The 55,790-nt window shown below is 66.8% G+C and carries 49 protein-coding genes (1 of these 49 running past the window's edge); 18 read left to right on the top strand and 31 right to left on the bottom strand.

Annotation, left to right across the window (positions count from 1 at the left end):
• Nucleotides 1-285: 285 nt before the first annotated feature.
• The 6 genes from QFZ42_RS23750 to QFZ42_RS23725 all read right to left on the bottom strand — a co-directional run bounded on the left by QFZ42_RS23750 (nt 286) and on the right by QFZ42_RS23725 (nt 7,731).
• Complete coding sequence (locus QFZ42_RS23750; protein ID WP_307703321.1) at nt 286-1,812, bottom strand: FGGY-family carbohydrate kinase; 1,527 nt, start codon at nt 1,810-1,812, stop codon at nt 286-288.
• Nucleotides 1,813-1,826: 14 nt separating this feature from the next.
• On the bottom strand, nt 1,827-2,957 hold the full coding sequence (locus tag QFZ42_RS23745; protein ID WP_307703320.1) for an alcohol dehydrogenase catalytic domain-containing protein: 1,131 nt from the start codon (nt 2,955-2,957) through the stop codon (nt 1,827-1,829).
• A 172-nt stretch (nt 2,958-3,129) separates the two neighbouring features.
• Nucleotides 3,130-4,110, bottom strand: coding sequence for an ABC transporter permease (locus QFZ42_RS23740; protein ID WP_307703319.1), 981 nt, complete (start codon nt 4,108-4,110; stop codon nt 3,130-3,132).
• A 157-nt stretch (nt 4,111-4,267) separates the two neighbouring features.
• On the bottom strand, nt 4,268-5,761 hold the full coding sequence (locus QFZ42_RS23735) for a sugar ABC transporter ATP-binding protein (RefSeq protein ID WP_307704297.1): 1,494 nt from the start codon (nt 5,759-5,761) through the stop codon (nt 4,268-4,270).
• A gap of 37 nt (nt 5,762-5,798) precedes the next feature.
• Nucleotides 5,799-6,719: an ABC transporter substrate-binding protein gene (locus tag QFZ42_RS23730; protein WP_307703318.1), complete on the bottom strand. Its 921-nt coding sequence runs from the start codon at nt 6,717-6,719 to the stop codon at nt 5,799-5,801.
• A gap of 112 nt (nt 6,720-6,831) precedes the next feature.
• The gene (locus tag QFZ42_RS23725; RefSeq protein WP_307703317.1) at nt 6,832-7,731 is read right to left on the bottom strand and encodes an AraC family transcriptional regulator; all 900 of its coding nucleotides are present in this window, start codon (nt 7,729-7,731) and stop codon (nt 6,832-6,834) included.
• Nucleotides 7,732-8,033: 302 nt separating this feature from the next.
• On the opposite strand from QFZ42_RS23725, the gene QFZ42_RS23720 reads away from it, so the two are divergent.
• The gene (locus QFZ42_RS23720; RefSeq protein ID WP_307703316.1) at nt 8,034-9,281 is read left to right on the top strand and encodes a CaiB/BaiF CoA transferase family protein; all 1,248 of its coding nucleotides are present in this window, start codon (nt 8,034-8,036) and stop codon (nt 9,279-9,281) included.
• 15 nt (nt 9,282-9,296) lie between these two features.
• On the opposite strand, the gene QFZ42_RS23715 is transcribed toward QFZ42_RS23720, so the two are convergent.
• Complete coding sequence (locus QFZ42_RS23715; protein ID WP_126747778.1) at nt 9,297-9,554, bottom strand: acyl-CoA-binding protein; 258 nt, start codon at nt 9,552-9,554, stop codon at nt 9,297-9,299.
• Between the two features lie 135 nt (nt 9,555-9,689).
• Between QFZ42_RS23715 and QFZ42_RS23710 the strand changes: the two genes are divergently transcribed.
• Nucleotides 9,690-10,109: a hypothetical protein gene (locus tag QFZ42_RS23710; RefSeq protein ID WP_307703315.1), complete on the top strand. Its 420-nt coding sequence runs from the start codon at nt 9,690-9,692 to the stop codon at nt 10,107-10,109.
• 42 nt (nt 10,110-10,151) lie between these two features.
• On the opposite strand, the gene QFZ42_RS23705 is transcribed toward QFZ42_RS23710, so the two are convergent.
• From QFZ42_RS23705 to QFZ42_RS23685, 5 genes are all read right to left on the bottom strand, one after another.
• The gene (locus QFZ42_RS23705; protein WP_307704296.1) at nt 10,152-10,988 is read right to left on the bottom strand and encodes a hypothetical protein; all 837 of its coding nucleotides are present in this window, start codon (nt 10,986-10,988) and stop codon (nt 10,152-10,154) included.
• Between the two features lie 6 nt (nt 10,989-10,994).
• On the bottom strand, nt 10,995-11,699 hold the full coding sequence (locus QFZ42_RS23700) for a TetR/AcrR family transcriptional regulator (RefSeq protein WP_307703314.1): 705 nt from the start codon (nt 11,697-11,699) through the stop codon (nt 10,995-10,997).
• 146 nt (nt 11,700-11,845) lie between these two features.
• The gene (locus tag QFZ42_RS23695; RefSeq protein WP_307703313.1) at nt 11,846-12,355 is read right to left on the bottom strand and encodes a phasin family protein; all 510 of its coding nucleotides are present in this window, start codon (nt 12,353-12,355) and stop codon (nt 11,846-11,848) included.
• 92 nt (nt 12,356-12,447) lie between these two features.
• A complete protein-coding gene (locus QFZ42_RS23690; RefSeq protein ID WP_281149267.1) occupies nt 12,448-12,894 on the bottom strand; it encodes an acyl-CoA thioesterase in 447 nt (148 codons plus the stop codon).
• Nucleotides 12,895-12,989: 95 nt separating this feature from the next.
• On the bottom strand, nt 12,990-13,886 hold the full coding sequence (locus QFZ42_RS23685; protein WP_307703312.1) for a LysR family transcriptional regulator: 897 nt from the start codon (nt 13,884-13,886) through the stop codon (nt 12,990-12,992).
• 137 nt (nt 13,887-14,023) lie between these two features.
• On the opposite strand from QFZ42_RS23685, the gene gtdA reads away from it, so the two are divergent.
• From gtdA to QFZ42_RS23640, 9 genes are all read left to right on the top strand, one after another.
• Nucleotides 14,024-15,109 (top strand): gentisate 1,2-dioxygenase, encoded by a 1,086-nt coding sequence (gtdA, locus tag QFZ42_RS23680; RefSeq protein WP_307703311.1) that lies wholly within the window; start codon nt 14,024-14,026, stop codon nt 15,107-15,109.
• Between the two features lie 71 nt (nt 15,110-15,180).
• A complete protein-coding gene (locus QFZ42_RS23675) occupies nt 15,181-15,885 on the top strand; it encodes a fumarylacetoacetate hydrolase family protein (protein ID WP_307703310.1) in 705 nt (234 codons plus the stop codon).
• A gap of 28 nt (nt 15,886-15,913) precedes the next feature.
• Nucleotides 15,914-17,194: a 3-hydroxybenzoate 6-monooxygenase gene (locus QFZ42_RS23670; protein ID WP_307703309.1), complete on the top strand. Its 1,281-nt coding sequence runs from the start codon at nt 15,914-15,916 to the stop codon at nt 17,192-17,194.
• Nucleotides 17,195-17,252: 58 nt separating this feature from the next.
• On the top strand, nt 17,253-18,233 hold the full coding sequence (locus QFZ42_RS23665) for a Bug family tripartite tricarboxylate transporter substrate binding protein (RefSeq protein ID WP_307703308.1): 981 nt from the start codon (nt 17,253-17,255) through the stop codon (nt 18,231-18,233).
• 43 nt (nt 18,234-18,276) lie between these two features.
• A complete protein-coding gene (locus QFZ42_RS23660; protein WP_307703307.1) occupies nt 18,277-19,257 on the top strand; it encodes a Bug family tripartite tricarboxylate transporter substrate binding protein in 981 nt (326 codons plus the stop codon).
• Nucleotides 19,257-20,621, top strand: a complete 1,365-nt coding sequence (locus QFZ42_RS23655) for an FAD-dependent oxidoreductase (protein ID WP_307703306.1) — start codon at nt 19,257-19,259, stop codon at nt 20,619-20,621. Before QFZ42_RS23660 ends, QFZ42_RS23655 begins: the two co-directional genes overlap by 1 nt.
• A gap of 115 nt (nt 20,622-20,736) precedes the next feature.
• Entirely contained in the window at nt 20,737-21,615 is an 879-nt protein-coding gene (locus QFZ42_RS23650) for an acyl-CoA thioesterase (protein ID WP_307703305.1), read from the top strand.
• 404 nt (nt 21,616-22,019) lie between these two features.
• Complete coding sequence (locus QFZ42_RS23645; protein WP_307703304.1) at nt 22,020-23,480, top strand: SulP family inorganic anion transporter; 1,461 nt, start codon at nt 22,020-22,022, stop codon at nt 23,478-23,480.
• 117 nt (nt 23,481-23,597) lie between these two features.
• Nucleotides 23,598-24,206: a methyltransferase domain-containing protein gene (locus QFZ42_RS23640; protein ID WP_307703303.1), complete on the top strand. Its 609-nt coding sequence runs from the start codon at nt 23,598-23,600 to the stop codon at nt 24,204-24,206.
• A gap of 15 nt (nt 24,207-24,221) precedes the next feature.
• Here QFZ42_RS23640 and QFZ42_RS23635 read toward each other — a convergent pair whose 3' ends face one another.
• The 6 genes from QFZ42_RS23635 to atpE form a co-directional block, all read right to left on the bottom strand.
• Nucleotides 24,222-24,941, bottom strand: a complete 720-nt coding sequence (locus QFZ42_RS23635) for an ABC transporter ATP-binding protein (protein ID WP_307703302.1) — start codon at nt 24,939-24,941, stop codon at nt 24,222-24,224.
• Nucleotides 24,938-25,693: an ABC transporter ATP-binding protein gene (locus QFZ42_RS23630; protein WP_307703301.1), complete on the bottom strand. Its 756-nt coding sequence runs from the start codon at nt 25,691-25,693 to the stop codon at nt 24,938-24,940. The genes QFZ42_RS23635 and QFZ42_RS23630 overlap by 4 nt, the downstream gene beginning before the upstream one ends.
• Nucleotides 25,690-26,673, bottom strand: a complete 984-nt coding sequence (locus QFZ42_RS23625) for a branched-chain amino acid ABC transporter permease (protein WP_307703300.1) — start codon at nt 26,671-26,673, stop codon at nt 25,690-25,692. Before QFZ42_RS23625 ends, QFZ42_RS23630 begins: the two co-directional genes overlap by 4 nt.
• The gene (locus tag QFZ42_RS23620) at nt 26,670-27,590 is read right to left on the bottom strand and encodes a branched-chain amino acid ABC transporter permease (RefSeq protein WP_307703299.1); all 921 of its coding nucleotides are present in this window, start codon (nt 27,588-27,590) and stop codon (nt 26,670-26,672) included. Before QFZ42_RS23620 ends, QFZ42_RS23625 begins: the two co-directional genes overlap by 4 nt.
• A 127-nt stretch (nt 27,591-27,717) precedes the next feature.
• Entirely contained in the window at nt 27,718-28,923 is a 1,206-nt protein-coding gene (locus tag QFZ42_RS23615) for an ABC transporter substrate-binding protein (RefSeq protein WP_307703298.1), read from the bottom strand.
• Between the two features lie 172 nt (nt 28,924-29,095).
• A complete protein-coding gene (atpE, locus tag QFZ42_RS23610) occupies nt 29,096-29,335 on the bottom strand; it encodes a F0F1 ATP synthase subunit C (protein ID WP_307703297.1) in 240 nt (79 codons plus the stop codon).
• 390 nt (nt 29,336-29,725) lie between these two features.
• On the opposite strand from atpE, the gene QFZ42_RS23605 reads away from it, so the two are divergent.
• On the top strand, nt 29,726-30,079 hold the full coding sequence (locus QFZ42_RS23605) for a sn-glycerol-3-phosphate transporter (RefSeq protein ID WP_307703296.1): 354 nt from the start codon (nt 29,726-29,728) through the stop codon (nt 30,077-30,079).
• Between the two features lie 86 nt (nt 30,080-30,165).
• Here the strand turns inward: QFZ42_RS23605 and QFZ42_RS23600 are convergent, their stop codons facing one another.
• The 6 genes from QFZ42_RS23600 to QFZ42_RS23575 all read right to left on the bottom strand — a co-directional run bounded on the left by QFZ42_RS23600 (nt 30,166) and on the right by QFZ42_RS23575 (nt 40,500).
• A complete protein-coding gene (locus QFZ42_RS23600; RefSeq protein ID WP_307703295.1) occupies nt 30,166-34,887 on the bottom strand; it encodes an Ig-like domain-containing protein in 4,722 nt (1,573 codons plus the stop codon).
• A 150-nt stretch (nt 34,888-35,037) separates the two neighbouring features.
• A complete protein-coding gene (locus QFZ42_RS23595) occupies nt 35,038-35,889 on the bottom strand; it encodes a class I fructose-bisphosphate aldolase (RefSeq protein ID WP_307703294.1) in 852 nt (283 codons plus the stop codon).
• Between the two features lie 42 nt (nt 35,890-35,931).
• Nucleotides 35,932-36,918: an aldo/keto reductase gene (locus QFZ42_RS23590; RefSeq protein WP_307703293.1), complete on the bottom strand. Its 987-nt coding sequence runs from the start codon at nt 36,916-36,918 to the stop codon at nt 35,932-35,934.
• Nucleotides 36,915-37,940 carry an ABC transporter permease gene (locus QFZ42_RS23585; protein WP_307703292.1) on the bottom strand — a complete coding sequence of 342 codons (1,026 nt, stop codon included), beginning with the start codon at nt 37,938-37,940 and terminating at the stop codon, nt 36,915-36,917. The genes QFZ42_RS23590 and QFZ42_RS23585 overlap by 4 nt, the downstream gene beginning before the upstream one ends.
• Complete coding sequence (locus QFZ42_RS23580; RefSeq protein WP_307703291.1) at nt 37,937-39,448, bottom strand: sugar ABC transporter ATP-binding protein; 1,512 nt, start codon at nt 39,446-39,448, stop codon at nt 37,937-37,939. The genes QFZ42_RS23585 and QFZ42_RS23580 overlap by 4 nt, the downstream gene beginning before the upstream one ends.
• Nucleotides 39,445-40,500 (bottom strand): substrate-binding domain-containing protein, encoded by a 1,056-nt coding sequence (locus QFZ42_RS23575; RefSeq protein WP_307703290.1) that lies wholly within the window; start codon nt 40,498-40,500, stop codon nt 39,445-39,447. Before QFZ42_RS23575 ends, QFZ42_RS23580 begins: the two co-directional genes overlap by 4 nt.
• Nucleotides 40,501-40,679: 179 nt before the next feature.
• On the opposite strand from QFZ42_RS23575, the gene QFZ42_RS23570 reads away from it, so the two are divergent.
• From QFZ42_RS23570 to QFZ42_RS23560, 3 genes are read left to right on the top strand one after another with little or no spacing between them, the layout of a single operon-like run.
• Nucleotides 40,680-42,167 (top strand): FGGY family carbohydrate kinase, encoded by a 1,488-nt coding sequence (locus QFZ42_RS23570; protein WP_307703289.1) that lies wholly within the window; start codon nt 40,680-40,682, stop codon nt 42,165-42,167.
• A complete protein-coding gene (locus tag QFZ42_RS23565; protein ID WP_307703288.1) occupies nt 42,164-43,927 on the top strand; it encodes a glycerol-3-phosphate dehydrogenase/oxidase in 1,764 nt (587 codons plus the stop codon). Before QFZ42_RS23570 ends, QFZ42_RS23565 begins: the two co-directional genes overlap by 4 nt.
• Nucleotides 43,928-43,951: 24 nt before the next feature.
• Nucleotides 43,952-44,689, top strand: coding sequence for a GntR family transcriptional regulator (locus QFZ42_RS23560; RefSeq protein WP_373423408.1), 738 nt, complete (start codon nt 43,952-43,954; stop codon nt 44,687-44,689).
• 10 nt (nt 44,690-44,699) lie between these two features.
• On the opposite strand, the gene QFZ42_RS23555 is transcribed toward QFZ42_RS23560, so the two are convergent.
• Entirely contained in the window at nt 44,700-45,590 is an 891-nt protein-coding gene (locus tag QFZ42_RS23555; protein WP_307703286.1) for a DMT family transporter, read from the bottom strand.
• Between the two features lie 102 nt (nt 45,591-45,692).
• Between QFZ42_RS23555 and QFZ42_RS23550 the strand changes: the two genes are divergently transcribed.
• Together QFZ42_RS23550 and QFZ42_RS23545 are read left to right on the top strand one after the other, a co-directional pair.
• Complete coding sequence (locus tag QFZ42_RS23550; RefSeq protein WP_307703285.1) at nt 45,693-46,463, top strand: hypothetical protein; 771 nt, start codon at nt 45,693-45,695, stop codon at nt 46,461-46,463.
• Nucleotides 46,460-46,948 carry a type II toxin-antitoxin system VapC family toxin gene (locus QFZ42_RS23545; RefSeq protein ID WP_307703284.1) on the top strand — a complete coding sequence of 163 codons (489 nt, stop codon included), beginning with the start codon at nt 46,460-46,462 and terminating at the stop codon, nt 46,946-46,948. The genes QFZ42_RS23550 and QFZ42_RS23545 overlap by 4 nt, the downstream gene beginning before the upstream one ends.
• A gap of 3 nt (nt 46,949-46,951) precedes the next feature.
• Here the strand turns inward: QFZ42_RS23545 and uvrA are convergent, their stop codons facing one another.
• Nucleotides 46,952-50,068 (bottom strand): excinuclease ABC subunit UvrA, encoded by a 3,117-nt coding sequence (uvrA, locus tag QFZ42_RS23540; protein ID WP_307703283.1) that lies wholly within the window; start codon nt 50,066-50,068, stop codon nt 46,952-46,954.
• Between the two features lie 168 nt (nt 50,069-50,236).
• On the opposite strand from uvrA, the gene ssb reads away from it, so the two are divergent.
• Nucleotides 50,237-50,806, top strand: a complete 570-nt coding sequence (gene ssb, locus QFZ42_RS23535; protein ID WP_307703282.1) for a single-stranded DNA-binding protein — start codon at nt 50,237-50,239, stop codon at nt 50,804-50,806.
• A 76-nt stretch (nt 50,807-50,882) separates the two neighbouring features.
• Here the strand turns inward: ssb and QFZ42_RS23530 are convergent, their stop codons facing one another.
• From QFZ42_RS23530 to QFZ42_RS23510, 5 genes are all read right to left on the bottom strand, one after another.
• Nucleotides 50,883-51,353, bottom strand: coding sequence for a hypothetical protein (locus QFZ42_RS23530; RefSeq protein WP_307703281.1), 471 nt, complete (start codon nt 51,351-51,353; stop codon nt 50,883-50,885).
• 165 nt (nt 51,354-51,518) lie between these two features.
• The gene (locus QFZ42_RS23525; protein ID WP_307703280.1) at nt 51,519-52,547 is read right to left on the bottom strand and encodes a Csu type fimbrial protein; all 1,029 of its coding nucleotides are present in this window, start codon (nt 52,545-52,547) and stop codon (nt 51,519-51,521) included.
• Nucleotides 52,544-54,868 carry a fimbria/pilus outer membrane usher protein gene (locus tag QFZ42_RS23520; RefSeq protein WP_307703279.1) on the bottom strand — a complete coding sequence of 775 codons (2,325 nt, stop codon included), beginning with the start codon at nt 54,866-54,868 and terminating at the stop codon, nt 52,544-52,546. The genes QFZ42_RS23525 and QFZ42_RS23520 overlap by 4 nt, the downstream gene beginning before the upstream one ends.
• 34 nt (nt 54,869-54,902) lie before the next feature.
• Complete coding sequence (locus tag QFZ42_RS23515; protein WP_307703278.1) at nt 54,903-55,634, bottom strand: fimbrial biogenesis chaperone; 732 nt, start codon at nt 55,632-55,634, stop codon at nt 54,903-54,905.
• A 10-nt stretch (nt 55,635-55,644) separates the two neighbouring features.
• Nucleotides 55,645-55,790, bottom strand: the 3' portion of a protein-coding gene (locus tag QFZ42_RS23510; RefSeq protein WP_307703277.1) for a Csu type fimbrial protein. It continues 361 nt past the right edge of the window; 146 of the gene's 507 nt are visible here — the last part of the coding sequence; the start codon falls outside the window, past its right edge; its stop codon occupies nt 55,645-55,647.

Raw genomic sequence — 55,790 nt, 5'->3', positions numbered from 1 at the left:
CACAGGCCACCGGGTACTCCCCTCCGCGAATGTCCCCCGGCTTCGCCCCTCCTTGATTTCGCTGCGGGGAGCACCCGATGCCCAGTGCACTGGGGCACGCTCGTGGTGTATTGCTGATCAACCACCGCTGTGTGCAACGCTCACGTCGATGGGGTGCCTTGCGCAGCGAAATCAAGGAGGAGGCCGCAGGCCGGGGGACATTCGCGGAGCAAGGTACCCCGTCGGCGGGAGCGCGCCTCGGATCAGCAAATATCAAACGCCCGCAGCGAATCGGAAAGCAAGGGTTCATTTCAGTCGGTGCATCGCATCGTGCAACGCAGGGTAAAGAGACTTGTAGATATCGAAGCGCTCGCGGTACACGGCTTGCGCCGCCGGTTCGGGCCGCGCGCGCTCCACCAGCGTGACCCAGCCGCGCTCGGCCGTTGCCGCATCGACCAGCCCCGCACCGAGCGTCGCGAGCATCGCCGCGCCCAGCGCTGCCTCGACTTCTTCCTCGATGGTGAACACCGGGTAGCCCGTGATGTCGGCCACGATCTGCATCCAGAGATCCGAATGCGCAGCGCCGCCGACCACGATCAATCGGTTGTCCAGCGGTTGCCCGCTTTGCCGGCCGGCTTCGATGTTGTGCTGCAGCGCGAAGCTCACGCCCTCGAGCACCGCGCGGTACAGGTGTGCGCGGCTGTGCGCGAGCGAGAGGCCGATGAACGCGCCCTTGGCTTGCGCATCCCAGATGGGGCTGCGCTCGCCCATCAGGTAGGGCAGGAAGACCAGGCCTTCCGCACCCGGTGGCACATCGACGGCCTTGCGCTCAATGAGCGCATGCGCGTCTTCACCGGTGCGGGCGGCCTCGGCCGTTTCCGCCTGGCAGAAGGTTTCCCGAAACCACGTGACGGCTGCGCCCGCGGTGATGGCGCCGCCGAACACATAGCTGCGGTCCGCGCCACGGTAGACGTGCGGCATGGTGATGAGCTTGTGGCGTGCATCCACTGTGGGGCTCACGAAGCCCCAGCACATGCTGGTGCCGATCATCGCGACATGGTCGCCGCTGCCGGTCACGCCGGCGCAGAAGGTGGCCACGGCCGCATCGACGCCGCCCGCCATCAGCGGCATGCCTTCGGCCAAGCTCAGCTTCGCGGCCCACTCGGCATTCAGGCCGCCGACCACGCCGCTCGATTCGACCAGGCGCGGCGGCATCATGCGCGACGGAATGCCGAGCATGCGCATGGCTTCGTCCGACCAGTTGCGCTGCGCCGCGTCGTACACACCGCCGATATTGCCGGCCGAGCTGTGGTCGACCGCAAGCTCGCCCGTCAGCCGCCAGTTGACGTAGCTGTTGGGCGGCAGGAAGTAGCGCGTTTTCGCCCACACCTCGGGCAGGTGCTCGCGAATCCACAGCATCTTGGTGAAGCCGTAGTAGCTGTCGATGCCGTTGCCGGTGATCGCTTGCAGCCGCGCGACATCGACTGTTGCGTTCACCGCATCGACCTCGGCGGTGGCGCGGCGGTCCATCCAGATCAGGCAAGGGTGCAGCGGCTGCATCGCTTCATCGACCGGGATGCCCGCGCCGCCGTACAGGCTGCTCACGCACATCGCCGCGATATCGGCCGGCGCGATGCCGCTCTTCGCGACGCAGGCGCGCACGCTCTCGCAGACCGCGTCGAACCACACCTCGCAGTCCTGCTGCGCCCACAGCGGCTTCGGCGTCTCGGGTTGGTAGGCCACGCTGCTTTGCGAGCGCACCTTGCCCTCGATGCCGACCAAGAGGCACTTGGTGCTCTGCGTGCCGATGTCGACGCCGATCACGTACTTCATGACAACACCGTCTTTCAGGATCGGGGCTGCGGCTTGAGCAGCACCTTGATGGAATCGAGCGAGTTGGCCAGTCTGAAGGCGCGCTCCCACTCGGTCAACGGAAAGTCGTGCGTCACGATGCCCTTCGAGGTGACGAGCCCGCGCGCCAGCAGGTCGATCGCAATCGGGTAGCAGTAGGGGCCCAGGTGCGCGCCGCGCACGTCGAGCTCCTTGCGGTCGCCGATGATCGACCAGTCGGCGCTCGTCTCTGAGCCGAACACGCTGAACTCGACGAAGCGGCCGAGCTTGCGGATCATGTCCAGCCCCTGCGTCACGCCGACGGGCGCGCCCGTGGTCTCGATGTACACGTCGCAGCCGTAGCCTTCGGTCAGGCCTTTCACGATCGCATCGGCGTTCTCGGTCTTCGGATTGATCGTCACGTCGGCGCCGAACTTCTTGGCGAGTGCGAGGCGCTCGGGCACGAGGTCGATCACGATCAGCTTCTTCGGCGTCTTCAGGTGCGCGGCCTGCACCATCATCAAGCCGAGCGGGCCGGCGCCCGCGATCACCACCACGTCGTCGAGCTGGATGTCGCCGCGGTTGACCGTGTGGATCGCGCACGAGAGCGGCTCGATGATGGCCGCGTCTTCGAGCGAGATGCCGTCGGGGATCTTGTGCACGCGCGAGGTCGGCGGCAGCCGCATGTAGTCGGCCATGCCGCCGTCGGCCACGATGCGCTGGAAGCCGAAGATGTTGTGCACCTCGCACATCCAGTATTTGCCCGAGGTGCAGAAGCGGCACTTGTCGCAGGGCACGATCTGCTCGGCGATCACGCGGTCGCCTTGCTCCACGCCGAAGTGTTCGGCCGCACCTTCGCCGAGTGCTTCGACGTATCCGAAGAACTCATGGCCGGGAATCACGGGTGCCTTGACCCATGAAGGCTGTCCGTCGCCGCCCCAGAACATCTTCGCGCCCGAGTGGCATTTGCAGTCGGAGGCGCAGATGCCGCAGGCTGCGATGGAGATCAGCAGCTCGTTCGGGCCGATGGTTGGCACATCGACGGTCTCGAGGCGGTAGTCCTTCGGGCCGTGGCAGACGACGGCCTGCATGGCGGCGAGTTTGCCGATGGCGCCCGACGCGCCGGGCTGGAGCTTTTGATAAGACATGGGTTCCTTGTGGTCAGAGAGGGTGTTGGTTCCGTTTTTCTCCCTCCCCTTCCGGGGGAGGGCAGGGGTGGGGGCAAGCGGCGGTGGATGAGGCGCTGTGGCCGAACCAGCGCCGCGTGCCCCCATCCCAGCCTTCCCCCAGCGGGGGAAGGAGCAAGGCAAAGACAGAGGGTCAGCGTTTTGCCTCGCGGCTGATGAAGATCGCAAGCAGCACAATGCCTCCCTTGATGATCAATTGCAGGTACGGCGACACGCCGATCATGTTGAGACCGTTGTTCAGCACGCCCAGCAAGAGCGCACCGACCAGCGTGCCCACGATGGCGCCGCGTCCACCCGCGATGGACGTGCCGCCCATCACCACCGCCGCGATGGCGTCGAGCTCGAAGCCGACACCCACGCCGGGCTGCCCGCTGGTCACGCGCGCCGCCTGCACGATGCCGGCCACGGCTGCAGTGAACCCGCTGAGCGCATACACCAGCAGCTTGTAGCGCGACACGCGCACGCCCGAAAGCCGCGTCGCTTCCTCGTTGCCACCGATGGCATACACATAGCGGCCGAACGGCGCCATGTTGAGCAGCACGTACGCAACGAGATAGGTGGCCAGCATGATGAGGATCGGCACCTTGATGCCCGCGAGCACGCCACCGCCGAGGAAGGCGAACGACTCCGGCAATCCATCGATCGGATAGCCGCCGGTGTAGATCAGCGCAATGCCGCGCGCGATGCCCATGGTGGCCAGCGTCACGATGATCGGCGGCATGCGAAGGTAAGCCACGCAGTAGCCGTTGAAGAGTCCGATCACCACGCCGACCGCCAGCCCGAGCGGTACGGCAAGCACCGGCGGCAGCCCGAACTGCACCATCATTCCCGAGGCCAGCGTGCCCGACAGCGCCACCACGGCACCTACCGACAGATCGATGCCGCCGGTGAGGATGGCGGCGGTCATGCCCACGGCGATGATGGCGTTGATCGACGACTGCAGCGCAATGTTCTGCAGGTTGCCCCACGATAGAAAGTTATCGGTCGCGACGATCATGAAGATCGAAATCGCGACCAGGCCGACCAGTGGCAGAAAGGCTGTCGATCGGCGCAGGTCGGTAAAGAACCCGCCTGCGGGTGTCGGGGGCGTGGCGTGGGTGGCGATTGCGTTCATCTCAGGTGCTCCATTGCGCGATGCTTGAGTGCGCGAAGGTGGCGATGGTTGTGTTCGAAGTGCTGTTGTTCGGGGCGCGGGCACAGGCCGCCGGGTACTCCCCTCGGCGAATGTCCCCCGCCAGCGGGAGCGCACCCTGAGGACGAGGTCATCCAAATCATTGAAGACCCCCAGACGAAGTGGCGTGACGCATGATGTCGCCCGAATTGATGACGTCACCTTCGAGCGTGGCCACGATGGACCCGCCCGAGAACACAGCCACGCGGTCGCACATGCCCACGATCTCGGGCAGCTCGCTCGAGATCATGATGATGGCCTTGCCCTGCTGCGTGAGTTCGCGCATCAGGCTGTAGATCTCCGCCTTGGCGCCCACGTCGATGCCGCGCGTGGGCTCGTCGAAGATCAGTACCTCGCAATCGTGGTCGAGCCAGCGCGCAATCACCACCTTCTGCTGGTTGCCGCCCGACAGCGTGGCCACGCGCGTCTCGACGCCCGGTGCCTTCACGCCCACACGCCTTGAGAGTTCAGCGGCCGTTTGTTTCTCCGACTTCTGGCTCACCAGCCCGACGCTCTTGTGCTTGCCCAGGTTGTTCATCGAGATGTTGAAGCGGATCGTGAAGTCGGTGATCAGCCCCTCGACCTTTCGGCTCTCGGGCAACAGGCCGATGCCGTTCTCCAATGCCTGCGTCGGATCTTTCAGGCGCACGGGCTTGCCGTTGCGCAGCACCGTCTTGCGGTGCACGCGGTCGGCACCCATCATGCCCAGCGCGAGTTCGGTGCGGCCCGATCCCACGAGACCCGCGAAGCCGAGGATCTCGCCTTCATGCAGTTCGAAACTGTTCACCGGGCCGCCCTTTGTGAGCTGGATCTCCGGCACCTCGAGCACCTTGCGTCCGCGTGGCGCGGGCTGCGGCTTGGCCGGAAAGCTGTGCTCGATCTTGCGGCCGACCATCATCTCGACCAGCGCATTCACATCGGTCGCGCCCACCTCCGCATGCCCCGCATTAGCGCCGTCGCGCAGCACGCTGATGCGGTCGCACACCTCGAAGATTTCGTCCAGGTGGTGCGAGATGAAGATCATCGCCACACCTCTCGCGCGCAGCTCCCGCATGATCTTGAACAGGTGTCCGGCCTCGTTGGGCGTGAGCGTGGCGGTCGGCTCGTCGAGCACCAGCAGCCGCGCCTTCAGCGACAGCGCCTTGCCGATTTCGACGAACTGCTGCTGCGCCACCGAGAGCCGGCAGATCGGCACGCCGAGGTCAATATGAACGCCCAGTTCCTCGAAGATCGCCTGCGCCGAGCGCTTCATCGCGGCCTTGTCGAGCAGGCCGAAACCGTTCTTCAGATAGCGGCCCAGAAAGATGTTCTCCACCGCGTTCAGGTACGGAACGAGGCTGAACTCCTGGAAGATGATGCCGACGCCCGCCGCAATCGCGTCGCTGTAGCCCCCGAACCGGCGCTCGCGGCCTTCGATGAAGATGCGGCCCTCGTCGGCCTGGTAGATGCCGCCGAGGATCTTCATCAGCGTCGACTTGCCCGCCCCGTTCTCGCCGAGCAGCGCGTGCACCTCGCCCTTGCGGATCGAGAGGTCGATGCCCGAGAGCGCCTTCACGCCGGGGAAGCTCTTCGAGACGCCCTCGAGCCGAAGCATCTCGGCGCTGTCGTTCGTGGTCACGGCAGAGCCCGGGTTACCAGGTGAAGGTTTTCGCGCCCTCGGCGTCGATCAGCTTCACATCGACCGGCACGGCGGCCGGCACATTGGCGCCCCACTTCTTGGCCAGTGCAATGCCGATGGCCAGGCGGATCTGGTCGCGCGGGTACTGCGCGGTGGTGGCGATGAACTTCGAGCCCGGCTTCTGCATTGCCTTGATAGCTTCGGGTGCGCCGTCCACGCTCGCGAGCTTCACGTCCTTGCCGCTGGCCTCGATGGCGGCCAGTGCGCCCATCGAGCCGCCGTCGTTCACGCTGAAGATGCCCTTCAGGTCCTTGTTGGCCTGCAGGATGTTTTCGGTCACGGTGAGCGCGGTGGCGCGTTCCTGCTTGCCGTTCTGCGTGCTCACCACCTTGATGCCCGGGTACTTGGCCAACGCTTCGCGGCAGCCCTTCACGCGCTCCAGGATCGGCACGACCGGAATGCCGTCGAGAATGGCCACGTCGCCTTTCTCGCCGATGTTCTTTGCGAGATATTCGCAGGCGAGGCGGCCCGCATCGGTGTTCTTCGAGCCCACGAACGAATCGACTGGCCCCTGCGCATTGGCGTCCACTGCCACCACGATCAGCCCCGCCTTCTTGGCCGAACGCACCGCCGACTGCACGCCGGAGGAGTCGGTCGGGTTCAGCAGCAGGATGTCGATCTTCTTCTGGATCATGTCTTCCACGTCGCCGATCTGCTTGGCGACGTCGTGCCGCGCATCGGTGGTGACCACGGTCGCGCCGATGCTGGCCGCGGCTTCTTCGAGCGCCTGCTTCATCGTCACGAAGTACGGGTTGTTCAGTTCCTGGAAGGTCATGCCGATGCGCAGCGGCTGCTTGGGCGCTTGCGCCTGCGCGGCGGAGGCGCCGCAGACCAATGCGGCAACGATGGCGGTGGCTTTGAGAAGGTTCTTCATGGTGGCTGTGTCTCCTGGTTTGTGATGGCTGTCGAAAAACGCGGGCAAAGGCGCCCCCACGCCGCGCCCGAAGCGCCGCGCCGATGAGGACACGAGGAACGGCGGAAGCCTGCTACGGCACGCTGGCGGCACGCAGGTTCACGGCTTGCGCGGCCTGCATGCGATGAAAACTGCGGAACTTCGTCGGCGGCATGCGCTTGTGCAGCAGGAACTGGCGGTTGAAGTTCGACACGTTGTTGAAGCCCACGTCCATGCAGACGTCGAGCACCGGTTTTTCGCTGTTGGTGAGCAGCTCGCAGGCTCGGCTGATGCGCAGCCGATTCACATAGCGCACGAACGACTGGCCCGTGTGCTTGCGGAATGCGCGCGAGAAAGCGCTCGGGCTTTGCCCCACCAGTTCGGCGAGCATCGGTTCGCGCAAGTCGTCGCCCAGGTTGGCCGCGATGTGCGCGAGCACGTTGTTGATGGCGTGCGACATGAAGGCCTTGGGGTCGGGCTTGAACGCCGGGCTTGCGAGCCGCTGGCGGTCGTTGCTGCCCTCCAGCAGCTCGAGCAGCGACAGTAGCAGGATCACGCGGCGCAGGCCGCGCGCTTCGAGCAGCGCTTCCATCATCGGCTTGGCCGCGACTGCCGCCTCGGCCGAGAAGAGCAGGCCCGAGCGGGCCTCGGCCAGCAGCGGGGCGAGGCGGGCAAATTCCGGAAAGGCGCCCGCCATCTTGTCGACCAGCCCGGCCGGAAACTGGATCACGATGCCGCGCCGCTCGACGCTCTGGCCCGCGGGCACGTCGCTGATCCAGTTGTGCGGCAGGTCGGGGCCCATGAGCACGAGGTTGCCGGGTTCGAAATGGCCGACGTGGTCGCCCACGAAATACACGCCCTTGGTCTCGACGATCAGCTGGATCTCGTACTCGGGATGGAAATGCCACCGCACCGTGCGATACGGATAGCCGTGGGCCCAGGCGGTGAACGATTCGTCCCCGCGGACCTCGACGATTTCCAGATCGGGTTGCATCGGCTTTTCCTTTTCCTTGTCTCTGAGTCTTGTTTGCGGCGTATGACCGTGGGCGGACTGTACGAATCGCCCCGGACGCCCACAACCAGAGTTGGAGCCCGAGATTGATACTTTTTTGACTTCCGGGCAGGCCGACGGGCCACCGCATTGCGATGCAGCAAACTACTTTCTCCTCGGGAGACAAGGGTCCTTCGCGGCCGATTGCTGCACCGCGGAAAGCGCCGAAAGTGCCGAGTCAAGAATTCATAGGTGTTTTCCCGCCCCGCGAGGGCTGCTTGAATGCCGCGGCACACTGTGGCGCCATGACGAACACCTCTTTTTCTCCCGCGGAACCGGGCGCCGCAGGTCCGCTGGCCGGCCTCAAGGTCGTCGAACTCGGCCAGCTGATTGCCGGCCCTTTCGCGGCACGCACCCTGGCCGACTTCGGCGCCGAGGTGATCAAGATCGAGCCGCCCGGCGCGGGCGATCCGCTGCGCAGCTGGCGGTTGCTGAAAGACGGCACCTCGGTCTGGTGGCAGGTGCAGTCGCGCAACAAGCGTTCGCTGGCGCTGGACCTGCGCCAGGCCGAAGCACAGGCCATCGTGCGGCAGCTTGCCGCCGAGGCCGACGTGCTGATCGAGAACTTCCGTCCCGGCGCGATGGAAGGCTGGGGCCTCGGCCCCGACGATCTGCTGGCGGCCAACCCCGCGCTCGTGATGCTGCGCATCAGCGGCTACGGCCAGACCGGCCCCTACCGCGACCGGCCCGGTTTCGGCGTGGTGGCCGAAGCCATGGGCGGGCTGCGCCACCTCACGGGCGAGCCTGGCCGCGTGCCGGTGCGCGTGGGCGTGTCCATCGGCGACACGCTGGCGTCGTTGCACGGGGTGATCGGCGTGCTCATGGCCATGCAGCACCGCCATGCCACCGCGAGCCCCGATTACCCGAAGGGAAAAGGGCAAGTCGTGGACGTGGCGCTCTACGAAGCCGTCTTCAACTGCATGGAAAGCCTGCTGCCCGAGTACAGCGCGTTCGGTGCGGTGCGCGAGGCGGCCGGCAGCGCGCTGCCCGGCATTGCGCCCACCAATGCCTACCGCTGCGCCGATGGCGGCTATGCCATCGTGGCGGGCAACGGCGACAGCATCTTCCGCCGGTTGATGGAATGCATCGGCCGGCCCGATCTCGCCACAGATCCGGCGCTGGCCGGCAACGCGGGCCGGGTGGCGCAGGTGGGCATGCTCGATGCCGCCATCGGCGACTGGACCGCGCAGCGCACCGTGGACGAAGTGCTGGCCGCGCTCGATGCGGCGCACGTGCCTGCGGGCCGCATCTACACCATCGCCGACATCGCGGCCGACCCGCACTACGCCGCGCGCGGCATGCTGCAGCAGGTGCCGATGCGCGATGGCAGTGCGCTCGCCGTGCCCGGCTTCGTACCCAAGCTGTCGCTCACGCCGGCCAGCCATCGGCACAACGCGCCCGCGCTGGGCGCGGACACCGATGCCGTGTTGAAGGAGATCGGCCTGAGCGCCGAGCAGATCGCTGCGCTGCACGCGCGCGGCATCGTCGGCTAGCGGCGTGCGCGCTGGTCAGCCGCGCAGCGATTCGATCAAGTCGATGTACTTCTGCTTGGCCTCGTCGGCGCTCAAGCCCTTCTGAGCGGTCCACGCGTCCCACTTGGCACGCGCGACGATGTCGCTGAAGCTGGGCTTCTTGGCGGCGTTGTCGCCTTCGGTCGCCTGCTTGAAGAGGCCGTAGATCTTGAGCAGCGTCGGATTGTCGGGGCGCTCGGCCAGCAGCTTGGAGTTGGCCTGGGCGGCTTCGAATTGGGCGTTGAGGTCTGACATGGCGGGTTGGCAGAGGAAGAAGAGAGAAGAAAAGGAGAACGACGATCTTAATGACCGGCGGCGGGCCGTTGGCCACTCGCTGGCCGCCCAGACAGATGCGATGATCGCCGTCCTTTTCTTACCGGGCACTCCCGCATGGATGCATCGTCTCGCCATCTTGCTTTTCATGGCGCCATCGTTCTTCTCTTCGGCCTGCTTCTTGGCGCGCCGTATGCGCGAGCCATCAAGCGCGGCGACGCCGCTCATGTCGTGAACTCGTGGCGGGTGGCGCATCTGAGCCTGCCGATCGGCGCCGTGCTGATGCTTGCCGTTGCGGCGCTGCTTCCCGGCCTGGTCGCTTCGGTGCCCGTGCAGTGGGTCATCGCCGTTGCGCTGATCGTCTCCGCCTACGGCTTTTGCGTTTCCACGCCGTTGGCCGCCATCACCGGGCAGCGGGGATTGGACGCCAGCGGCACAGGGCTCGGAAAGTGGGTGTATCTCGGCAACATGGTGGGGGCCTGGGCTTCCATCGTTGCTGCCGTTGGTCTTCTGTACGCGACCTTCAAGGCGCTGTAACAGCGTGGGCGCCGCCCGCCCGACCATGCGCTGCCGCTTGGTTCAGTCCGTCAACCCCGCGCGCGCCAGTTCGACGTCCAGCCGATCCTTCGCATCCACTGGCTCCAGCGCCGCGGCCTTTTCGTACAGCTGCGTCGCCTCGCCCAGGCGTTCGTCGCCGTGCAGCATGAGAAGCGCGCGGCCGTATTCCATCAGCGCGTTCGGCGCGTGGGGGTGCAGCGCGAGGCCGCGCTCGAACAGCTCGGTCGACATGTCGGCCCGCACGCCGTACGTCATGCGCCCGACCAGCGCACCCACCTTGTCGATCACCTCGGCATGGAATGCCGCCAGCGCGATGTGCGCGTCGGCGTGGTTCGGCTGCAGTTCGATCACGCGCTCCAGCGCGCCCTTCAGCTTGGTGCCGAGGCCTTGCGCCAGCGCGCGCGCCACGCTGATGCCCTGGCTGTAGCGGCCGAGCGCATAAGCCTGCCAGTAGAGCGCCTGGCAGTTGTCGGGTTCGGCGGTGGCCTGCGCACCGGCGCGTTCGATGACCTGGCGGAACATCGAAAGCCGCACCGATTCGCGGGGCTCGAGGTAGTTGGCGTAGATGGCCGTGGCCTGGTTGGCCAGCACCAGGCCTTCGGGGCCATGCAGCAGCCCGAGCGTGGCGGCTCGCTCGAATTGGCCGCTGTGATACAGCGCCCAGCCGTCGGCCAGCGGATGGTCCCCGGCCGGGGGCGGCAACGGATGGCCGGCATGCAGGCGCTGCCACTGCGACAGCACGGTGCGTGCGTCATAGCGCGGCACGTCCGCGTAGGGCAGCGAGGTCCAGGGTTCCGCCGTGGCGGCAACCGGATGGGCGGACATCAGCGAAAGCGGTTTGAAATCGGGATGAGGCATGGTCATCTAGGCCGCCAGATCGATGGGGGCGACCGACGGCGCGGCGCTTGCCGAATCTTCGCCGCTATAGGCGCTGCTAAGTGTCAGCAAATGCCTCCGCTGCTCGTGTCCGAGGTACGGCGCGAGCAGGTGCAGCGTGTGCTGCCCGCCGCGCATCAATGCGCCCTGCGCATGCGCGGGTTCGAGCGCTTCGCGCGGGTTGCGCACGTATTCATAGCTGAGCCAGTAGGTCAGCACCACCACCATGCTCTGCGCGAGCGTGTCGACCTCATGGGCATCGATGTCGAGGTGGCCGGCCCGGCTCAGGCCGGCAATCAGCGTACGGATGGCGCGGGCCTTGTTCTTGAGCACGAGTTGAAACTGCGTCTCGAGGCGCCGATTCTTGCTCAGCAGATCGTTCAGGTCGCGGTACAGAAAGCGGTAGCGCCAGATCAGTTCGAACAGGCTGTGCATGAAAAACCAGGCGTCTTCCACGTCGTGCACGCCCTCGCTGGCATGCAGGAGCTCGTTGAGCTCGGCCTCGTAGCCTTCGTAGAGCTTGTTGATCAGCTCTTCCTTGGCGGGGTAGTGATAGTAGAGATTGCCGGGACTGATGTTGAGCTCGCCCGCCACCAGCGTGGTGGAAACGTTCGGCTCCCCGAAGCGGTTGAACAGCTCCAGTGCGGCTTCAAGGATGCGTTGCGCTGTGCGGCGTGGCGCCTTCTTGGCCATGTCGAGTCCCCGTTTTTTTCTCTTGAGGACACTCTAGCGTATGTGCACCGCAGCACAAACGGGGCAGGGCAATGTTTTGCGGCACCCCGCGTTGTGCGGTGCCGCAAAAAGCGGGGGCTTTCCCGGCGCCGGCCGGCTTGGCGTGCCTAGCCGGCTTTGGTGCTGCGCCGCACGGTCTTCTTGGCGGCGGCGGAGGCGGGCGGCGCGTTGCGGCCCGCTGTCTTGCGGCTCGTCGCCCGGACCGGAGCGGCGTTTGGCTGGCCTTGGCTGCGCTGCAGTTCGGCCTCGAGCGCGGCCACGCGGGCCTGCAGCGCCGCGTGCTCGGCGACCGAGGGGACGCCCAGCTTTTCGAGCGCGCGCGCCACCCGCTCTTCGAAGATGTTCTCGAGCTTGCCCCATTGGCCCGCGGCCTTGGTGCCGAATTCGCTCGCAAAGCCGGCCATGCGCGTCTGCGCCTGCGCGAGGGTTTCCTCGGCCGCGGCCTGGGTCTTCTTCTGCATGCCGGCGCCGTCTTTCACCAGCGCTTCGAAAGCCTTGCTGCCTTCCTGCTGCATCTTGGCAAAGGCGCCAAGCCCGGCCAGCCAGATCTGCTGGGCGGAATCCTTGATGCGGTCGGAGCCCTTGTTGTTGCCGTGTTCGTCGTCCTGGGTAGCCATGCGGAATGTTCCTGTGAAAACAATCGGGCTACTCTAGCCGCAAGACGCCTCTCCCTTTAGAGCTTCACGCCTATGAACGCAGCCTTGGCAGGCTACGCCTTTCCGGCCGCCCGGCTGGCGTCCAGATGGGCCTTGGCCCGTTCGGCCAGCGCCATTTCGCCCGGCGTGCCGGGCACATAGGGCTGCACCGGCAGCGGCCGGCCGTGCGAATCGACCGAGACGAAGACGATCAGGCATTCGGTGGTCTTGTCCATCGTGCCGCCCTTCATGTCGCCGCTGCGGACCTCGACCGAGATGTTCATGCTGGTGGTGCCGGTGTAGGCCAGCCGGGCTTCGACCTCGACCAGGTCGCCGATCATGATCGGGTGGTGAAAGCGGATGCTGCCGATGAACGCCGTGACGCAGTAGCGCTTGGCCCAGCTGGTGGCGCAGGCGTAGCCGGCTTCGTCGATCCACTTCATGACGGTGCCGCCATGGACCTTGCCGCCGAAGTTGACGGTGCTGGGTTCGGCCAGAAAACGAAGGGTGATGGAAGACATGCGCCGCCTTTTCGTGGGCTGTGTGGGTGGGAGCCCCGATTATGCGAGCGCCGGGCCTCACGGATGAGCGCCGCCGGTCGGCGCCGGCCGCACGCTCAGCTGCCGCCGAACAGCTCCGCCAGCGTGCGCCGCAGCCAGGCGTTGCCGGCGTCCGCATGGAAGCGCTCGTGCCAGTGCTGCTTGACGGCATAGGCGGGCAGCTCGAAGGGCGGCTCCAGCAGCTTCACGGGCTCCTGCGTGGCCAGCACCTTTCCGAGGATGGCCGGCACGATCACGATGAGTTCCGTGTGCGCCACGATGCGCGCCACGCTCAGGAAGCTCGAGAGGCTGGCCACCACGTTGCGCTGGAGCCCCAGCCGGGCGATGGTCTTGTCGACGATGGCATGGCCGGTGCCTGAAGAAGCCACCACCGCATGCGCCTCGCTCTCGAAGCGCTTGCGCGTGAGCCGCTCGCCGATGCGCGGATGGTTGCGCGCCGCCAGGCAGACGAAGTTCTGCATGAAGAGCGTCTGCTGATAGAAGCCCGCGTCCAGCTGCGGCATGAAGCCCACGGCCAGGTCGACCGCGCCGTCCTCGAGCCGGCGCGCGCTTTCGGTCGAAATGATCTCGGTCTCGATGCGCACGCCGGGCGCCGCATGCCGCAGGTGGCCGAGCAGGCCCGGAAGCAACACCACCTCGCTGATGTCGGTCATGCAGATGCGAAAGCTGCGCGCCGCCGTGGCCGGGTCGAAGCTGGCGCGCCCGCCCTTGGCCCGGTTCAGCCGGTCGAGGATGTCGAGCATCAGCGGCTGGATCTGCCGCGCATAGGGCGTGGGCTCCATGCCGCGCGAGGTCCGCACGAAGAGCTTGTCGCCGAAATGCGTGCGCAGCCGGGCCAGCGCGGTGCTGGCCGCCGATTGGGAAATGCCGAGCCGCTCGGCGGCGCTCGACACGTTGGCCGTCTTGTAGACCTCGTCGAACACCAGCAGCCATTCGAGATCGAGCTGGGCCATGAAACAGCTCCTTTGCAGCCACCACTATCGAAAAACAGGATCGGAGCTATCGCCGAGGATCCATTGCGCCAATAGTAGTACAGGCGGAAGATTGCGGCATTCCAGGAGACCACGGCCGCACGATCCGCCGAACCGCCATGAATCCAACAGCCCAGAAACCGGCCGCCTCGGCCCCCGCCAACGCCGCGGAGCGCCGCAACTACTACGAGCGGATCCGCCCGCTGAACCTCACGCCGCTGTGGGAGTCGCTGCACGCCCTGGTGCCGCGCGAGCCCACCACGCCTTGCGTGCCGGCGCTCTGGCGCTACGACGAGATCCGCCCGCTGCTGATGGAATCGGCCGAGCTCATCACCGCCGAAGAAGCGGTGCGCCGCGTGCTCGTGCTCGAGAACCCGGCGCTGCCCGGCAATTCGTCGATCACGCAGTCGATCTACGCCGGCCTGCAGCTCATCATGCCGGGCGAGGTGGCGCCTTCGCACCGCCATGTGCAGTCGGCGCTGCGCTTCATCGTCGACGGCAAGGGGGCCTACACCACGGTGGGCGGCGAGCGCACCACCATGTACCCGGGCGACTTCATCATCACGCCGTCGTGGGCCTGGCACGACCACGGTAACGAGGGCATCGGCGGCACGGCGGAGCCGGTGGTCTGGCTCGACGGGCTCGACATTCCGATGCTGCGCTTCTTCGACGCCGGCTTTGCCGAGAACGACGACGCCAAGGTGCAGCACGTGGCGCGCCCCGAGGGCAACAGCCTCGCGCGCTTCGGCCACAACATGGTGCCGGTGCGTCACGACCATGTGTCGCCCACCTCGCCGATCTTCAACTACCCCTATGCCCGCAGCCGCGAGGCGCTGGCCCTGCTGCAGAAGCAGGAAGCGCCCGATGCGTGGCTGGGCCACAAGCTGCGCTACATCAACCCGCTGACCGGCGGCGCGCCGATGCCCACCATCGGCACCCACCTGCAGCTGCTGCCCAGGGGATTCGCCGGCAAGACGCACCGCGCGACCGACGGCGCCGTCTACAGCGTGGTCGAGGGCCGCGGCACGGCGGACATCGCCGGCCAGCGCTTCGAATTCGGCCCACGCGACACCTTCGTCGTGCCCTCGTGGGCGCCGCTGCGCCTGTCGGCAGCCGGCGAAGACGCGGTGCTGTTCAGTTTTTCCGACCGCCCCGTGCAGCAGGCCATGGGCGTGCTGCGCGAAGCCTTCCTCGAAGACGCCTGAAAGCCGGTCGGCCTCCATTTTTCTTTCTCTTTGTCTTGACCCTGTGCCGCTTCGCGCGGCAGGAGCCTCTCATGTCCTTCGTCTTCACGCCTCCTTCCATCGTCGGCCTGCCCATCGTGGGTTCGAGCGACCTGTTCCCGGTGCGCCGCGTCTACTGCGTGGGCCGCAACTACGCGGCGCATGCGCGCGAAATGGGGTTCGACCCCGACCGCGAGCCGCCGTTCTTCTTCTGCAAGCCCAACGACGACGCCTCGGTGGTGCCCGTGGCCGAAGACGAGACCGGCGCCATTCCGTATCCGCCGCTCACGAGCAACTACCACTACGAAGCCGAGCTCGTCGTGGCCATCGGCAAGGGCGGCAAGGACATTGCGGCCGAGCACGCGGCCAGCCACATTCACAGCTATGCCGTGGGCCTGGACATGACGCGCCGCGACCTCCAGATGAAGATGCGCGAAGCCGGCCGGCCGTGGGAAATCGGCAAGGCCTTCGATTTCTCGGCGCCCATCGCGCCGCTCCGCACGCTGGCCGACGTGGGCGAGATCAATGCCGGTGCCATCACGCTCGAAGTCGACGGCCAGGTGCGCCAGAACAGCGACATCACGCACCTGATCTGGTCGGTCAACGAAGTGATCGCCAATCTTTCGACGCTTTTCACGCTGCAGCCGGGCGACCTGATCTTCACGGGAACGCCCGAAGGCGTGGGCGCGGTGAAGCCCGGCCAGACGATCAAGGTGAGCATCGACAAGCTCCCTTCGCTCGCCGTTCGCATCGACTGACCGAGCGCTGCGCAGAAGAGGTCCCGCGATGAGCACATCTCCCCCGAAGAACCCACCCAGCGTGCTGCTCGTCGGCGGCGGCATCGGCGGCATGGCGGCCGCGCTGGCGCTGGCGCGCCTCGGCGTTTCCATCGACCTGCTCGAGCAGAGCGCCACCATCGGCGAGATCGGCGCCGGCCTGCAGCTCGGCCCCAACGCCTTCGCGGCGCTCGACGCGCTCGGCGTGGGCGAAGCGGTGCGCCGCAACTCGGTGTTCACCGACCGGCTCGTGATGATGGATGCCGTCGATTGCGGCGAGGTCGCCTCGGTGCCCGTGGGCGAGGCCTTCCGCGCGCGCTTCAGGAATCCGTATGCGGTGAGCCACCGCGCCGACCTGCACGGCGCGATTCACGAGGCGGTGAAGCAGCATCCGCTGATCCGCGTCCACACTTCGGCGCAGGTCGAGTCGATCGACATCGGCGGCGGCGGCACGCAGGGCGTGGTTGCCGTCACGCGCGACGGCCGGCGCTTCACGGCCGACGCCATCGTGGGCTGCGATGGCGTGAAATCGGTCGTGCGCGCCAAGCTCATCGGCGATGAGCCGCGCGTCTCGGGCCATGTGGTGTACCGCGCGGTGGTGCCGGTGGCCGACATGCCTGCCGACCTGCGCTGGAACGCCCCCGTGGTCTGGGCCGGGCCCGACTGCCACCTGGTGCACTATCCGCTGCGCCATGGCGAGCAATACAACCTGGTCGTCACCTTTCACAGCCGCGAGCCCGAAGAGTGGGGCGTTTCCGAAGGCAGCAAGGAAGAGGTGCTGTCGTACTTCGAAGGCGTGCATGCGCGCCCGCGCCAGCTGCTCGACCGGCCGACCTCGTGGCGCCGCTGGAGCACGGCCGACCGCGACCCGGTCGAGCACTGGAGCGAGGGGCCGGCCACGCTGCTCGGCGACGCCGCGCATCCGATGATGCAGTACCTCGCGCAGGGCGCGTGCATGGCGCTCGAAGACGCCGTGGCGCTTGGCGCTGCGGTGCAGGCCTGCAATTTCGACATGCCCGCTGCCTTCAAGCTCTACGAGGCCGCGCGCATTCCGCGCACCGCCCGCGTGGTGCTGTCGGTGCGCGAGATGGGGCGCCTGTATCACGCCAAGGGCGTGGAGCGGCTGGTGCGTAACAGCCTCTGGATGGGCCGCACGCCAGAACGCTTCTACGATGCGGTCGAATGGCTCTACGCCTGGCGGCCCGAGCATTGCCTGGCCGACGCGCCTGAACAGATGCGCCCGGTCGCGTTGGCAGCCGCCGGGGCGGCCGCCGTGCTTTCGCCGCACTGAAGCAAAACCGGTTTTCTTCATCACTATTCGAGGCCAGAGGCCCAGGAGACAACAAGCCATGAACTTTTCTTCACGCGCATTGCTGGCAGGCGTGCTTGCCCTCGGCGCCAGCACCGGCGCCCTGGCGCAGGCCAGCGACTATCCGAGCAAGCCGGTGACGCTGATCACGCCCTTTGCCGCCGGCAGCGGGCCCGACGCGGTGCTGCGCCTCGTCTCGGACAAGCTCTCGCGCCTGTGGAACCAGCGCGTGGTGGTCGACAACCGGCCCGGCGGCGGCGGCTTCATCGCCATCGACCAGGCACGGCGCGCCGCGCCCGACGGCTACACGCTGCTGCAGCTCGACAGCGAGCACATCGCGGCGCTGCCGCACCTGTACAAGTCGCGCAACTTCGTCACGCTGCAGCACTTCGATCCCGTGGCCTCGCTGTTCCGCACGCCCTTCTTCGTGGCGGTGTCGAGCGAGTCGAAGTGGAAGACCATGAGCGACCTGATCGCCGAAGCCAAGGCCAACCCCGAAGCCGTTGTGTACGGCTCGTGGGGCGTGGGCAGCCCCGGCCACCTGGGCGCGCAGCAGCTCGAGGCGCTCACGGGCATCCGCATGCGCCATGCGCCGTACCGCGAGGTGTCGCAGCTGTATTCGAACGTCGGCACCGGAGAAGTGCCGTGGGCCTTCGCGAGCATTCCGTCGAGCCAGGGCATCTACAAGGCCGGCAAGCTGCGCTACATCGCCGTGGCGGCACCGAAGCGCATCCCCCAGTTGCCCGACGTGCCGACCATGGCCGAAGCGGGCGGGCCGGCATCGCTGGAGGTGAACTCGTTCGTCTCGCTGCTCGCGCCCAAGGGCGTGCCGGCGGCCGTCAAGGCCAAGATCAACGCCGACGTGGCCAAGGTCATTGCCGACCCCGAGATCCGCGCGCGCTTCGACACCTTCGCTTTCGAGCCGCTGGCCTGGTCGCCGGAGGAAATCGAGCGCAACGCCGAAGCCAAGTCCAAGGTGTACGGCGAACTGGTCCGCCGGGGCAACATCAGCCTCGACTAGCTGTCATCATTACGTTTTTTCACATTTCCGGTTTTCACTTTCCATGCAAGCAACCAAGAGAGCCCTCCTGATCGCCTGCGGCCTGGCTGCCGCCGCCGCGCTGCCGCTGGCGGCCAGCGCACAGAACAGCAATGCCTGGCCGACCAAGCCGATTCGCCTGCTCGTGGGTTTTCCGGGCGGCTCCACGCCCGACATTGCCGCCCGCACCATCGCCGAACCGCTGGCCAAGGCACTCGGCCAGCCCGTGGTGGTGGACAACAAGCCCGGCGCCTCGGGCAACATCGCGGCCGACATCGTGGCCAAGGCCAATGACGACCACACACTCGGCATCGTCATCAACGGCAATCTCACCTCGTCGAAGATGCTGTACCCGCGGCTGCCCTACGACCCGGCAAAAGACTTCACCTACCTGTCGCTGATTGCCACCGCCCCGCTCGTGCTGGTGGCGCAGAACAGCCTGCCTTCGGGCACCGCCTTCTTCGATGCGGCCCGCAAGGGCGGCGACAAGTGGAACTACGGCTCGGTGGGTGTCGGCTCGGTTGGCCACCTGGGCATGGAACTGCTCAAGAGCCGCGTGCCCGGCTTCAATGCCGAGCATGTGCCTTACCAGGGCAATCCGCAGGTCGTGACCGCCATGCTCGGCGACCAGGTGCAGATGGCCCTCATTCCCCCGGGCGTGGCCATGCCGCAGGTGCGCGCCGGCAAGCTCAAGGCCATCGGCCTCACGGGCGGCCGCAGCACGCTGGTGCCTGAGCTGCAGCCGCTGGCCGACGCCGGCGTGCGCGACTTTTCGCTCGAAGTGTGGGTGGCGCTGCTCGGCCCCGCCAATCTCTCGAAGACCGCGCAGGCCCGCCTCAGCCGCGAAGTCGAAATCATCATGAAGCAGCCCGAAGTGCGCCAGAAGCTCTTCGAGCAGGGCTGGCAGGCCGTCGGCACCTCGCCGGACGGCATGCGCCTGCGCGTGAAGGAAGAAGCAGCGATCATGAGTAAGATCATTTCGGCCCGCGGCATCAAGATCCAGTGATGACGGCAGCCAAGCAGAAGAAAACCCTCACCGAACCGGCGCGCGAACTGCCGGTCTTCGGCGAATACGACGTGGTGGTGGTCGGCGGCGGCCCCGCCGGCATCGCCGCCGCCGTGAGCGCCGCGCGCCACGGTGCCAACACGCTGCTGGTGGAACGCTACGGCTTTCTCGGCGGCATGGGCACCGCGGGCGGCGTGACCAACTTCGCGGGCCTGTACGGCAAGTGCAACGGCGAGATGACGCTGCTGGTGCGCGGCGTGGTCGACGACCTGCTCGCGCGCATCGACGCGCTGGGCGGCCTCAACACGCCGCAGGACGGCATGCAGGGCCGCATCCGCGTGCGCTCCTACGACACCTCGGCCTACAAGATCGCGGCCGACCAGTTGCTGCTCGACGCCGGCGTGAACCTGCTGTTCCATGCGTGGGCGGCAGCGGTGGTGCGCGACAGCGACCGCATCGCGGCGCTGGTGGTCGAGACCAAGTCCGGCCGGCAGGCGATTCGCGCCAACGCGTTCATCGACGCCAGCGGCGACGCCGACGTGGCCGCCTTTGCAGGCGTGCCCTTCGAAGTGGGCGACGGCCATGGCAGCGGCCTGTTCCCCACCACGATGTTCCGCGTCGGCCAGGTCGATGCCGAGCCGGCCCTCGCCGCCGTCGGCGAGTTCAAGGCCATCAACGACCTGATGGCCACGGTGCAGCAGCAGAAGCCAGGCAAGTACAAGTTTCCGCGCGAGGGCGCGATCCTTCGCCCCAACATCGATCCGCGCGAATGGCGCGCCAACGTCACGCAGATCCGCAATGCCGCGGGCCGCGCGATGAACGGCGTGGATGCGCGCGAACTCACCGAGGGCGAGCTCGAAGGCCGGCGCCAGATTGCCGAGTACTTCAAGTTCATGAAGGCCGAGGTGCCGGGCTTTGCGAAGTCGGCCATCGTCGAGATCGCCCCGCAGGTCGGCATCCGCGAAACGCGCCGCATCGAAGGCCTGTATGCGCTTGCGGGCGAAGACATCCTTTCTTCGGCCCGGTTCGACGACAGCATCGGCATCAACGCCTGGCCGATGGAAATGCACGCCGACGGCCGCATCGAATGGGCCTTTCCGCGCGACGACAACCGCACCTACAACCAGCTGCCCTGGCGCATGCTGGTGCCGCGCACGGTCGACAACCTGCTGGTGGCCGGCCGTTGCGCCGCCATGACGCACGAAGGCCAGTCGGCCGCGCGCGCGAGCGGCGGGTGCTTCGTGATGGGGCAGGCCGCGGGAACGGCGGCGGCATCGCTGGGCAGCCGCTCCCGGTTTGCGGACGTCGATGTGCGGGCATTGCAAAAGAAGCTGGCGGCCGACGGCGTCGATCTCGACCGCTGAGCCTGCGGGGCGGGGCTCGCGCTGACCGGCCCGCGACAGCCCGCGGGCCCAGGCTTTGCTATGGTTGCAGGTTGATTCTTTTTGCTGACGCCCGACAGCCCAGCCTTTTTTTCCGATGACCACCGACCCCGCCACCGCCGCCCGCCTTGTCGACGAACTCGTCGCGCTCATGCAGCTCGAGCCGCTCGGGGGCGACAAGTTCCTGGCCCAGAGCGAAGACATCGGCACGCCCGCTGTGTTCGGCGGCCAGGTGCTCGGCCAGTCGCTCGCGGCCGCCAGCCTCACGGTCGGCGCCGACCGGCCGGTGCATTCGATGCACGCCTACTTCCTGCTGCCGGGCGAGCATGCGCCCATCGAATACAGCGTGGACCGCGTGCGCGACGGCCGCAGCTTCACCACGCGGCATGTGGTGGCGCGCCAGCAGGAGCGCATCATTTTCGAGATGTCGGCGTCCTTCCAGACGGTGGACGACGGCGTCGAACACCAGTTCGAGATGCCCGCCGTGGAAGGCCCCGAGGGCCTGGTGAGCGAACTCGACCAGCGCATCGCACTCGGCGACCGCCTGCCCGAGCGCTGGCGCATCAAGGGCCTGGAGCCGCACGGCATCGAATACCGCCGCGTCGAGGCCGACGACCTGCTGACGCCGGAAGTGCGCCCGTCCGAAAGCGCGATCTGGATGCGCGCCATTGCGCCGCTGCCCGACGATCCGGTCGTGCACCGTGCGCTACTGGCCTATGCCTCCGACCACGGCCTGCTGCGTGCTGCGATGCTGCCGCACGGCCTGAGCTTCATGAGCGGCCAGGTGCGCCCCGCAAGCCTCGACCACGCCATGTGGTTCCACCGCGATTTCCGCATGGACGACTGGCTGCTGTACGTGCTGGACTCACCGAGCGCCAGCGGTGCGCGCGGCCTATGCCGCGGCAGCCTGTATTCGCGCGATGGGCGGCTTGTGGCCTCTACGGCGCAAGAAGGGATGCTGCGGGTCAAGCGCTGAGAAAGTGTTTGATGGTGATGCTGTTCGGGGCGCTGCTGTTCAGGGCGGCGCACCCGCCGACGGGGTACCTTGCTCCGCGAATGTCCCCCGGCCTGCGGCCTCCTCCTTGATTTCGCTGCGCAAGGCACCCCATCGGCGGGAGCGTTGGGCAGAGCAGTTGTTGATCAGCGGTACACCGCGAGCGTGCCCATGTGCACAGGGCATCGGGTGCTCTCCGCAGCGAAATCAAGGAGGAGGCGAAGCCGGGGGACATTCGCGGAGGGGAGTACCCGGTGGCCTTTGCACGCGCCCTAGTCCCTGCGCATAGGCGGCAACTACGCCCTCCCTCCCTCCCTACAATCGAGACCATCTGCCCGTGAGGCGTGGCGCGGCCCTTGTCGCCGCGTGCGGGCCGTCCTCCATTCATGTCTTCTCTACACAGCCGCTTGCGAGCCGAATGGTTCCCGAGCATTCCGCGCGAGCTGATGGCCGGCGCCGTCGCCACCTTCGCCCTCATTCCCGAAGTCATCGCTTTTTCGTTCGTTGCCGGGGTCGATCCGGCTGTCGGACTTTTCGCTTCGTTCGTCATCAGCATCGTCATTGCCTTCACCGGAGGCCGGTCGGCCATGGTCTCGGCCGCGGCGGGATCGGTGGCGCTTGTGGCCGCACCGCTGGTGCACGCACACGGCTTGCCTTATTTGCTGGCAGCCGGTGTGCTGGCCGGGGCCATGCAGATCCTTTTCGGCCTGCTGCGGCTCGGCGTGCTGATGCGCTTCGTTTCCACGTCGGTGCGCACGGGCTTCGTCAACGCGTTGGCCATCCTGATCTTCGCGGCGCAGATGCCGCACTTCATCGGCGCCAACACGGCCACCTGGGCCATGGTGGGGCTGGGGCTTGCCATCATCTACCTGCTGCCGCCCATCACCACGGCCGTGCCGTCGCCGCTGGTGTGCATCGTGGTGGTCACGCTCGCGGGCCATTGGCTGGACCTGCCGCTCAAGACCGTGGCCGACCTTGGCCAGTTGCCCGATGCGCTGCCGGCCTTTGCCTGGCTCTCGGTGCCCATGTCGCTCGAAACGCTGCGCATCATTGCGCTGCCGGCCTTTGCCATTGCGATGGTCGGCCTGCTCGAATCGATGATGACCGCGAGCGTGGTGGACGACCTCACCGACACGCCGAGCTCGAAGAACCGCGAATGCAGCGGCCTTGGCGTGGCCAACGTCGCGGCGAGTTTCTTCGGCGGCATTGCAGGCTGCGGAATGATCGGCCAGACCGTGAGCAACGTGCGCTACGGCGGGCGCGGCCGGTTGTCCACGCTGTTCGCGGGCGTCTTCCTGCTGATTCTCATGGTGCTGCTCAAGCCCTGGGTGTCGCAGGTGCCGGTGGCGGCGCTCGTCGCCATCATGGTGATGGTGTCGGCCTCGACCTTCGACTGGGGATCGCTGCGCACGCTGGTGCGCCACCCGCGCATGTCCAGCGCGGTGATGCTGGCGACGGTGGCTGTCACGGTCGCCACCGACAACCTGGCCGCGGGCGTGGCCACGGGCGTGATGCTGAGCGGCGTGTTCTTCACTTTCAAGGTCGCGCGGCTGCTGCGTGTGCATGCGGAAACCGCTGGCGAACGCGGCATGCGCGTCTACCGCGTGAGCGGCCAGGTGTTCTTCGCCTCGGCCGACATGCTGGTCGATGCCTTCGACGTGCGCGAGATCGATGGTGCACCGGTCCACATCGATGTGTCGCAGGCGCACTTCTGGGACGTGACGGCGGTGGCCGCGCTCAACAAGGTGGTCGAGCGGCTGCGCAAGCACGGCAGCGTGGTGGAGGTCACCGGGCTCAACCAGGCGAGCCGCGATCTGATCCTTCAGCTCGATGCGGCGCCCGAATGAGCAGCGAGCGCCATGGTGTGGTGCTCGGTCCTAGGTAATTTTCCCCATGAACCGCGCGGTGCCTCGGGACTAGCCTTTCCGGTTCCATCGGATGTCCGATGGAGCGGAAGGACTCCCATGAAAATTCCCGACTCGGCGCTGAAGAACATGCACCGCACCCTCCAGTCCTACGAAGCGTCCGCGCGCGAATACAACGCGATCGTTGCGGGCCACCGGCCGCCCGAAATCGAGGATGCGCTGCGCCGGATGATGCAGCTCGTGCCCGCCGGCGGCGCCGTGCTCGAGATCGGTTCCGGAACGGGGCAGGACGCCGACTTCGTCGAGGCCCTGGGCGGGCTCGTCAGGCGCACCGATGCGGTCCAGGCATTTCTCGACCTGCAGGCCGAGCGCGGCAAGAAGGGCGAACTGCTCAACGTCGTCACGGACCCATTGGGCGGGCCCTACAGCGCGATTCTCGCGATGTGCGTTCTGATCCATATCGATCGCGAGCAGATGGCGCCGGTGCTGCGCAAGGTGTTCGATGCACTCGAGCCCGGCGGGGCCTTTCTGGTGGCCATGCGCATCGGCGAAGGCGAGACGAATGGCGACTACCAGACCGTCTACTGGCCGAAGGACCGGTTCGCCGAAGAGCTTGCAGCGGCGGGCCTGCGCATGCAATGGAGCAGCCAGTGGATCGGCCGCGACAACGTGACCTGGGCCAACTTCCTCGCGTGCCGTCCGCTGTAGCGAGCGAGCGGAGACCTACACGCCCAGGTAGCGCGTCCAGAGCGAACGATCGGCATCGAGCGCGGCCGAGTCGCCCTGCCACACCACGCGGCCGCGTTCCAGGATCACATGGCGGTCGGCCAGCGGCAGCAGGCGCTGCACGTACTTGTCGACCACCAGGATCGCTTCGCCTTCGGCCTTGAGCGTGGCGATGCAGTGCCAGATCTCCTCGCGGATCACCGGTGCCAGGCCCTCGGTGGCCTCGTCGAGGATCAGCAGGCGCGGATGCGTGGAGAGCGCGCGCGCAATCGCCAGCATCTGCTGCTCGCCGCCCGAGAGCTGGTTGCCCGCGTTGGCCTTGCGCTCCGCGAGGCGCGGAAACAGGGCGTACAGCGCTTCGACGGTCCAGCGCGGCGCACTGCCCGGCCGGGGCCGTGCGAAGGCGCGCAGGTGCTCGTCGACGCTGAGGTTCGGGAACACGTGCCGCCCCTCGGGCACGATGGCCACGCCGCGCCGTGCAATCGCGTCGGGCTTGTGGCCGCCGATGGCATCGCCGCCGAAGTGCACGCTGCCGCGCATCGGCGCGAGCGTGCCGGTCAGCACCTTGAGCAGCGTGCTCTTGCCCATGCCGTTGCGGCCGAGCAGCGCAAGCACTTCGCCCGCGCCGATCTTCAGGTCGATGCCGAACAGCACCTGGCTCGCGCCATAGCCGGCCTCGACGGATTTCGCGTCGAGCAATGTGGTGGCCGCGTTCATGCGTGTCCCTCTGCTTCCGTACCGAGATACACCGCCTGCACGTCCGGGTGCCCGCGCACTTCGTCAGCCGTGCCGCTCATCAGCACGCGCCCTTGCACCAGCACCGTGAGCCGGTCGGCCAGGCGGAACACAGCGTCCATGTCGTGCTCGATCAAGAGGATGGCCATCGACTCGCGCAGCGATTCGATCAGCGCCACCATGCGCGCCGATTCGTCGGGCCCCATGCCGGCCATGGGTTCGTCGAGCAGCAGCAGCTTGGGCTCGGCCGCGAGCGCCAACGCCACGTCGAGCGCACGCTGCGCACCGTGCGGCAAGGTCCCGGCGATGCGGTGGCGTTCGCTGCCCAGGCCGACACGTTCGGCCAGCGCCACGGCACGTTCCACCAGGGCGCGCTCGTTCGCGCGCGGTGCCATGAAGCGCAGGCTGCTGCCCGCATGGGCCTGCGCCGCGAGCATGAGGTTGTCGTGCACCGTTTCCTTGGCGAACACGCGCGTCACCTGGAAGCAGCGCGACATGCCGGCCGCCACGCGCTGGTGGTCCGTGAAGCCGGTGATGTCCTTCTCGTCGAGCAGAATGCGTCCGGCGTCGGCCTTGAGCAGCCCGGTGATCAGATTGACCAGCGTGGTCTTGCCCGCGCCGTTCGGCCCGATGAGCGCATGCACTTCGCCGCGCTCCACGGTCAGGTTCACATGATCGGTTGCGAGCAAGCCGCCGAAGCGCTTGACCAACCCTTCAATTCTGAAAAGGCTCATGCTTTACTCCCTCGCCCCTCAGGGGAGAGGGCCGGGGTGAGGGGCAAGCGGCGCTTGTAGAGTGCAGCAAGCCCTTTGGGCGCCCACAGTGCAACAGCAATCAGCAACAACCCGAGCGGCATATGCCAATGCTCCGTCTGCTGCTTCAACACCTCTTCGAGCACCAGCCACACGACGGCGCCGACAGGCCCGCCCCAACTGCGCCCCAGTCCGCCGATCACCACCATCACGAGCAGCGTGGCCGACTGCGTCCAGTGCATCGTCGCCGGGCTCACGAACCCGTTGCCGCCCGCGAGCAGCGCGCCGGCCAGCCCCGCGATGGCGCCGGCAATCGTGAACGCCGCGAGTTGCAGCCGGAACACCGGGTAGCCCAGCGCCCGCATGCGCGTCTCGTTGTCGCGAATGCCCATCAGCGCATGGCCGAAGCGCGCCTGCGTTGCGCGCTGCAGCCACCAGAGCGCCAGCGTCACGATGACCAGCACCACCCAATAGAAGTTCGACTCGTTGCCCAGGTCGAGCCCGGGCAGCAGCGTCGGCCGGCTCATCAGCGTGTAGCCGTCGTCGCCGCCATAGCGCCGCAGCGACACCACCACGAAGTACAGCATCTGCGCAAAGGCCAGCGTGGTCATGATGAAGTACACGCCGCGCGTGCGCAGCGCCACCGTGCCGATCAGCGCGGCGACGATGCCGGCGATGAGCATGGCCAGCGGCCACATCACCCATGCCGACATCACGCCCGCGTCGCTGAGCGCCACCACGGTGTACGCGCCCATGCCGATGAAGCCCGCATGCCCGAGCGCCACCATGCCGCCGAAGCCGAGGATGAAATTGAGGCTCGCCGCCGCCAGCGCCACCACGAGCACGCGCCGCACGAAGCCGACGTAGAAGTCGAGCCCAAAGAGCGGCGCCACCAGCGGAAACGCCGCAAGCAGAACGAATAGCAGCCCGAGCCCGATATAGCGTGAGGAGAAAGACTTCATGCGCGCGCCGAAAAAAGGCCGGAGGGCCGGAAGATGAGGACGACGACCATCAGCGCGTACATCGCAACCTCGGCGAACAGTGGACCCAGGTCGGCGGCCGTCGCGGGCGGCAGCGTGGCGCGCAGCAACATCGGCACGAAGGCGCGGCCGATGGTGTCGACCACGCCCACCAGCAGCGCCGCCACGAAGGCGCCGCGCACCGAGCCGATGCCGCCGATCACCAGCACCACCAGCGCCGGAATCAGGATGGCTTCGCCCATGCCCACCTGCACCGCGACGATCGGCCCCATCAGCGCGCCGGCGAGCGCGGCCAGCGCCGCGCCGAGCAGGAACACGCCGTTGAAGATGCGGCCCACGCGCACGCCCATCAGCTCGGCCATCGGCCGGTCGGAAGCGCCCGCGCGCACCCGCATGCCGATGCGCGTGTGGTTGACCAGCAGGTACAGCGCGAGCGCCACCAGCAGCCCGCCGGCGAGAATCACGAGCCGGTACGCCGGATAGGGCAGGCCCTCCACCAGTTCGATCGGGCCCGACAGCGCGGCCGGGGTCGCAGCCATCACCGGCGATGGCCCCCACGCCATCTTGACGATGTCGTCGGCCACCAGGATCACGCCGAACGTCGCGAGCACCTGCGCGAGGTGGTCGCGTGTGTAGAGACGCCGCATCAGCAGCACTTCGAGCAGCAGCGCCACCACCACCGTCACGGCGACTGCGATGACGATGGCCGCGGTGAACGAACCGGTGCGCGTGTGCGCCTCGGCCGCCACGTAGGCGCCCGACATGAAGAGCGAGCCGTGCGCCAGGTTCAGCACGTCCATGATGCCGAACACCAGCGTGAGCCCCGCCGCCAGCAGGAACAGCATCAGCCCATAGCCGAGGCCGTTGAGCAGCTGCTCGAGAACAAGAATTCCACTCATGAGATCAAGACGGTTGCCGGTATTTCATTCGAGGAACACCGAGGAACCGGCTTTGCCGGGCCTCTGGTGTTGCCCCCGGTAGGGGGAGGGAGGAGCGACACGAAGTGCGCGCAGCCTGGGGGCGAGCCTATTTCAAGGGGCACTTGTCGGCGTACGAGTCGCCGTAGTTGGTCAGGACCGTGTTGATCAGCTTGTTCGTGACCTTGCCCTGTGCATCCTTGCCGATCACGCGCAGATAGAAGTTCTCGATCGGATAGTGGTTGTTCGCATACTTGAAGCTGCCGCGCGTCGAGGCGTAGTTGGCCTTCTTGAGCGCAGCCACCACGGCATCGCGGTTCTGCGCGTTTCCGCCGGACTGCTTCACGGCCGCGTCCATCGCAAGAATCGCGTCATACGCCTGCGCCGCGTACACCGACGGGTAGCGGCCGTTGTATTCCTTGCGGAACGCAGCCACGAAGGCTTTGTTGGCGGCGTTGTCCAGGTCGTGCGCCCAGTGCGCGGTGTTGAACAGGCCGAGCATCGGCTCGCCCACGGCACCGATCACGTCCTCGTCGGCCGAGAAGCCGCTGGTCACGAGCGTGATGTCCTTCGACAGGCCCGCGCCCACGAACTGCTTGATGAAGTTGATGCCCATCGCGCCGGGCAGGAAGAAGTAGATCGAATCCGGCTTGGCCGCGCGCAGCTGCGCGAGCTCGGCCGCGTAGTCGATCTGGCCGAGCTTGGTGTAGAGCTCGTCGGCCACCTGGCCCTTGAACTGGCGCTTGAAGCCGCCCAGCGCATCCTTGCCCGCGGGATAGTTGGGCGCAATGAGCACGGTCTTCTTGAAGCCGCGGTCTTGCGCGAACTTGCCGGCAGCCTCGTGGAACTGGTCGTTCTGGTAGGCGGTGCCGAAGAAATAGGCATTGCACTGGGCGCCCGCGAACTGGCTCGGGCCGGCATTGGCCGAGAGGTACGGCACCTTGGCGTTGAAGAGCGTCGGGCCTACGGCGAGCGCTACGTTCGAGCCGATGGGGCCGCTGAAAATATCGATCTTGTCGCGCTGGATCATGCGGTCGACCAGCTGCTTGGCCTGGTCGGGGCTGCCGGCCATGTCGGCCTGCACGAACTCCACGTCCTGTCCGCCGAGCTTGCCGCCCAGCTGCTTGATGCCGAGCGCAAAGCCGTCGCGCGCCTCGGCGCCCAGTGCCGCGAAGGGGCCCGAGATGTCGAGCGCCAAGCCCACCTTGACGGGCGCGGCCATGGCGGATACCGCACCGCCAAGGGCTGCGCCGCAGAGCAGCAGCGAAAGCAGGGTGCGCGGCAGCGCGGGCAACTTCGGGGACGGGTGGCTCATGGGTTCTCCGGGCAAAGGAAGGGTGAAACGACGCCCCTGGTGCCGCGCCATGCAGCACCGGAGTCGTCGAACCGTTGATAGCTAAATACTTTAACCATAAACAATTCGGTGTCAACGGTGCTAGCACGAATGGTGCCAGTGAATCGTGCCGCTTCCTGGTGCGCAGACCGCCTCAGCCGAAGGGGCTGGCAGTGGCAAACCACAAGCCGATGCCGGTGGCGATGATGAATGCGCCGTCGGTCACGCCGGCCACCAGGAAGAACTTGATCTGCAGCGCGTCGATCATCTCGGGCTGGCGTGCGCTGCTTTCGAGGAACTTCTGGCCGACGAGCGCAATGCCCAGGCAAGAGCCGAGCGCCGCGATGCCGATCAGCAGGGCCACTGCGAGCGGAAGGATGTTGAAGCCGGTCATGGTGTTTTCTCCTGGGCGGGTTGTTGATCGATGGGGCCACTTTCCCATAGCAGGTGTATGCGGTCCATGACCTGGGAGATCATGTTCATCAGATCCGCCCACCGTGAAGAATTGCGTCGCTGCATGTGATTTGGCGGGTGAACAAGCGGCGGCGACCTTCGAGGCCGGATAGGCTCATCCCCGCATCCGGTGGCAAGGCGATCCGCCATGCACCGGGATGCGATAAAAAAACAGGGATCAACAATGAAGAAATGCAATGCCTGGGGAGCGCTCGCCATGTTGGCTGCGTGCACATGCGCGAACGTGGGTGCTTGTGCTGCAAGCTCTGCCAAGCCGGTTGCCGACGCCTCGTGGGAGCTTGTGGTTGCGCCCTTCACGCACCATTGGCACATGGATGCAGAACACCGCCATGTGGTTCTGCTCGGGCTGGAGCGGATTGCATCCGATGGTTCGGCCATAGGAGGCGCACTCTTCAGCAATTCCTTCGGTCAGCTATCGGCCTACGCGTACTACGGCCATGAGTGGGATGAGCTGCTGGGTACCGACTCGCTGTACTTCAAGTTGTGCGGCGGCATCATCTACGGCTACCGCGGGCGCTTCAAGAACAAGGTGCCACTGAACGTTGGGGGCTTCTCCCCCGCCATTATTCCGGCCGTCGGTTGGCGCCTGACCCCTCGGGATGCGATACAGGCTGCCGTTCTCGGCAAGGCGGGGGTGACCTTCTCCTACAACCGTCGCTTCTGACGGGCTGGGCCGGCCGTCTTTTGCCCACAGTGCCGAAAAAAAGCCGGCCGTCGAAACGGCCGGCCTTTCACGGAGCGCTGCGCCGCTTACGGGAGCTGCGTCCAGTTCTGGTTATTGCCCCCGTTGCAGGTCCACGTGATCAATGCGGTGTCCTGCGCCGTCGAGCCGTTCGGCACGTCCAGGCACGACCCCGAAGCACGGTTCCTGATGCTTCCGCCCACCAGGCTCCACTGCGCCGTGTTTCCGGCCGAGCAGGCCACCTGCACCACCGGCGCATTGGTGGTCGCGGTGCCGTTCTGCGCCAGGCACAGCCCGCTGTGCTCGGCCACGAACTGCACGTAGCCGCCGGTGATGCTGTTCACCGTGAACTTCTCGTTGCCGGCGTTGCCGCAGGGCCATTGCACCGCCGTCGCGCCACTGGTGGTGAGCGCGCCCTTGATGTTCACGCACATCGTGGGGTTGAGGTCCGAACGCAGGCGTGTGACTAGGGCAGGCGCCGTGTCCTGCGACCGGACGTACTCGCGGATCGCCACCACGTCGGCGGCCGGCAGGCTGTTGGCATTGCCGTGGCCGCTGTCGAGCACTGCCTGCAGCGTGGCCGCCTGCCCGTTGTGGAAGAAGGCCGCGGTGTTCCACGTGCCCGACAGCGTCGGCGTGTCGAAGCCCACGCCTGCCAGCGGCTGGTTCATGCCCTTGCCCGACGAGGCCTGGACCGTGCCCACGTCGTGCCGGATGCCGTCGCGGAAGGTGCCGCCCGAGTGGCAGGTCACGCACTGCGCCGACGCGAACAGCGCCTGGCCGCGCGCCGCATCGACGCTCAGGCTGCCGTCCGCATTGCGCGCCGGGCTGCGCATGTACTTGTTCAGCGAGCCCAGGTAGGCGGCGAGATCGTCGAGTTGCGCGCTCTTGCCGGCCTTGGGCGCGCCCAGCGGATCGGCCGTGGCGGCGAAGTCCGCGTTCGTCAGGAAGCCGGTGCCGCCGAACTCGTTGCGGATGTCGTTCTCGAAGTCCTGCACCTCGTCGAAGTTGGCCGTCCAGTGCAGCTTGCCGTGGCCCAGCCCCCTGCGGCCTTGCAGTCCGATGGTGCGCCGCAGCCCTTCGCCGCGCTGCGTGAAGTCCCACACCATGCCGTCGTCGCCGCCGTCCGCGTGGCAGCTGGCACATGAGATGTAGTTGTCCTTGCTAATGCGCCGGTCGGAGGCGTTGTAGAACACCTGCTTGCCCCGCAGCGCCGCGCCGGCCATCGGCTCCTGGGCCACTGTCGACACGTTCTGCAGGAAGGTCGGGGCCGCGGATTCGGAGGCGAGCACCGACGCCACGTCATGCACCGACACCGAGCGTGCCAGGAAGTTGTTGACGAACAGGCGTTTGCGCGCCGCGTCCAGGTATAGGCCGTGCGGCGCGCTGCTCGCGTTGATCTCGCCGCGCACCGAGCGGCTGTACGGATCGACGATGGCCACGCGGTTGCCCTCCATCTGCGCCACGAAGAGGTAGTCGCCCGAGGGCGTGAACAGCGCGGCGCGCGCGGGTGCGCGGTCGTCGAAGTCGATCTGCTCGGCAAACACCTCGGTGGCCGTCTGCAGGTTGACTTGCGACAGGATGGACCGCACCGTCTGGTCGTGCAGCAGGTTGTTGCCGTCCCTGAACTTGCCGCGCACGATGTTGTCTTTCTTCGAAGGCAGCACCGCCCGCGTGCCGTCCGGCGAGATCACCACCTGGCTCAGGTAGTTGGCCACGCCGCGCGCACGGCTCTCGGTATCCACCGTGGTGGTGTCCACCGGCAGCGCGATCGTGGTCATGGCGCTCATGCTCTGCAGGTTCACCTTGTGCAGCTGGCCGCCCGTCATCTTCGACTTGAAGCGGGTGACGTAGGCCACCTGCGAGTCGGCGTTGATCGCGATGCCGCGCAGGTTGCCGTCGAGCGCGACCGCGCCGGTGGTGGCCCCGCTGCTCGGGTCGAAGCTCATCAGCACCGACTTGCTTTCGAGCGTCAGCAGGCCCTTCGAGCGGTCCGGCGTGAAGGCGACGCCATAAGGGCCGCTGCCGTAGGCCAGCGGCACGGTGGCCGAAAGCGTGCCGTCGGCGGCGTTGAGCGCCACCAGCTTGTCCTCGCCCTGCACCGTGACCCAGATGCGGCCGTCGGGGCCCACCGCCAGCGTCTTGGGTTCGTCGCCCACGCGCGTCTCCCAGCGCTTGGCCAGGGTCTGCGCGTCGATGGCGGCGACCGTGCCGCTGTCGGGATTGACCGAGTACACCGAGCCGGCATCGCCCGCGATGTTGGTGGTGTGCGTCGGGGCCTGTGCCGTGACCGGTGCGATCACGGTGAGGTTGTAGGTGTAGAAGGTCTCGCGCCCGCTCGCGTCCCTCACCGTCAGCGTTACCGTGAAGTGGCCTGGGCGCGTGTAGGTGTAGGCGTAGTTCGGCTGGGTCGAGTAGGCCGTCTGCGTGCCGTCGCCGAAGTTCCAGCGGAACTGCGCGCCGCTGCTGCCGAGCGTGGCCGGGTTGAACACCAGTTGGCCGTTGACGATCTTCGGTCCGCCGCCGATGCCCGGGTCGCCGATGATGGTCTGACCGCGCAGCGTGCTCACCTCGCTGTCGCTCAGCACGCGGCCATAGACGCGCACCTCGGCCAACGTTCCCTTGAAGAGCGCGGCGTTGCCCTGGATCTGCCCCAGCAGGGTGAACTTGTTTGCGAGGCCCTTGTTGCCCGTGAGCCCGGCGGACGTGGTCTTCACGCCGTCGACGTACACCGCCTGCGCGCCCGATGCCGCATCGCGCGTCAGCACCACGTGGTGCCAGTTGCCGTCGTTCACCACCGCGGTGGAGGTGGTGCCGGCGTCGTTGCCGACCGAGAGCTTGATGCGCCCGCCGTTGTCGAGCCAGCCCCAGAACACGTCGTCCGCGCCGCTCGCCTGGTCGCGCCCGAAGATGCCGGGCGCGGTCCATGAGCTTGCACCGCCCGCCTGCGTGGTCTTCATGTAGAAGCTCAACGAAGCGGTGCCGCCGAGCACGGTGGCGACCGCATCGTTCTTCAGCGGCACGCCGGCGGTGCGGTTCGCGAAGTTGAGGCCGATGCTCTCGAACGCGTCGCCCGATACCGGCGTGCCGTTGTTGTTGCCGATGGGGTCGGTGAGGTTGCCCGCCAGCGTCCAGTAGTGCATCAGGTTGATGTCGGTCGCGTTGCCGGTGTTGAAGGTCGACTTGTAGTCGGCACCGATGGCGTTGCCCGCATAGTCCTTCACGCCGTTGGCCGGCAGGAACACTTCATAGCTGGTGCCGGGCGAGAGCGGTTGCTCGGGGTGGAAGTTGATGATGCCCAGCTGCACGCTGTAGGTGCCGGCCAGCGTGTTGCCGCCCACCGGGCGCACGATGAAGGTGTTGGCATTCACGCTCTCGGGCCGGATGCTGTCGGTCATGCCCAGGCCGATGCGCGAGGTCAGCGCCTGCTGCTTGGCGCCGCTGGCGGGCGAGACCTGCTTCACTTCGGGCTTGGTGGTGTCGGGGTCCACCGCATGCACGACGAAACCGCTGCCCGAGCCGTGGTCGTTGCCCACGAACACGAGGTTGCCGAACATTGCGACCTGGCCGTTGTCCGAATGCGAGAAGTTCGGGTCGTCCTCGCGCAGGATGCTGCCGCGGCCCACCTCCACGTGGTTGAGCGGATTGCTCACGTCGACCTTGTGGATGCGCGTTTGCGCGCCCTGGATCACGTAGTTGTCCTGCGTGGCGCAGTACAGCTGTTCGTCGATGACCAGCCGGTTGTCCTGGGGCACGAAGCGCGAACGGTCGCTCAGGTCGTAGCTGTACATCTTGGCGCCGCTGTTGCGGGCCGAGGTATGCAGGCTCTTGCCGTCGAAGCAGGTCGCGTAATAGAACGGCGTCGTGCCCACGATGGCATCGAGCACTTTGGGGTTGAGCGGATCGGAAATGTCCAGGCTCGCGAAACCGCCGTTGCTTTCCATCGCGGTCAGCACCATGTGGTTGCCCATCGTGAAGATCGGGCCGATGCGGAAACCACCGAGTTCGCCCGTCGGCACCGGGTTGGGTTTGCCGGCGCCGCGGTTCGCGACCACCGCGTTGACCGGATCGCGCGCATCGACGATGAAGATGCCCCGGCCCGCCGACGCCACGTACAGGTAGGGCGCTTGCCACCAGAGCTGCCAGGCCACGTTCTCGTAGTCGCCGGCATTGACGCCGGGCAGCGCCAGCTTCTTCACCTGCTTGATGTCGTTGACGTCGGTGAAGTCCCAGAACTCGACGCCGTTGATGCTGGGCAGCACCACGTAGGTCTTGCCGCCGATCTTGGCGGTGCCGAAGGAGTGCGTTTCGCGGAACTCCTTGGTGCGACCCCCTGTAGCGTCATCGGGCTCGTAGATCTTCTTGACGAGCTGGATCTGGCGCGGGTTCGACACGTCGTACAGCAGGAAGCCGCCCGGGCCGAGGCCGCTGTCCGGCGCGAAGGAGGTCAGGAAGTAGCCGTTGACCATGATGCCCGCGTTCATCCCGTAGTCCTTTCGGCCCGGGTAGGTGGCGGGCACCTCGCGCGATTCGTAGGCACTGCTGTGCGCCGGATCGAGCGGGTGCGCGGGGCTCGTGATCATCGATACCGGCTTGAAGAGCTCGGCCGAGGTGTAGGTGAGATTGCCGAGGCCCGGCCCCTGCAGCGGGAGCGGATCGGCAACAGCTTCGGCCGCAGCGGTCGCCATGTTGCCCAGGGTGGTCATCGGGCTGACCCCGGTGATGGCCGCATGCGTCAGCAATGTGACGAGCGGGGCCAATAACGCCATCAAGAAATACCGGATCTTCATCGTCGCCTCCAGAGTGTTAGAAGTTCGCAGGGCAACCCGTTGCTCGATCCCTCTCCAGTGCGCGCGCAGGACGCACCCCGGCAGGCGACGGGTGCATCGCCTGCCGTGCTGACTTTTTCTTGGTTGTTGCGCCGGCGCTCGTTCTTTGTCTTACTTCGCGCCGCCCGATTCGTAGAGGGACCAGGCCTCCTTGGCGCTCGCGCCGCGGTGGATCATGGCCATCAGCGCACTCACCACCGCCGACGGATTGGCGTGCTGGTAGACGTTGCGTCCGTACACCATGCCGACCGCGCCCTGGTCCAGCAGCGCGCGCGAGCGCGCGAACACCTGCTGCAGGTCTTCGCGCCCGCCGCCGCGCACGAGCACGGGGCAGCGCGCCGCCTGCACCACGCGGTGGAAGTCGGCAGGGTCGCTGGTCGGGTCGGCCTTGACGATGTCGGCGCCCATCTCGCGCGCAAGGCGCACCAGCGTGACGATCTTCTCGGCATCGCCGTCGACCTGGTAGCGGCTGCCGGGGGTGGGTGACTGCATCACCAGCGGCTCGATCATCAGCGGCATGCCGTAGCGGTCGCAGTCCGCACGGACGCGCGCGATGTTCTGCACGCACTGGCGGAACAGGTCGGGCTCATTGGGCAGCATGAAGAGGTTGACCACCACGCACGCCGCGTCGCGCTGTACGGCCGGCAACACCGGGTCGTGCTCGTTCTGCAGCTGGGCCCACATCACGCGGTGCAGCGTGGCGTTGTAGGGATTGCCCATGTCGATGCGCATCACTAGCGCCGGCTTGTCGCGGCCGGGGCGGTCCTGCAGCAGGTCGGACTGGCCGTAGTTGAGTTGCAGCGCATCGGGTGCGGCGGCCACGAGCTTGTCGATGACCTGGGGCATGTCCTCCAGGCCGTCGAGGAATGACGGCTCGTTGCACACGCCGTGGTCCAGGGCGATGTCCAGGCAGCGGCCGTTGGTGAGCAGGCGGTTGAGCCGTGCTGTCTTGTCTTTCGACATGGGAAAGAACTCCTTGTTGGGGTCGGAAATGAAGAGGGGGGGTCAGGCGAGCGCGGAGAGGTGGCGCTTCGCCGCGGCGTCGATCAGTCGTAGGGCTTCGTCGCCCAGTTCGACCGCACCGGCGCCGGCGTTCTCGATGGCCTGCTGGCGCACGCGCGCGCCGCACAGCGCCACCGAAACGGTGCCGCGCGCGACAGTCCACGCGATCATCATCTGTCCGAAGGAGCACTCCAGCCGCGTGCGCAGCGGGTCGAGTTCTTCGAAGAAGGCCTTGAGCGTGGCACGGTTGCCTGCGCTGAAGCGCGGATTGCTCGCACGCTGGTCGTCGCCCTTGAACTCGCGCCCGGGATCGATGGAGCCGGCGAGCAGGCCCAGCGCCAGGGATGAATAGCCGAGCACCGCCACCTGGTGCTCGCTGCACAGCGGCGCCAGCGTCTGCTCGATCTCGCGGTCGATCAGGCTGTAGCGCTCCTGCGCGGCATCGACCGGGCCATGGCGAAGATATTCGGAGAGCGTCTCGGGGCTCACGTTGCTCACGCCGATGGCGCGGATCTTTCCCTGCTTCTTGAGTTCGAGCAGCGCGTCCATGGTCTCGGCCACGGGCGTGGTGCTGTCCTGCCAATGCGTGATGTAGAGATCGATGTAGTCGGTCTGCAGGCGCTTCAGGCTCTCCTCGCATTCGTGCATGATCGATTCGCGGCCGAGATAGCGGTACACGGGATGCCCGTCTTCCTCGAAGAAGTGCGTGCCCTGTTGCGTGTGCCACACCAGGCCGCACTTGGTCGCGATCACCGCCTCGTGGCGGCGCCCCTTGAGCGCGGTGCCCACGATGCTTTCGGAGCGCCCGAGGCCGTAGGCCGGCGCGGTGTCGATCAGGTTCACGCCCGCGTCCAGCGAGGCCTGGATGGCGACCACGGCCGCCGCGTTGTCGCCGCCGCCCCACATCCATCCGCCCATGGCCCAGGTCCCCAGGCCGATGGCCGAGCATTCGATGCCCGAAGGGCCCAGCGTCGTCTTCTTCATCATCATCGCGTCGTCTTTCTCGTGTTCAGGAGGTGGTCGATGGTCACGGCCGCGAGCAGGATCAATCCCTTGATCACGTCCTGCCAGTAAGGCGACACGTCGAGCAGGATCAGCGAGCTGGTCACCACCGAGAGCAGCGCCAGGCCCAGCACCGCGCCCAGCACCGTGCCCGAGCCGCCCTTGAGGCTCGCGCCGCCGATCACCGCCGCGGCAATCACGTTGAGCTCCATGCCCATGCCGAAGGTGGGTGTGGCAGCGCCGAAGCGGGCCGTGTAGATCACGCCGGCCAGGCCCGCCGATGCCGAGCACAGCACCGTGACCCAGAACTTCACGCGCCCCACGCGAATGCCAGAGTAGAGCGCGGCCTTCTCGTTGCTGCCGGTGTAGAACACGCGCCGCAGCAAGGTCGAGCGGCGCAGCACGAAGTCGCTTACGACGACGATCGCTACGAAGATCAGGATGACGGCGGGAATGCCGAACAGCGTGCCCTGTCCGATGAACTTGAACTCGGCCGGCAGCGAGAACAGCGACTGCGGCGTGCCCTGCGTGAGCGCAAGGCACAGCCCGCGCACGATCACCATGAAGGCCAGCGAGGCGATGAAGTGATTGAGCCCGATGCGCGTGACGCAGCCGCCGATCATCGCGCCGACGAGCCCGCTCGCGCCGATGGCCACCAGGCTTGCAAGCCACGGGTCCACGCCCATGAGAAAGAGCTTGCCCGTGACCACCATCGCGAAGCAGACCACCGACCCCACCGAAAGATCGATGCCGCCGACGATCAGCAAGATGGTCATGCCGACCACCACGATGCCTTCGATGGAGAAGGACAACAGCATTGCGCGCACGTTGTCCCAGGTGAGGAAGTAGGGCGATGCGAAGCTCATCGCGATGCACAGCACCGCGATGATCAGCAGCAAGCCTGCTTCGCGCATGCTCGTGAGTTTGTTGGCGGGCTTCACGGGGCCGCCTCCTGACTGTCCAGAATGCCGTGGAGGAAGGCCCGCATCGAGTTGTGCCGGGTAGTTCATGCTGTTTCCTGTTCGCAGAGTCCGGAAGCCAGCCGCAGCAGGGCCTCTTCCGTCATTTCTTCGGATGTCAGTTCGCCCGCGAGCCGCCCATCGCGGATGACCAGTGCGCGGTCGCACAGGCCGATGATTTCGGGCAGCTCCGACGAGATCACGATCACGCCCACGCCCTGGGTCGCGAGCTCGCGCAGGATGTGGTGAATCTCCGATTTCGCGCCCACGTCGACGCCGCGCGTGGGCTCGTCCATCAGCAGTACCGACGGGTTGGTGGCGAGCAGCTTGGCGATCGCCACCTTCTGCTGGTTGCCGCCCGAGAGGCTGGCCACCTCGATGGCCACGCCGTCCGATTTCAGATTGAGCTTGGCGCCGAGTTCCTTCGCGAGCTTGTGCTCGGCCGAGCGCTTCAAGAGGCCCCAGGCGGAGCTCACGCGGCGCAGCGCCATCGACGACACGTTCTGTGCAATCGGCAGGTCGAGGAACACGCCGGCCGCCTTGCGGTCTTCGCTAAGGTAGGCGATGCCTGCGCGCAATGCGTCGCTGTACTTGCGGATCGAAAGCGTCTTGCCGTTCAGGCGCACCGTGCCGCGTTTCGCACTTCGCAGGCCGCACACGGTTTCGGCCAATTCGCTGCGGCCGGCGCCCATGAGTCCGGCAATGCCGAGGATCTCGCCGCGCTGGAGTGCGAAGGAAACGCCGTGCACGCGCTCGCCGTCGGCGATGTCCGCCACTTCGAGCACGGGTCCGGAGGACTGGGCGAGGGCTTGCTTCGGCGGATAGTAGTTGCCGAGATCGCGCCCCACCATGCGGCGGACCAGTTCGTCCGGCGTGAGGCCTGCGAGCGGCCCGCAATGCACGTTGCGCCCGTCGCGCAGCACGGTGACACGGTCGCCGTGCGTGAAGATCTCGGCCATGCGGTGGCTGATGTAGATGATGCCGATGCCCCGCGCCTTCAGGTCGTGCAGCACGCGGAACAGCGCCGCCGACTCGTTGTCGGTCAGCGCGGCCGTGGGCTCGTCGAGGATCAGCACCTTGCAGTCGAGCGTGAGCGCCTTGGCGATCTCCACCAGCTGCTGGCTCGAGATGCTCAGGTCACGCACGAGCATGCCGGGGTCGATGTCCTGCCCCAACCGGCGCAGCACCTTCGCGGCGCGGTCGTTGAAGCCGGCGTAGTTCATCCACGCCGCGTTGCCAGCATTGATCTCCGGCATGAAGATGTTCTCGGCCACGGTCGCGTCGGCGCACAGCGCAATCTCCTGGTGCACCAGGCCGATGCCCAGGCGCATGGCATGCGCGGGGCCGTCGATGATCACCTTCCGGCCGTTCAGCAGGATCTCGCCTTCGTCGGGGCGGTGGATGCCGTCGATGATGTTCATCAGCGTCGACTTCCCCGCGCCGTTCTCGCCGCACAGGGCGTGGATCTCGCCCGCGTGCAGCGAGAAGTCCACGCCCGAGAGCGCGCGCGAAGCGCCGAAGCGCTTGCTGATGCCGCGCAGTTCGAGCAACGTGGTCACTCGCCGATTCCCTTGGTGCCGCGGCGCGCGAGGTACTTGTCCCAGTAGAAGTCGTCGGCGTTGGCCTTGCTGACCACGGCCAGGCCGTTGTCCAGGAAGGGCACGGCCATCGGATTGGTGCCGTTGCGCTTGGCATCGTTCATCGGGTCGATGAGCGAGGGGTTCTTGGCCAGGAACAGCATCATCATGCCCATGTAGCCCTGCATGCCCTGGTTCGGGTTGATGGCGCCGAACACGTCGCCCGACTTGATCATGTCGAGGATCTTGGCGTTCACGTCGCAGCACATCACCTTGATGTTCTTCTTGGTCTCGACCTTGGCCTGCGCCGCGCCGAGCGCCGAGTTGGCTTCGGGCATGAACAGCGCGCCCAGGTTCGGGTTGGCCTGCGCGAGGCTCAGCACCGCCTGGTAGGCCTTGTTCGGGTCCTGGTTGCTGGCGGCGCGGCCGACCAGCTTCATGCCCGTGTGCTTGGTCTTCATGCGGTTCACGAAGGCGGCGATGCGGCGGTCGTGGTTGTCCTGGCCCGGGTTCTCGAGCACCGCGTATTCGCCCTTGCCGTTGAGCGATGCGGCAATCGCGTCGGCCGCCTGCGTGCCTTCGCGGTCGTTGTCCGAGGTGACGAAGGAGGTGCGCTTGGAGTTCGGCGAGTCCGCCGCGAAGGTGACGACCGGGATGCCCATCGCCGCCGCGCGGTTGATCGGCTCGATGAACGGATCGGGATTCATCGGGTGCAGCAGGATGCCGGCGGGCTTGCGCGCCAGTTCCTGCTCGAACGACGCGAGCTGCTTGTTCACGTCGTACTCGGGCGTGCCGGTGTAGCGGGTGCGAACGCCCAGCGTGCGGCCGAGCTGCTTCATCATTTCGTAGACCGGAAACCAGTACTCCACGCCGGAGACCATCACGTTCATCACGTAGACGTCGCTGGCATTGCCGCGCAGGCCCGCACCTGCTCCGGCTGCCGCAGGAGCTGCGGCTTGCTGTTGCGCGAACGCGCTCGCACCGGCCAGGCCGATACCGGCGGCGGCCGCGGACTTCAGGAAATTACGCCTCATTCTTTGTCTCCTCACGTTGACTGGCAGAGCTTGCGACCTGCTTTTCGAGCAGATCTTCGGGACCTCGGTGTCACATCAGCTGTTATGACAGGCTAGAATGTAATCCCGGCTCGATTGCACCGAGTACTAGGGGAAACGCTACTGGCGATGCGCTTTTATTCCGCCGAAGCTGTTATGACATGATGCCAAACATACTCATCGGCGTGGACATGGGCTCGAGCAGCCTGAAAGCACTGGCCCTCGAAGCCGGCAGCGGCCGTGCCGTCGCCTTGTCGCGCATGCCTTTGCCGCACGACCGGCTCGCCGGCGGCGGTTGCGAAGTGCGCGCCGCGGCGATTCGCGCCGCGCTCACCCATGTGCTGCGCGACGTGGCCCACCAGCTCGGACCGCGCGCGGCCGAGGTCCGCGCCCTGGCCTGCACCGGCCACGGCGCCGGCCTCTACGCGCTCGATGCGAACAACGAACTCGTCGGCGGCCGCGCCGTCGCCTCCACCGACCAGCGCGCCGATATCCGCGCCCGGACGCTCGCCAAAAGCCACGGCACGCGACTCTTCGACGAGGTCGGTTGCGGCCCCTGGCCCGGCCAGCCGACGGTGATCGCCGCCGAGCTGCTGGGCGCCGATGCCGTGCAGCGCGGCGAACTGCGCCGCCTGCTGTTTGCCAAGGACTACCTCGGCTTTCTGCTGACCGGCGAGATCGCCACCGACGCGAGCGATGCGAGCACCGCCGGGCTGGTGTCGCTCGCCACCGGCGGCTGGTCGCAGACTGCCTTCGAGGCGTCGGGCCTCAAGGACCTGGGCGCGCACAACTTCGGCCCGATCCTGCCGAGCGGCACGGTGATCGGGACATTGCGTGTCTCGGAGGCCGCGCTCTGCGGCCTGCCCGCTGGCATTCCAGTCGCCATGGGCGCTATCGACCTGCTTGCCTCGATGACCGCGATCTGCGCCGAAGGCCGCGGCCGCGCGGTGCAGGTGTTCGGCACCTGGTGCGTCAACGCGGTCATCGGGCCGGTGCTCGCACCCAAGCCCGCTGTCGCCTCCATCGTGAATTTCGGCCGCACGAACGAGCGGCTCTACATGGAGAACAGCCCCTCGTCGATGGCCAACATCGCATGGCTGGCCGGCGTGCTCGCGCTGCCCGACGCGCGCGCGGTGGTCGACCTTGCCATGACGGTGCCGCTGGGCGCCGGCGGCCTGCGCTTCTTGCCGTTCGTCAACGGCGGCGGGGGCGTGACGGCGGGCTTCGTGGGGCTCAAGAGCCACCACACCCGCGCCGACATGGCGCGCGCCGTGGTCGATGCCGTGGCGGCGCTGCATGCGCGGCAGACGGCGCGACTTGCGGCCGGCGGCCTGTCGGTCGCCGCTTCCACGGTGCTGGGCGGCGGTGCGAGCGATGCGCGCCTCGTTCGCCTGCTCGCTGCTTTTCTGGGCCGCCCGGTCGAACGCTGCGCCGACGACGAGACCGGCGCGCGGGGCGCCGCGCTCTACGCCGCCATGTCGCAAGGCCTGGACGACGTCGGCGAGGGCAGCGCGCTGCTCGCGCCGTGCGAGCTCATCGAACCCGATGCAAGGGACGCACGCGCCCATGCGGATTTCAACGCCGATTTCAACGAACTGATCGACAGCATGTCACCTGCGTTCACCCACATCTCGGGCGGTGCGAAATGAGCGCCTGGCAATTGCCTTTCGTGCGTCCGGCCTCGCTGGCGGGCCGCCATTTTTCGACCGTGATCGTGGGCGCCGGCATCAACGGCGTCGGCGTGTTCCGCGATCTTTCGCTGCAGCGTGTCGATTGCCTCATCGTCGACAAGGGCGACTTCGGCGCGGGCGCCAGCAGCGCGCCCTCGCGCATGATCCACGGCGGGCTGCGCTACCTGGAGAACGGCAGCTTCTCGCTGGTGGCCGAAGCCACGCGCGAGCGCAACCTGCTGCTGCGCAATGCACCGCACCTGGTGCGCCCGCTCAAGACGGTGGTGCCGCTCGCCAACGTGTTCGGCGGCCTGATGAGCAGCGCGCTCAAGTTCTTCGGCCGCACCCCGCCGCAGCGCACGCGCGGCCTGCTGGCCGTGGCACTGGGCCTGCGGCTCTATGACATCCTGGGGCGCCGCCAGCGCGTGATGCCGGGGCACCGCATCAGCCGGGTGCCGATGAACGACCGCGGCCTCTTCCGCGCGGCGATCCGCTGGACCGCCACGTTTTTCGATGCGTGGATCAGCCACCCCGAATGGCTCATCCTCGAACTGATCGGCGATGCCTGCCGCGACCAGCCGCGCTCGGCGGCCGCGAACTACTGCCGCGTGATGGGCTGCGCGGGCAACATCCTGACGCTGCGCGACGAGATCACCGGCGCGCTGGTGCGCGTCACGGCGGACACCGTGGTGAACGCCACCGGCGCATGGCTCGACCGCAGCGCGGCGGTGCTCGGCGGTGCCGGTCCGCGCGTGATGGGCACCAAGGGGTCGCACCTCGTGCTCGACCATCCCACCCTGCGCGACGCGCTCGACGGCCGCATGGCCTACTTCGAGGCGGTGGACGGGCGGGTGTGCATCGTCTACCCGTTTCTGGACCGCGTGCTCGTGGGCTCCACCGACATTCCGGTCGAGGACCCGGACCAGATCGTCACCGAGCCGGCGGAGGTCGACTACCTGATCGACGTGCTGCGGGAGGTCTTTCCGAACATGGAATTCGGGCGCAGCGACGTGGTCTACACCTATGTCGGCGTGCGTCCGCTCGCACGCTCCGATGCCGACAAGCCGGGCCAGATCTCGCGTGACCATTCGGTGGTGGTCGACCCGCCGAACGCGACGCGGGACATTCCCATCGTCGGCCTGGTCGGCGGCAAGTGGACGACATTCCGTTCGCTCGCGGAGGAAGCCACCGCCGAAGTGCTGCAGCTGCTGGGCCGCTCGCGCACCGCCTCGACCGAGCTGCTGCCCATCGGCGGCGGCGCCGATTTGCCCGCCGATGCGGCCGCCACGGAGCGCTTCATCGAGAAGATGATGGCCCCCTCGGGCATGGCCCGCGCGCGCGCGCTGAACCTGCTCGCGCGCTACGGCTCGAAGGCGCTGCCGCTCGCGCAGCGCCTTGCGGCCTCGGGCGACGTGCCGCTGCAGCATGCGCCCGACTATTCGGCCGCCGAGCTCTCCTACCTGTGCCTGGAAACCGGCGTGGTGCATCTCGACGACCTGGTCATCCGCCGCACGCTGCTGGCGATTCGCGGCCTCGTCACCGATGCGGCGCTCGCGGAGATCGCAAGCGTCGCGGCCGAGGCGCTGGGCTGGGACGCCACCCAGGCCCACAACGAACTGTGTGCCTGCGCCACCGCGCTGCGCGAGCGGCACAACGTGCGCCTCCATCCGGTGGCTCTCGGCGAAAAACCCTCTTTCGATGCATCATTGATGGCCGGCTCCGTGCTCGGCCAGGCTTGAAAAAAAGTGAACAGCTCCAACGACATGTCGACCATGCTCGACCGCAATTCCGAATCGCCGCTGTGGGCGCAGTTCCGCGATGCCATCCGCTTGCAGATACTGCAGGGCGAGCTGCCCATCGGCGCCAAGCTGCCTTCCGAGGCGGAGCTCGGCGACCAGTTCGGCATTTCGCGCATCGTGGTGCGGGAAGCCCTGGCGGACCTGGTGCGCAACAACCTCATCTACAAGATCAAGGGGCGCGGCGCCTTCGTCTCGGCGCGCGAACGCGACGAGGATTTCGTTTCCACCGTGCTGGGTTTCTCCGACGAGATGGAACGCAAGGGCCGTTCGGTGCGCACGCAGATCCTCGCGCAGGAATTGCGCGCACCCACCGAACAGGAAGCCGCCTCATTGGGCCTGGGCGAGGACGCGCAGGTGGTGGCTTTGAAGCGGCTGCGCAGCGTGGACGGCGAGCTGCGACTGCTGGTCGAGACGGTGGTGCCGGCCGACCTGGCACCGGGCCTGCACCGTGCGCGGCTGGAAGACCGGTCGCTCTACGACGTGCTGCGCCGGCAATACGGCCTGCGCCTGGTGCGCGCCGAGCGCTGGATCGACGCCGTGCTGCCCGATGCCGAAACCTGCAAGCTGCTCGACCTGCCGCAACCCGAGCCGCTGCTGCGCATTGAGTCGATCGCCTACGGCGCCAACGGCCGGCCGCTCGAGCACTACCGCGCGCTGCACCGCTGCAAGACGAGCCGGCTGCACGTGCAGACGACGACCTGATTCTTCTTCGTCAGGCCTTGAGATGGTTGCGGGAGGGCCAGAGCACCGAAGCGATGGCCACCATCATCAGCGCGACCGCGACCCAATCCTGCCAGTGCACGACTTCGCCGAGCCACACCGCGCCGCTGAACACGCCGAGTACCGGAATGAACATCACGCTCAAGGTCGACGCTACCGGCGGCAGGCCGCGCGCCAGGTAGAACCATGCGGCGTGCGCGAAGCCGAAGATCAGCACCGCGTTGTAGAGGATCGAGGCCCAGGTCACAGGGCCCGGCCAGTGCCACTGACTGCGTTCGAACAGCAGCGTGAGCACCGTCATCACGACGGCTGTCATGGCGGTCATCCAGAATGACAGCGTGAGCGTCGGCAGCCCGATGCGCGTGTGGCGCAGCAGCTGGGTGCCCAACGCCCAGGTGGCCGCGGCCACCAGCGCCAGCGCCACATAGCCGGGCCGGCCCGCGAGGTCGGTGAGTTCGTGCCACAGCAGCAGCCCCACGCCGACCGCGCAAGCACCCACTCCGATCCATGAGCGCCGCGTGAGCACGGCCGAGAACAGCACAGCCCCGATGACCGCGGAGAACACCGGCATCGTGTAGCCGAGGATCGCTGCGCGACCGCCCGACAGCGCCTTCACCGCGAGGATGATGCAGGCATGCCAGACGAACATGTTGGTGGCGCCCAGCCACACCAGCTCGGGCCAGGCGCTTCGCGGCACGCGAAACGGCACCTTCATGATCACCAGCGCGAGGCCCAGCACCGGCAAGCCGAGCCAGATCGAGATCGCGCGGAAGGCCAATGGCGGATAGTCCGCCACGCCGAGTTTCATGACGGGCCAGTTGAGACCCCACGCGAGGGTCAGGAGAACGAGCAGGACGAACTGGCGCGGCGTGAAGGAAGGCATGGGCCGCGATTGTGGCGCGGCTCGTGCATTCGTGCCCCCAATCAGCCAGATGAGCCTGCGCGGCCTCTACAAAGAAATCGCCTCGACGCCTAGAATGACCTGATGGAAGCGCAACAGTTGCTGATTGCTTTGCACGACGAGTCGGCGGGGTACGAAATCTCGCCCGACCGCGTGCCGCTGTCCGTGCTGCGCAGCTTTGCCAGGGATGTAGATGAGTTCCTGCGTGGCGACAGCAACGACATCGACACCAATGCGCTCGATGTCTCTGTCGAACAGGGATCGCTCGCTATCCGGACGGCCCCTACGGCCAATCCGGTTTTGATGAACGACTTGCGAAAGCTTGCCAGCAGTCAAGAAATGGATGGTGTCGGTCTGAAGCGTCGAGCAGTGATCGAGCGTTGGCAGAAGAGTGCACGCGGCGGCCGCCGTTGGCGAGTGAGCATTGCGGCGGATTTTCTACCTGCTGCCATCGTGATCAGTGCCGACTCGGATTTCAGGGCCGACGATGCGGACCAGTGGGTGCGCGTCGAACGCTACGTGCGCGGTGAGATCGAAGACATGGGCGGCCACGCAAAGCCAAACGCTCACATTCGCCTGCCGGACGGCAAGACACTGTTGGTCGATGCGGCCCGTGAAATGCTCCGAGACGAAAAGGTCAATCGCCTTTACAAGCCAGCGATGATCCGCATCGTTGCGGAATACAACGTGATGACGCGCGAGTATCGAGGCGCCAGGCTATTGGAGTTTGTCGAGCACGAAAGCCACTTCAATGAGAAAGACCTTGATCGGTTGACCCAACGGGGGGCCAAGGCGTGGCGCGATGTGCCTGATGCGGGTGCGTGGGTTGACGAAATTCGGGGAAGCAAGGAGTGAGCGCAATCCTGCTCGACACGAGCTATCTCATCTCGCTGGCTGATCCGGCGCGCGCACATCACCAAACGGCAGTCAATTACCTGCGAGAAGCGTTGAGGCGCGGTGTACCGCTGTATCTCTCGGCAGTTGCGGCTTCGGAGTTTCAGGTCAAACAGGCCGTGACCGATCTGCCCTTGCGCAATTTCGAGGTGCTTCCTTTCAACATCGACCACGCCATGACAGCGGGTTTGTTGATGCGAGACCTCAAGCGGGACGCCGACGACAACCGAAGTGCCGTTAAAGACGACATCAAGCTGATCGCCCAGGCCATCTGTGAATCGTTGACGCACGTCCTCACAGAGGACGCTCAAACCCTCGTGAAGTATCTGCGCCGGTTGAACAAAACAGGTACCAGCACCGTGCAGCCAATCTTGTTGGCCGATGGATTCGATTCGGCCTGGTTTGACAACGGACAGCGAGGCCTGCTGAGCGATCTGAAGGATTAAGCGTCAGAGCAACCGCTTCAGGTAGCGCCCCGTGTGGCTCGCTTCATTTGCAGCGATGTCCTCCGGCGTGCCTTCCCCCACCACCGTGCCGCCGCCCGCACCGCCCTCGGGACCCATGTCGATCAGCCAGTCGGCGGTCTTGATGACGTCGAGGTTGTGCTCGATCACGACGATGGTGTTGCCCGCATCGCGCAGCTGGTGCAGCACCTTCAGCAGCAGCTCGATGTCGGCAAAGTGCAGGCCGGTGGTCGGTTCGTCGAGGATGTAGAGCGTGCGGCCGGTGTCGCGCTTGCTGAGCTCCAGCGCGAGCTTCACGCGCTGCGCCTCGCCGCCCGAGAGCGTGGTGGCCGACTGGCCGAGCTTGATGTAGGAAAGGCCCACGTCGAGCAGCGTGCGCAGCTTGCGCTCGATGGTCGGCACGGCCTTGAGGAACTCGTGCGCCACCTCGACCGTCATCTCGAGGATCTGGGCGATGTTCCTGCCCTTGTAGAGCACCTCGAGCGTCTCGCGGTTGTAGCGCTGGCCGTGGCACACCTCGCAGGGCACGTACACGTCGGGCAGGAAGTGCATCTCGACCTTCACCACGCCGTCGCCCTGGCAGGCCTCGCAGCGGCCGCCCGCCACGTTGAAGCTGAAGCGGCCCGGGCCGTAGCCGCGCTCGCGCGCGGTGTTGGTCTCGGCCATAAGCTCGCGGATGGGCGTGAACAGGCCCGTGTAGGTGGCCGGATTGCTGCGCGGCGTGCGGCCGATGGGCGATTGGTCGACGTTGATGACCTTGTCGAAATACTCGATGCCCTCGACCGATTCGTGCGCGGCCGGTTCTTCGTGCGCACGATAGAGCGTGCGCGCCACGGCGGTGTAGAGCGTGTCGTTCACCAGCGTCGATTTGCCCGAGCCCGAGACGCCCGTCACGCAGGTCAGAAGGCCCACCGGGAAGGCCACGCTCACGTTCTTCAGGTTGTTGCCGGTGGCGCCGACCACGCGGATTTCCTGCAGGTCGGTCTGCGATGCGAGATGCGCCGCTTCGCGCGCGGCGCGCCGCTCGGCCGCGGGGCTCGGCGGAAAGCGCGAGGCTTTCTTGCCTTCGTTGAAGGCGGGTTTCTTCACGACCGGCAGCCACGCGGTGCGGTGCTTGGGCACTTCGATCTTCTTCGTGCCCGAAAGGTACTGGCCGGTGAGCGAATCGGGATTGGCCGACACCTCGGCGTAGGTGCCCTGGGCCATCACGCGGCCGCCGTGCACGCCCGCGCCGGGGCCCATGTCGATCACGTGGTCGGCGGCGTGGATCATGTCCTCGTCGTGCTCGACCACGATCACGCTGTTGCCGATGTCGCGCAGGTGCTTCAGCGTGCCGATGAGCCGGTCGTTGTCGCGCTGGTGCAGGCCGATGCTGGGTTCGTCGAGCACGTACATCACGCCGGTGAGGCCGGAGCCGATCTGCGAGGCCAGGCGAATGCGCTGCGCCTCGCCGCCCGAGAGCGTCTCGGCGCTGCGGTCCAGGCTCAGGTAGTTCAGGCCCACGTCGTTCAGGAACTTGAGCCGCAGGCCGATCTCGCGCACCACCTTGTCGGCGATGTCGGCCTTGGCGCCGCGCAGCTTCAGGTTCTGGAACCAGGCGAGGGAATCGCGCAGCGTGAGGTGGCTCAGTTCGAAGATGGCCATGCGGGGCGGCTCGCCACCGCCGGCCGGGCGATTGGCCTCGTCCACGAGGAACACGTTGCGCGCTTCGGGCCTGAGGCGCGAGCCGCCGCAGTCGGGGCAGGGCTGCAGGTTGCGAAAACGCGCGAGGTCTTCGCGCACCATCACCGAATCGGTCTCGCGGTAGCGCCGCGTCATGTTCGGGATGATGCCCTCGAAGGGATGCTTCTTCGTGAGCTTCTTGCCCGCGAAGTTGCCCGACTCCATGGTGTAGTTGAACTTGATTTCTTCGGCCGCCGAGCCGTGCAGCAGCACCTGCTGCACCGAGGCGGGCAAAGATTCGAAGGGCGCGTCGACGTCAAACTTGTAGTGCTTCGCCACGCTCTCGATCATGCTGAAGTAGTAGCTGTTGCGGCGGTCCCAGCCCTTGATGGCGCCGCTCGCGAGCGAGAGTGTGGGGAAGGCCACCACGCGTGCCGGGTCGAACACCTCACGGTGGCCGAGGCCGTCGCAGCTCGGGCAGGCGCCCACGGGCGAGTTGAACGAGAACAGGCGCGGCTCGAGCTCCGACAGCGAGTAGTGGCAGATCGGGCAGGCGAACTTGGCGTTGAACAGGTGTTCCTTGTCGGCAGCTCCCTCGGCGCCCAGTTCCAGCGCAATGGCCCGGCCTTCGGCGAGGCGAAGCGCGGCCTCGAAGCTCTCGGCCAGGCGCTGCTGCATGTCGGCGCGCGCGCGCAGCCGGTCGATCACCACGTCGATGTCGTGCTTTTCGGTCTTCTTGAGCTTGGGCAGGTCGTTGTATTCGTAGGTTTGCCCATCGACGCGGAAGCGCACGTAGCCAGCGGCCTGCATCTCCGCGAACAGTTCGAGGAACTCGCCTTTTTTCTCGCGCGCCACGGGCGCGAGGATCATCAGGCGCGGCTCATTGGGGATGGCGAGGGTGGCGTCGACCATCTGCGACACCGTCTGCGCCTGCAGCGGCAGGTGGTGATCGGGGCAGTAGGGCGTGCCAGCGCGTGCATAGAGCAGGCGCAGGTAATCGTGGATCTCGGTCACGGTGCCCACAGTGGAGCGCGGGTTGTGGCTGGTGGCCTTCTGCTCGATGCTGATCGCAGGCGACAGGCCCTCGATCACGTCCACGTCGGGCTTGTCCATGAGCTGCAGGAACTGCCGCGCATAGGCCGACAGGCTCTCGACGTAGCGCCGCTGCCCTTCGGCATACAGCGTGTCGAAGGCCAGGCTCGACTTGCCCGAGCCCGACAGGCCGGTGATCACCACCAGCTTGTTGCGCGGAATGTCGAGGTCGACGTTCTTCAGGTTGTGCGTGCGCGCACCGCGGATGCTGATGCGCTGCTGCGCCAGCACGGCGCCGAGGTAGGTGTCGCGTTCGCGTTTCGCGTCGCGTGCGCTTTCCTCGTCGGCGGCGAAGTCTTCAGTGGCTTTGGAATTCAAGGGGGCGATCGTCCGAGGGCAACCGGACATGATAGTCCGAGCGGCATTTCATGGCGAGGGGGCGGGTTGAGGCGGTTTCGTGAAGCCCTCCCTGCCCATGCGTTCGGGCCCCCGGGGCGGCGGCACCTGGGCGGCCGCATCGGGCACAATCGAGGGTTCTTTTCCTCCTCCTTCATCTACTTATCAGGGGCAGTGCATATGGCATCGGTCAACAAAGTCATCGTCGTCGGCAACCTGGGTCGCGATCCCGAAATGCGTACCTTCCCGAGCGGCGACCAGGTCGCGAACGTCACCGTGGCCACCACCGATCGCTGGAAAGACAAGCAAAGCGGCGAAATGCGTGAAGCCACCGAGTGGCACCGCATCGTTTTCAACGGCCGCCTGGCCGAAATTGCCGGCCAGTACCTGCGCAAGGGTTCGCAGGTGTATGTCGAAGGCAGCCTGCGCACGCGCAAGTGGACCGACAAGGACGGCATCGAAAAGTACACCACCGAAATCCGCGCCGACCAGATGCAGATGCTGGGCAGCCGCCAAGGCCAGGGCGGCCCGTCGGGCGGTCCCGAGGACGATGGCGGTTATTCGCAAGGTGGCGGTGGTGGCGGTTACTCGCAAGGCGGTAATGCTGGTGGTGGCGGCGGCGGTGGTGGTGGCGGCTACGCCCCCCGTGCACCCGCAGCGGCACCGCGCGCTCCGGCGGCCGCACCGCGCCAGGCGCCGGCCAAGTCGTCGTCGGGCTTCGACGACATGGACGACGATATTCCGTTCTGAAAATCGATCCCTTGGAATTTGCCGGCAGAAGGCCTGCAGCTCATTGGCTGCGGGCCTTTTTGTTTTGCTGTTCCTGTCAGTAGACCACCGTCACCCGCATCGCGTTGCTGCCGTCGCCGGCCGGGGCGGCAGCTTGCGATGGAGCGGAGCCCGAGGTTGCCGCCATCGCACCGACGACGCCTTGCCAGGCGGAAGCGAGGCTGTCGCGGCCGTCGGCATCGGTTCCGGCCACCATGAGCGTCGTTTCGCCGATCTTGTCGAACCGGTACTCGCGGCCCTTGATGAGCACCGACTTCAGGTTGGTCCAGACGCGGTATTCGTGTCCGCCCTTGACTGGCGTGACCTCGAGCACCTTGAACGTCGGGAGAACGACCATCGAGACGTTGAACCGGGCATTGGCGCTGTTCATGCCGTGCGTCGGCTCCGCGGAACTGAGCCGCAGCGGCAGCGGCAGCAAGAGCAGCAGCATGCCGGCGGCAGCCAGCGATGGCGCTATACGCGTCGGGCGCAGGGCGGTTGCACCTGCAGCGGACATGTTTCCGGACATTGGAACTCCTCCTCTCGTCGCACCGGGTGGAGGGCATCGCATTGATGCCCTGTCCTGGTTTATCGGCAGAGTCGCAGGAAAATGAAGGCCGTCCGTGCCATTCTTTACCTATAACCTGCCAATGGCTAGCAGGTTTCTCCGCACCGGCTTGCTTGCCGGCGCAGCTCAGTAGGTCACGCTGACCGTCACGACGTCGCGGTAGCTGTCCGGCCGCACGTTGGCGCTGGTGCCCAGAACGCGGCCATACAAGGTCAGCGCCTGGGCGGCGCCGTTGCCGGTTCCCGCGGCGGTATTGGTGCCCGTGACGCTGCCCCAGACGGTGGTGCGCGCGGCATTGCGGTAGAGCCGGTAGGGCACCGTGTCGGCGTTGCCGGGCACGCCGCCTGTCGGCGTCATCGTTCCTGCGCCCGTGGTCGAGCCGTTCGAAGGAGTCAGCGCGACCGTGTACGGGGTGGGCGTGGTGCAGGTGACGTTGATCGTGCTGGTCTGGTCCCTGTCGGCCTGGCCCGGCAGGCCGTTGATGGTGCCGAAGTTCAGCGGATCGGCTGTGACCAGGCAGCTCTTGGCGACCGTTGCGCTGACCACGAACGCGAACTTGTCCGGCAGGATGGTGTTGCAGGTCGTCGGCATGGCGCTCGTGCTCGACGAGAGCGTGATCGAGGTGTGATCTCCGGCGAAGTCGTCCTGGTACGTGCCTGGAGGCACCGTGCTCTGGAGAGCCAATAGTTGCCCGCGCATGGTGGTGCTTCCCGACACGCTTGTCACGCCGCCCAGGAAGGGCCGGGCAGCAATGCTCATCGTGGCAATGAACGGGTTCGGCACCGCCCCGTTGCCGTTCGAGCCCCAGACCGTGCCGCTCGTCGACTGGTAGAGCTGGAAATTCAAGATGTTTCCGGCGCTGTCCTTCATCGTGCGGGGATTGAAGTTCCCGAGGCTTTGGTTGCCGTCGCCGATGTTGAAGCAGACCCTGGCTTGCACGGCGGCGGTGCCGTCGTTGGTGCACGTGTAGTTCAGCGTGGCGTTGACGGACGACGAAGCGGCTCCGTCGACCAGTTCGACGGTGCCGAAAGCCAGGTTCGTCATCGTAGCGGTGCAGCTGACCGCCGCTTGCGCGCTCCCCGCCGGCAGCCACCACAGCAGCGCGCAGAGCATGGGCAGGCGCAGCGCCTGCAGAGTCCGGGTCAGAAAGCTCATGGCGTCTTGGCCTCCCTGGTGCAGCGCACGGGGCCGATCTGGGGAATGCCGGCACCCTCCTTGCGATAGTCGAAGCTGGCCCGGCAACGGCCGCCGGGTGTTTGCACGTCGAGCGTGTTCCGGGGCTCGAGCGATTCGAGGTACACCGCGCCGTCGAAGCCGACCAGGGCGGGCTCGCCACCCGTCCCGTTGGCGCGCACGCGGCTGCCCAGCGGCAGGGGCTTGCCCGCCTCGTCCACCAGGAGCAGCGCGGCTGCGCTGATCGGCGTGATGCCGAAGCGCACCAGCGTGCCGGCGCGGTCGCTCGGGGTGGCGACGGTCTTCACGCGCTGGATTCTCACGTCGGCGGGCAATTGCATGGGGTCGATCGAAAGCTGGTTGTTCTGGTAGGCGCTGAGCGGCGCCACGAGCAGCATGCCGTTGCCGTCGGTGGTGCCGATGTCCCGGTTCTCCAGCCTCACCGGCACGCCGGCAATGCCGTCGGTGGAGACCACGGCGAACGCATCGTCGATGCGCCGCGCCGCAAACGGCTGGCCGCCCATGAACACGATCGAACCGGTGGCACCCGCGTAGGCGTAGCGGCTGTCACCGAGCACGCTGATGCCGGCCATCGCGCGGCCGTAGCGGCCCAGGTAGTCGATTTCGGCCTGCCCGCCATTCTGGCCTCCGCCCTGGCGCAGGCCGGCGCGCCAGCCGATGCCGCCTTCGCCCGGCGTCGAGCTCTGCGCGTCGGCCGTGTAGACGGTGCGGTCGCCCTCGCGCTGGAGCCCGGCGCTGGCCGTGACGTTGCCGTCCAGCGCCCAGGTGAAGCCGACGAAGAGGCTGCGCTCCCGTCGGTTGTCGAGATTCTGGTTGAGGCTCACATTCACCGAGGCATTGCGGCCTACCGCCCTGAACCAGTAGACGCTCGCCAGGCGCGTCGCCTCCTGCGCGGGATAGCGCAGGTAAAGGTAGCTGAGGCCGAAACTGCCGAAGCCGTCCGTGGTGTAGCCGACCGACGCCCGGCCCGAGCCGCGCGGCGGCGGGCTGCCGTAGAGCGATGCGATGTCGCGGTACTCGCCGCGTGTGCGGGTGCCTTCGACCAGGAAGTTGAAGCGGTTGTCGCGCCAGCTGTAGCCCAGGTTGAGCAGCGAGCCTTGTTTGCCGCCGTAGCTGCTGTGCGCCACGGCGCCCGCCAGCACGCCGTTTTGTCCGAGCAGCCATGCACCGCCGATGCCGCCTTTGACCAGCCCCTTGGTCGCCTCGCCGTGCGTTTCCAGCGTGAAGCTGTTGCTCACGCCGTAGCGCCAGGTGCCGGTGGCAGCCGCGTCGCTGCCGTAGTCGAAGGAGCGCAGGCCGTAGCTCTTGCGCACCATGCCGAGATCGACGGACCAGTCGGACAGGCCATCCTGCAGCAGCCGCTGCGAGTCGTAGAGCGAAAAATCGAGCGTCGTGGCGCGGCCGAAGGCGTCGGTAAGAACCACCTGGGCATTGCCGGCGCCATTGATGCTTGGAACCGTCTTGAGCTGGAACGGCCCCGCCGGCACCTGGCCCGTGTACTGGCGCATGCCGTTGATATAGAGCTCCACCTGCGAGGGCAGCGTGGCCGACCCCAGGAACGCCGGCAGCGGCGTGGTGGTGCGATAGGGTTGCAGCGCGAAATTGCGCGACAGCTGGATGCCGCCGATCCGGGTGGAGCGCGACCATGGCAGCGAGGCCGTGGTGGTGTCGCCCACCCGAAGGGTCAGCATTTCATCGGGGAACGACTTGCTCCAGGTGGTGTCGAGCCGGACCGAGTCGTGGCTCCAGCCTTCGCCGTCGATGCGGGTTGCGCGCGACATCAGCGTGTTGCTGAACACCGCGCTTCCGCTGAACGCACGCAGTTCGGTCAGCGCGTTGAGGCTCGACGTGTTGTTCCGGCCCTGCGTGCCATAGAGGTCGTAATTGAGCAGCAAGCCGGGCGAAGCGGTGGCCTTCGACGCGACGAGGGTCGATGTATCGACCACGGTCGTGGGCAGGCGCAGCACATCGGCGGCGGCATGGATCGCAACGCTTTGGCTCGCGGCGTCGTACTTGATTTGCACGCCGGGAAGGCTCTTGAGCGGCACGGGATCGGCCACGCCAGCCGGCAGCACGAAGCCCAACTGCCGCAGCGTGGCGGCACTGGCCCACAGCTCCTGGCCGCGCAGGCCGAAGTGAACCAGCCCCTGCGGATTTCCGTTGAGGCTCAGTTCCAGATAGAGGTCGCTGCCGCCGGGGCCGGCGATGTTGCCTTCCGCGGATGCGACGGCCGGAGCGCTCGAGACGGCTGCAGCGTTCTCAGCCTGAGCGGCGAAAGACATCAGACCGGAAAGAAGCAGCAGTGGCAGGAGGCGCTCAGCGGGCGCGTGGGAGCGGCGGGATGTTTTCCTGCGTCGCGTTGCCATTGATCTTCGTTTCCAGAACGCCGCCAAGCGCGAAGGCCTCGGCGGATGTCTTCAGTGGCCAACGCATGCGCGCGCCGGGCAAGACGTAGCCCATCAGGCCGGCATGCACCGGGGTGCGGCGGCCGACGGTATCGACAAAATCCAGATCGGCGAGCTGGGCATGCATGCCGCCGCTGTTCGCGACTTCGAGCACCGCTTGGCCGTCCTCCCGGCGCAGCGACCATGTCAGCTGGGGCGCGGGTGACTGCGCGCCGGCGGCCGCGATGAAGATGGGCACCGAATAGCGCAGCACGAGTTGCAGGCCCTTCTTTTCCTCCTTCACCTCGACCGGCAGCTCGTCGATGATGAGCCGGTACGAGTTTTCGACCATGCCGGCGGGAACCCCCGCGCGAATGACCCGAATCAGCTGCCGTTCGGACGCGCCCAGCTGCACCACCGGCGGACTTACGAGAAGTTCGCGCGAGGGCGTCAGCTTTTCGGCGCCGTTCTCCTGTGTCCAGTGATAGACACGCACCTGGGCGTGCACCACGCCGTCGCCGGTGTTGCTGAGCCAGAGACCGTCGGCGTTCTGCGCGGCCTGGAGCGTGAGCGTGACCGGAGAAACCTGCAGTCCGCTCGCCGAGGCGACCACGTGCGCGAAGGCGAGCGCGAGGACAGCGGTGTAACGCAGCAGTGGGTGCACGGGCAATCGATCAGTAGTTGACCTGGACCGTCACGGTGTCCAGGTAGGCGCCAGGCGTCACGTTGGCGTTCGCGACGGTGGCAAACACGGGGATCGTTTGCGCCACGCCGGTGCCGGTGCCTGCCACGCCGTTGCCCACGGCGGTGGCCGTGGCGG

The sequence above is a fragment of the Variovorax paradoxus genome, from assembly GCF_030815855.1.
Classification (GTDB): domain Bacteria; phylum Pseudomonadota; class Gammaproteobacteria; order Burkholderiales; family Burkholderiaceae_C; genus Variovorax; species Variovorax paradoxus_M.
The sequence above is the reverse complement of the archived record's forward strand: the minus strand, read 5'-3'. Positions and strand labels throughout refer to the sequence as shown.

Coding starts and splice junctions, on each gene's coding strand:
- QFZ42_RS23750 (WP_307703321.1), bottom strand. CDS start 1,812: ATGAAGTACGTGATCGGCGTCGACATCGGCACGCAGAGCACCAAGTGC.
- QFZ42_RS23745 (WP_307703320.1), bottom strand. CDS start 2,957: ATGTCTTATCAAAAGCTCCAGCCCGGCGCGTCGGGCGCCATCGGCAAA.
- QFZ42_RS23740 (WP_307703319.1), bottom strand. CDS start 4,110: ATGAACGCAATCGCCACCCACGCCACGCCCCCGACACCCGCAGGCGGG.
- QFZ42_RS23735 (WP_307704297.1), bottom strand. CDS start 5,761: ATGCTTCGGCTCGAGGGCGTCTCGAAGAGCTTCCCCGGCGTGAAGGCG.
- QFZ42_RS23730 (WP_307703318.1), bottom strand. CDS start 6,719: ATGAAGAACCTTCTCAAAGCCACCGCCATCGTTGCCGCATTGGTCTGC.
- QFZ42_RS23725 (WP_307703317.1), bottom strand. CDS start 7,731: ATGCAACCCGATCTGGAAATCGTCGAGGTCCGCGGGGACGAATCGTTC.
- QFZ42_RS23720 (WP_307703316.1), top strand. CDS start 8,034: ATGACGAACACCTCTTTTTCTCCCGCGGAACCGGGCGCCGCAGGTCCG.
- QFZ42_RS23715 (WP_126747778.1), bottom strand. CDS start 9,554: ATGTCAGACCTCAACGCCCAATTCGAAGCCGCCCAGGCCAACTCCAAG.
- QFZ42_RS23710 (WP_307703315.1), top strand. CDS start 9,690: ATGGATGCATCGTCTCGCCATCTTGCTTTTCATGGCGCCATCGTTCTT.
- QFZ42_RS23705 (WP_307704296.1), bottom strand. CDS start 10,988: ATGCCTCATCCCGATTTCAAACCGCTTTCGCTGATGTCCGCCCATCCG.
- QFZ42_RS23700 (WP_307703314.1), bottom strand. CDS start 11,699: ATGGCCAAGAAGGCGCCACGCCGCACAGCGCAACGCATCCTTGAAGCC.
- QFZ42_RS23695 (WP_307703313.1), bottom strand. CDS start 12,355: ATGGCTACCCAGGACGACGAACACGGCAACAACAAGGGCTCCGACCGC.
- QFZ42_RS23690 (WP_281149267.1), bottom strand. CDS start 12,894: ATGTCTTCCATCACCCTTCGTTTTCTGGCCGAACCCAGCACCGTCAAC.
- QFZ42_RS23685 (WP_307703312.1), bottom strand. CDS start 13,886: ATGGCCCAGCTCGATCTCGAATGGCTGCTGGTGTTCGACGAGGTCTAC.
- gtdA (WP_307703311.1), top strand. CDS start 14,024: ATGAATCCAACAGCCCAGAAACCGGCCGCCTCGGCCCCCGCCAACGCC.
- QFZ42_RS23675 (WP_307703310.1), top strand. CDS start 15,181: ATGTCCTTCGTCTTCACGCCTCCTTCCATCGTCGGCCTGCCCATCGTG.
- QFZ42_RS23670 (WP_307703309.1), top strand. CDS start 15,914: ATGAGCACATCTCCCCCGAAGAACCCACCCAGCGTGCTGCTCGTCGGC.
- QFZ42_RS23665 (WP_307703308.1), top strand. CDS start 17,253: ATGAACTTTTCTTCACGCGCATTGCTGGCAGGCGTGCTTGCCCTCGGC.
- QFZ42_RS23660 (WP_307703307.1), top strand. CDS start 18,277: ATGCAAGCAACCAAGAGAGCCCTCCTGATCGCCTGCGGCCTGGCTGCC.
- QFZ42_RS23655 (WP_307703306.1), top strand. CDS start 19,257: ATGACGGCAGCCAAGCAGAAGAAAACCCTCACCGAACCGGCGCGCGAA.
- QFZ42_RS23650 (WP_307703305.1), top strand. CDS start 20,737: ATGACCACCGACCCCGCCACCGCCGCCCGCCTTGTCGACGAACTCGTC.
- QFZ42_RS23645 (WP_307703304.1), top strand. CDS start 22,020: ATGTCTTCTCTACACAGCCGCTTGCGAGCCGAATGGTTCCCGAGCATT.
- QFZ42_RS23640 (WP_307703303.1), top strand. CDS start 23,598: ATGAAAATTCCCGACTCGGCGCTGAAGAACATGCACCGCACCCTCCAG.
- QFZ42_RS23635 (WP_307703302.1), bottom strand. CDS start 24,941: ATGAACGCGGCCACCACATTGCTCGACGCGAAATCCGTCGAGGCCGGC.
- QFZ42_RS23630 (WP_307703301.1), bottom strand. CDS start 25,693: ATGAGCCTTTTCAGAATTGAAGGGTTGGTCAAGCGCTTCGGCGGCTTG.
- QFZ42_RS23625 (WP_307703300.1), bottom strand. CDS start 26,673: ATGAAGTCTTTCTCCTCACGCTATATCGGGCTCGGGCTGCTATTCGTT.
- QFZ42_RS23620 (WP_307703299.1), bottom strand. CDS start 27,590: ATGAGTGGAATTCTTGTTCTCGAGCAGCTGCTCAACGGCCTCGGCTAT.
- QFZ42_RS23615 (WP_307703298.1), bottom strand. CDS start 28,923: ATGAGCCACCCGTCCCCGAAGTTGCCCGCGCTGCCGCGCACCCTGCTT.
- atpE (WP_307703297.1), bottom strand. CDS start 29,335: ATGACCGGCTTCAACATCCTTCCGCTCGCAGTGGCCCTGCTGATCGGC.
- QFZ42_RS23605 (WP_307703296.1), top strand. CDS start 29,726: ATGGATGCAGAACACCGCCATGTGGTTCTGCTCGGGCTGGAGCGGATT.
- QFZ42_RS23600 (WP_307703295.1), bottom strand. CDS start 34,887: ATGAAGATCCGGTATTTCTTGATGGCGTTATTGGCCCCGCTCGTCACA.
- QFZ42_RS23595 (WP_307703294.1), bottom strand. CDS start 35,889: ATGTCGAAAGACAAGACAGCACGGCTCAACCGCCTGCTCACCAACGGC.
- QFZ42_RS23590 (WP_307703293.1), bottom strand. CDS start 36,918: ATGATGATGAAGAAGACGACGCTGGGCCCTTCGGGCATCGAATGCTCG.
- QFZ42_RS23585 (WP_307703292.1), bottom strand. CDS start 37,940: ATGAACTACCCGGCACAACTCGATGCGGGCCTTCCTCCACGGCATTCT.
- QFZ42_RS23575 (WP_307703290.1), bottom strand. CDS start 40,500: ATGAGGCGTAATTTCCTGAAGTCCGCGGCCGCCGCCGGTATCGGCCTG.
- QFZ42_RS23570 (WP_307703289.1), top strand. CDS start 40,680: ATGATGCCAAACATACTCATCGGCGTGGACATGGGCTCGAGCAGCCTG.
- QFZ42_RS23565 (WP_307703288.1), top strand. CDS start 42,164: ATGAGCGCCTGGCAATTGCCTTTCGTGCGTCCGGCCTCGCTGGCGGGC.
- QFZ42_RS23560 (WP_373423408.1), top strand. CDS start 43,952: ATGTCGACCATGCTCGACCGCAATTCCGAATCGCCGCTGTGGGCGCAG.
- QFZ42_RS23555 (WP_307703286.1), bottom strand. CDS start 45,590: ATGCCTTCCTTCACGCCGCGCCAGTTCGTCCTGCTCGTTCTCCTGACC.
- QFZ42_RS23550 (WP_307703285.1), top strand. CDS start 45,693: ATGGAAGCGCAACAGTTGCTGATTGCTTTGCACGACGAGTCGGCGGGG.
- uvrA (WP_307703283.1), bottom strand. CDS start 50,068: ATGTCCGGTTGCCCTCGGACGATCGCCCCCTTGAATTCCAAAGCCACT.
- ssb (WP_307703282.1), top strand. CDS start 50,237: ATGGCATCGGTCAACAAAGTCATCGTCGTCGGCAACCTGGGTCGCGAT.
- QFZ42_RS23530 (WP_307703281.1), bottom strand. CDS start 51,353: ATGTCCGGAAACATGTCCGCTGCAGGTGCAACCGCCCTGCGCCCGACG.
- QFZ42_RS23525 (WP_307703280.1), bottom strand. CDS start 52,547: ATGAGCTTTCTGACCCGGACTCTGCAGGCGCTGCGCCTGCCCATGCTC.
- QFZ42_RS23520 (WP_307703279.1), bottom strand. CDS start 54,868: ATGTCTTTCGCCGCTCAGGCTGAGAACGCTGCAGCCGTCTCGAGCGCT.